This is a genomic window from Georgenia sp. EYE_87 (genome assembly GCF_023148685.1).
Lineage (GTDB): Bacteria > Actinomycetota > Actinomycetes > Actinomycetales > Actinomycetaceae > Georgenia.
The window spans coordinates 1-56240 of record NZ_JAHXNL010000019.1 but is presented as its reverse complement, the minus strand read 5'-3'; the positions used below and the strand labels follow the sequence as shown (position 1 = coordinate 56240).

Below are 56240 nucleotides of genomic sequence, written 5' to 3'. Positions count from 1 at the left end.
ATGACGAGCGAGATGATCGCTATACCCGCGATGATCCCGACGATGGTCAGGCTCGTGGCCCCCAGTTCAAGCATCTACCCTCCTCGGCAGTGCGTCTCACCTGCGACGACGCCGTCGCGGTGGCTGTTTCCCGGCGAGCCTACCTGTGCCGCGGCCGGGTTCGGCACATTCCGTATTGCCGTCCGCGCGTGTCCGGTGGGCCTCGGCCGCTCAGCCGGGCGACGTCAGCCCGGCCGGATCCGGGCCGAGGACCTCGCCGAGCTCACGGTGCAGCGGCTGGCCCTCCAGGAGGCCGGACAGCTCGAAGACGGCCCGCACCTGCTCCGCGGCCGCCACCACGTGCAGGCGCGAGTCGAGGGCCCTGATCACGGCACGGCGGTCCAGCACCGCACGGACGCCGGCGGAGTCGATGAAGGTCACCGCGGTGAGGTCCACGACGACGGCGGCCGGGAGCGCGTCGAGGGCCCGGTCGACGGCGGCCCGCAGGCGACCCGCGGACGCGCCGTCCAGCTCCCCGGCCGCGCTGACCACCCGCGCCGCCCCGGCCACCCGCTCGTCCACCCGAAGTGCCATGGCCCCCACCCCCTGTCCGCGAATCGTCCCACCCCCGAGCCGGACGTCCAGGGGGTGGGCCTGGACAGAACTGCCCGTGGCAACCACCTGCCACGGCCGGCCGGCCGCCGGCGGTCGGTGTCGGCGCCATGGCGCACACTGGGCAGGTGCCCCGCCCGGACCTCGTCGAGCTGCTGCGCGCCACCGGTGTGCGCGACGGCCGCCTCGTCCACCTCGAGCAGCTGCCGGCCCGCCCCGGCCGGACGGCGGACTGGCCGGCGTGGGCGGACCCGGACCTGGTGGCCGGGTACCGGCGCCTCGGCGTGGAGCGGCCCTGGGAGCACCAGGTCACGGCGGCCGAGGCGGCCTGGGCCGGCCGGCACACGGTCATCGCCACGGGCACGGGGTCCGGCAAGTCCCTCGCGGCCTGGCTGCCCGCCATCTCGGCGGTCCGGGCCGACGCCGCGCTGGCGGCTCGCCCCGACGCCGGCAGCATCGCCGCCTACGGGCGGCGTCCCACCACCCTGTACCTCTCCCCCACCAAGGCGCTGGCGGCGGATCAGCTCACCGGGCTGCACCGCCTGCTCGACGCCGCGGGGCTGCGCGGGGTGCGCGTGACCACCTGCGACGGCGACACCCCGCTGGAGGAGCGCGACTGGGCCCGCGACCATGCCGACGTCGTGCTCTCCAACCCCGACTTCCTGCACTTCTCGATGCTGCCCGGGCACCGGCGGTGGCAGCGACTGCTCAAGGGCCTGCGCTACGTCGTCGTCGACGAGTGCCACGCCTACCGCGGTGTGCTCGGCGCGCACGTGGCGCTCGTGCTCCGGCGCCTGCTGCGCCTGGCCGCGCACTACGGCGCCAGCCCGACCGTGATCGCGGCGTCGGCCACGACGGCGGAGCCGGCGCTCACCGCGGCCCGGCTCGTCGGCGTCCCGGAGTCCGACGTCGTCGCCGTGACGGAGGACGCCGCGCCGGCGGGCCGGCGCACCGTCGCGCTGTGGCAGCCCGCGCTGTCCGCCGGGTGGACGGCCTCCTGGCCCGGGGAGGGGGTCGAGCTCGGCGCGAGCGGCGCCGACGACGAGGCCTTCGAGTCCGGGCCGCGGCGCAGCGCCACGGCGGAGGCGGCGGACCTCCTGGCGGACCTGGTGGTCAGCGGCGCCCGCACGCTGGTGTTCGTGCGCTCGCGCTACGGCGCCGAGGTGATCGCGGAGCAGGCCCGCCGGCACCTGCGCGAGGTCGACGGCGAGCTCGCCGGGCGGGTGGCTGCGTACCGGGGCGGGTACCTGCCCGAGGAGCGCCGCGAGCTCGAGCGGGCGCTGCGGTCGGGGGAGCTGCTCGCGCTGGCGACGACCAACGCCCTCGAGCTCGGCGTCGACGTCGCCGGGCTGGACGCCGTCGTCATCGCGGGCTGGCCCGGCACCCGGGTCTCGATGTGGCAGCAGGCGGGGCGGGCGGGGCGGGCCGGGGCGGAGGGCGTCGCGGTGCTGGTGGCGAGCGAGGACCCGCTCGACGGCTTCGTGGTCCACCACCCCGAGGCGATCTTCGGCGCCGGCGTGGAGGCGACGACATTCGACCCGGCCAACCCCTACGTGCTCGCCCCGCACCTGTGCGCCGCCGCGGCGGAGCTGCAGCTGACGGAGGGTGACCTGCCGCTCTTCGGCCTGCCGGACGCCGCGCTGCTCGACGAGCTGGTCCGGCGGGGCCTGCTCCGGCGCCGGCCGACGGGCTGGTTCTGGAACTTCTCCCGGCCCGAGCGCCCGCAGGACCTCACGGACCTGCGGGGCGGCGGCGACCGGCCCGTCCAGGTGGTCGAGTCCGGGACCGGCACCGTGCTCGGCACCGTCGACGGCGCACGCGCGGACGCCACGGTGCACCCCGGTGCGGTCTACCTGCACCAGGGACGCACGTTCGTCGTCGACGCGCTGGAGGACGACGTGGCCCTCGTGCACGCCGAGACGGAGCTGGGGCACCGCACCAAGGCCCGGTCCTCCTCCTCGGTGCGGGTGCTCTCGGTCCGGGACCGGCAGCTGTGGCGGGCCGCCGACGGCACCGAGGCCACGTGGTCCTTCGGCGACGTCGAGGTGACCAGCCAGGTCACCGACTACGACAGGCGACGCCTCCCCGGCATGGACATCATCGGCTCCTACCCGCTGGACATGCCCGAGCGGGTGCTGCCGACGACCGCCGTGTGGTGGACGCTCTCCGCCGAGGCGTGCGAGGCGGCGGGCGTGGGCAAGGACTCCCTGCCCGGCGCGCTGCACGCCGCCGAGCACGCCTCGATCGGGCTGCTGCCCCTGCTGGCCACGTGCGACCGGTGGGACATCGGCGGCCTGTCGACGGCGGTGCACCCGCAGACCGGGCAGCCCACCGTCTTCGTCCACGACGGCTACCCGGGCGGGGCCGGGTTCGCCGAGCGCGGGTACCGGGCCGCGGTCGAGTGGATCGGGGCCACCCGTGACGCGATCCGTTCGTGCGGGTGCGCCGACGGGTGCCCGGCCTGCGTCCAGTCACCCAAGTGCGGCAACGGCAACTCCCCGCTCGACAAGGCCGGGGCGGTGCGCCTGCTGTCGCTACTGCTGCGCTGCGCACCCGCCTGACCCTTCTGGGGCGAGCCGGCCGTGTCAGCCGGCCGGACCGGCACGGGCGCTGGCCCGCGCGGCGAGTCCCGTGCCGTCCGCGAGCGGCACGCGGGTCGCGACCACCACCTCCTCCCCGCGGGTCCGGCAGGCGGTGAGCTCCGCACCGTTGACGGCGACGACCCGGCCGGCGACGGCGCACGGGTCCCCCGCGGAGCCGGTCAGGTCCTGCAACGCGGTCGCGGCGGCGAGCGCGCCGAGGTCCGCCGCGGCCTGCGCGGTCCCGCGCGCGTGGACGGCACGGGCTACGCCCACGACGGCCAGGGTGAGGACCAGCAGGACCGCCACCAGGGCCAGGCCGAGCACGGAGCCGGCGCCCCGGTCGCCGCCGCCCGCTCGGGAGCGCCCCCACCGCCGCACCGCGCTCACTCCCCCGGCTCGGACAGCGCCCGAGCGCTGGACCGGGCTGCCAGTCCGGCCGCCCGCAGAGGTCCGGCGAGGTCGTGCGAGACCTCCACGACGACGTACCCGTCCGTCTCGGACACCCGCACCGCGGCACCGTCGCCGGCGAGCTCCCGCGCGACGCCGAGGATCTCGCCGTGGGACTCACCGAGCGCCGCCGCACGTGCTCCGGCCCGCGCGGCGTCGGCCACCCGGACCTGCGTGAGCGCGGCGCCCGCCGCGGTGAGCAGCGCGACGAGGAGCAGCACGACCCCGGGCAGCACGAGGGCGAGCTCGGCGGTCACCCCGCCTCGCTCCGGGCCCCCCGTCGGCGGGCCGGACCGAGCGGCCCGGACCGCCGACGGACGTGGTTGTCGTCTCATCCCAGCCCGAGCGCCTTGCGGATCAGGTCCGACACGAGCTCCCGGACCCAGTCGCTCTTGAGGACCCACAGCAGGACGCTCGCCAACGAGGCGGCCGCCACGGTCCCGATCGCGTACTCGGCGGTGGCCATGCCGGCCTCCCCGTCGGCCCGCAGCGCGTGCACCCGCCGGGTCAGCGCGACCCGGACCCTCCCCCAGCGACGTCGAACGCTCATCGTGCTCTCCTCCCCACGCCCGTCGGGCGCCTCTCGCGGACCGCCGTCTGCCGTCCGTCGGGACCGAGCCTGCGCGGATCGCGACGCCCGGGTCGGAGGGCGGACCGCCGGCTGTGGACGACCCGGCAGCGGCACCGCGTGTGGAGGCTCAGCCACCGAGGACGGCGCCACCGGCGGCGAGGACCACCGGCACGAGCCCGAGCAGCACGAAGGCGGGCAGGAAGCACAGCCCCAGGGGCAGAACCAGCCGGACGCCGAGACGTGCCGCCGCCTCCTGGGCCTCACGGTGCCGGGTGGCGCGCACGGACCCGGCCGCCTGGCGCAGCAGCGGGCCGGGGGCCGCACCGTCGACCCAGGCGGGCTCGAGTGCGTCGGCGAGCGCGACGAGCGCGCGCGGAGACCCGTCCCACGCCTCCTCCCACGGCGCCCCGAGGAGCAGCGCCCGGCCGGCGCGGCCCAGCGCCGCCCCGCTCCCGCCGTCGTCGGCCGCCTCCGGCGCCGGACCGGCGACCGCGCGCCCGAGTGCCAGCAGCGTGCCGGGCACCGACGCCCCGGCGTCGAGGGCGGCGTCCGCGAGGTCGAGGAGCACCGCGACGTCGACCTCGCCGAGCGACGCCGGAACCGGACCGGCGCGCCCGGTGGGCGCCCGCGCGCGGGTGCGCCGGGTCAGCGTCCACGGCAGCGCCGCGACGGTCGCGAGCAGCAGGAACGTCAGCGTGGTCACCGCGCCGCCCTCCAGGCCGGACCCCAATCGGGCCGCTGAGCCGTCCGCGGCCGTCCCGGCGTCCGACCGGCCGGGCCGGTGCCGGCGGCACCGGCGACCCGCACGAGGGCTGCCACCCAGCGGCGGCCGGCCACCATGAGCGCGACGCCCGCCAGCAGGCAGGCGCTCCCGAGCCCGCCGCCGAGCAGCACCCGCAGCGGGTCTGCGCCGATCCCGGCACCGAGCACCAGCCCGAGCACCGGGAGCCAGCCGAGCAGCCGGGCGGTGGCCCGTGGCCCGGCCAGCGCCACGGCACGTGCCGCGCGCGCGTGCCCGGCCTCGGTCAAGCCCTCCGCGCACCGCTGGAGGACCTCTGCCAGCGGCGCTCCGAGCTCGTGGGTGAGCCGGCAGGCGGCGATCGCGCCGGGCAGCGCCCCCGCCGTCGTCGAGCCGATGCCATGACGGACCAGACGGCGTAGCGGGCGCGGCAGCCGGTCGTGCGCGGCCTGCCGGGATGCCAGCTCCAGCAGCTGGCCGGGCACGCCGTCCTCCCGCGCCGGAGCGCCCGGGTCGCGGGCTGCCACGCTGCCCGGCGGCTCCGTCCACGCCGCAGGCGTCTGCCCGGTCAGGCCCACCCGGGCGAACGTCTCGTCCCAGGCAGCATCGACGTCGGCCCCCGCCTTCAGCCGCGTGGCGACCTCGGTGACGAGAACCCCGACGTCGATCTCCCGCGTGCCGGGACGACGGCGCACGCGTGGTCGCGGTTCCCCGCGGCGACGTACGGGGCGACGGACGGGGCGACGACCCGGTCGGGCGAGCAGCAGGACCGCCGCGGCCACCAGCACCGCGACGATCACGGGCTCCGTCACGGCCCCGCGGCGTGCCGGCCGCGGCCGACGCCGGCCTGCACGACGCTGCCCGCCTGCCCGCCGTCGTCCGTCGACCCGGCCAGGCCGAGCCTGGCGGCGAGCCTCGACCACGCCGGGCCCCGTTCGACGACGCCACCCGGGTCAACCGTGAGAGCCGGCCGGCAGACCAGCTCGTCTCCCGTCCGCTCGAGCACGCCCACCTCGGCGAGGCGGCGCACCCCGTCGTCGTCGCGGCGCAGATGGATCACCGCGTCGAGGGCGCTGACCGCCTGGGCGGTCATCGTCGCGCCGGTCATGCCGGCCAGGGCACCGAGGGCGACCAGGCGGGCGGGCACGTCCTCGGAGGTGTTCGCGTGCACCGTCGCCCAGCCGCCGTCGTGGCCGGTGTTCAGGGCCCCGAGCACGTCGCGCACCTCGGCACCACGGCACTCTCCCAGCACGATGCGGTCGGGGCGCATGCGCAGGGCGGCCCGGACGAGCTCCGCCAGCGGCACCTCGCCGACGTGCTGGACGTTCGCCCGCCGCACCTGCAGGTGGATCACGTGCGGATGGTCGGGGCGCAGCTCCGCCGACTCCTCGATGCAGACGATCCGCTCGCCGTGGCCGACGAGCGAGAGCATCGCCGCCAGCACCGTCGTCTTGCCGGAGCCGGTCGCCCCCGAGACCAGCACGTTGGCGCGGCGGTCCACCAGCGCCCGCAGCACCGGCGCCACCGGGCCCGGCACGGTCCCCCCGGCCACCAGCTCGCTCAGCGTGAGCACGCGCGTGCGGTGGGTGCGCAACGAGATGAGCGTGCCGGTCGCCGAGAGCGGGGGCAGCACGGCGTGCAGGCGGGTGCCGTCCGGCAGGGTGCCGTCCACGACCGGGCTGGCGTCGTCGAGGCGCTGCCCGCACGTCGCGGCCAGACGGGTGGCCAGCGCCCGGACGGCCTGGGCGTCGGCGAGCACGTCACCCACCTCGACCCGTTCCAGCCCGCCACCGCGGTCCACCCAGACCCCGTCCCCGCCGTTGACGAGGACGTCGGTCACCCGGGGGTCGTCGAGGAACCGCTGGAGCGGCCCGGCGCCGCGCACCTGTGCGCGCACCTCGGTGTCCAGCCGCAGCAGCCGGTCCGCGCCGACGCCGGTGTCCGCCGCGCCGAGCGCGCCGGCGAGCGGCACACCCCGCACGAGCGCCTCGCGCACCTGCGCCACCGGGGTGCTCACGGCGCCAGCCCCAGCCGGGTCACCAGCTCGCGGGCCGTCGACATGAGGGGCCCGCGGCGCCGGTCGCCCGGCCGTGCCCCGCGCTCGACGTCGGCGCCGAGGTTCCGCTCCTCGCGCAGCACCGCCGCCAGCGGGAGCCCGGCCACCTCCGCCACCTCGGCCGCCTCCGCCGCCGGGCCCCGCACCACGAGGTGGACAGCGCAGCCCGCCCGGACCAGCGGCGCGGCGGCGATCGCGGCCGCCCCGGCTCGGACCCCGGCCCCGCCGACGAGGACGACGTCGCTGCACCGGCCGAGCCACGCCTCCCGCGCGGCCCCGGGTGCGAGGACCTGGCGCGGCAGGTCGAGGATCACGACGTCGTGCCCCTGACCGAGGGCGCGGACCGCCGAGCGCACCGCGAGATCGTCGGCCCCCGCGCCACCGCGCCGGTCGCCCGAGAGCACGCGCACGAGGTGCCACGTGGGCAGCGCCAGGGCCAGGCGTTCGGGCAGCAGCGCCCCGCGCTCCTCCCGGACGTCGGCCCAGCGCCTCCCGGGGTCGAACTCCAGCCCGAGCAGCACGTCGAGCCCGCCGCCGGCCGGGTCCAGGTCGACCAGCGCCGTGGCGACCCCGGTCGCCACGCAGGCCCGGGCGAGGACGGCCGCGAGCACCGAGGCCCCCGCGCCCCCGTGGGCGCCCACCACCCCGACGGTCCGGGCCCGGTACGGGGTCGCGGCCGTGACGAGGACGTCGAGCAGCGCGGACTCCTCGCCCGGCAGGAGGACCGCGGCCGGCAGCGGGCCCTCCGCCGCCACCGTCCGCGCGGGATCCACCCGCACGGTGAGCGCACCCACGGGCCCGGCGGCGTCCAGCAGCACCGCAGCGTCCGGCAGCACCCGGTCGGTCGGGACCACGGTCAGCCCCACCCCGGCCAGGTCCGTCAGCCGCCGGACGCGAGCGGTCAGGGCGGCGTCGTCGCTGCGCAGCGCCACCGCGGTCTCGGTCAACGGCGTCGTCATGGGACCTCCTCGGCGATCGGGCTCCGAGCATGTCCCGACGGCCGCCCGTGGCGTCGTCGTGCTGTGGACAGACCGGAGCGGCCGTGAGGATGTGGACGCCACCTGCCGGCCTCCGCCGGGCAGACGCCCGCGGCTCCGGGTGCCAGAGTGTGACGCATGGAGTCCCTGCCCCGCGGGTCAGCGCCCCGATGACCCGCACCGCCGCCTTCTTCGACCTGGACCAGACGGTCCTGGCCACCCCCTCCTCGCTCGTGCTGGCGCGCCCCCTGCTGGCGGCCGGCCTCCTCACCCGGGCCGACCTCGCGCGCTCCGCGTCGGCGCAGCTGGCCTACGTCCTCGTCGCGGCGGACCACCGGCGCAGCGAGCGGGTGCGCGAGCAGCTCTCCCGCATGGTCGACGGCTGGGAGGTCACGCGGCTGCAGGAGGTGGTCGAGAGGGCGATCACGACGTTCGTCCAGCCCCACGTCTACCTGGAGGCGATCGATCTGATCACCCGCCACCACGCCGCGGGCACCGACGTGGTGATCGTGTCGGCCTCCAGCGACGACGTCGTCGCCCCGATCGCCCGCCTCGTCGGCGCGGACCACGTGGTGGCGTCACGGATGGCGGTGGTGGACGGCCGGTACACCGGGGCCATCGAGTACTACGCGTACGGGCCGGCCAAGGCGGCCGCGCTGCGCGAGCTCGCGGAGACGCACGGGTACGACCTCGCCCGGAGCTGGGCGTACACCGACTCCGTGACGGACCTGCCCATGCTCGAGGCGGTGGGCCACCCGGTGGCCGTCAACCCCGACCGTGCGCTGCACCGCCTGGCCCGCCAGCGCGGCTGGGAGGTGCGACGCTTCGCCCGCCCCGTGCCGCTCCTGCCTGACGGGGCGCCCGTTCCTCAGGCGGGCGCGGTCCGCCCGGCGCGCACCGCCGTCGCCACCGCGGCGCCCTCGACGGCGCCGACGACGACGGCGTCGGCCTGGAAGCGCAGCCAGTGCGCGACGCCGGCGGGAGTGCCGGAGGCGTACCCGGCGAGCGCCTCGCGGTAGGCGCCCGGCCGCTCCGCCGCGTGGGCGTCCAGGACCGCGACGCCGGTGGGCTCGAGGCCGGAGCGCACCGCGACGAGGCGGGCCACCGCGCGGGCGAGCAGGCCGTTGCCGGTGGTGAACGGGCGGAGCGTGGCCAGCTCCCCGTGCACGACGCCGACGCGCACCAGCGCGGGAGCCTCCTCCGCGGCGAGCACCGCGAGCACCGCCGCCAGCCGCGACCGCAGCTCCGCCCCCACCGGCGCCGGGGCCGGGTCGCCGCCGCCGCCGCGCAGGGTCACCGGCGGGTCGAGCGGCCCGCCCTCGCGCGGCTGGTCGTCGGTCCGCGGACGCCCGACGGCGGCCGCGGGCAGCGCCCCGGCGGCGGCGAGGTGCGCGGTCAGGTCCCGGTGCAGCCCGGCGACGAGCTCGCCGGCGGGCGCGGCGGGCGGGCGGCCACGGCCGCCGAGGTCACCGAGCAGCTCGCCGACGTGGACCTGCGCGCGCCACGCCGCCACCACCAGCGCCTCCCCCGCAGGCAGTCCGCCGGGCGCGGCGGCACCCGAGGCGACCTGCTGGCGCAACCACCCGGCGTCGGCGCGCACACCCTCGAGGGCGACGGTCGCGACGGCGGAACGGACGGCCGTCTCCGCCCGGGCCTCCCGCCACCGCCGGCGCAGGCCCTCGTGCCAGCGCAGCTCGGTGACGGCCTCGCGGGCGCGGTCCGCCGCCTGCGCCACCCCGTCCAGACTGGCCAGCGCGTCCAGCGCGGCGGTGACGTCGGAGCTCATCGGGCCAGGCTAGGCGGCCGCGGCACCCGGACGGCGACGGGCGCGTACGCTTCCAAGGATTGGAGGACCGCGTGAGCAGCCAGCACAGCCAGCCGCCCGAGGGACCGGAGGAGCTCCTGCGAGGTCTCTCGGGCCCCCCGGCGCCTCCGCGGTCCCGGATGCGCGCCCACGTGCTCGCGGTGCTGGTGGGCCTGGTCGTCACCCCGGCCGCCCTCTACCTCGCCCTGCTCGGCATCGACATGCTCCTGCCGCTCGAGGGCTCCTCGGACGTCGTCGGCGCCGGTCCCCTCCTGCTCGGGCTGCTCCTGCTCGCCGTCCTCGGCATGGTGGCGGCACGGGCCTCCAGCCTCGCCCTGGGGGTCGGCGGGCTCGTGTGGGGCGTGCTCCCGGGCCTGGTCGGCCTGCCGCTGATCCGCCCCCTCCTCGGCCCGTCGACCGCCCCCCTGACCGATCCGCTGCTCCGGCCGCTCGCGTCGGGCCTGGTGCTCGCCGCCGGGGCTGCGCTCGTCGCCGGCGGTGCCGCCTGCCACCTCGCGCGCCGCGCCGGGCGCCGCCAGGAACGCGAGGAGGCTGCCCTCGCCCGGGGCGCCGGGGCCGAGACGCCGGCGGCGCCCCGCTCACGGATGTGGGGCCACGCCCTCAGCGCCTTCTTCTCCCTCGTCCTGCTTCCGCCCGTGGCGGTGCTGCTGGGCCGCGGTACGACGGCGGCGCTGGTGCTCGGCACGACGCTGACCCGCCAGCCGTGGCAGGAACCGAGCCTTCTGGCGGGGACGGTGCTGCTCGCCGTCGTCGTCCTGCTCGCCGGACTCTCCTCCCTCGGCCCCCAGCTGGCGGGCTGGCTGCTCCTCGCCGTGGGCGCCCTGGCGGTGCTGTTCGCGCAGGGGGTCGACCGGCTCGAGCCGTTGCTCAGCGCCCTCAGCGTGCTGCCGGGCGGCTTCCAGCTCCTCGTCTCCGGCACGTGGCTCCTCCTCGGCGGGATCCTCGCGGTCTGCGGCGGCGCCGCCCACTTCGCCCGCCGGTCGGGCCGGCGGTACGAGCGCGCCGACCTCGCGCTCACCTCTGCGGAGGCCTGAGCCGCGGCGGCGCGCCCCGCCGCCGTCGCCCCCGGCGTCCGTTAGCGTGACCGCGATCCACCGATCGAGGAGGCTCACGTGACCACGCCCAGCCCCGACGACGCCCGGACGCCCCGCCGGGACGAGCCGACGCCGGACCCCACCGCCCACGACGCCGACGAGACCGCCGACCTCCGCGCCGGCAGCTTCCGCAGCCCCGCCGCCCGGCGCCCGGAGCGGGACGACACCTCCGAGCTGGAGAGCACCGCGACGCGCCGCCAGGGGTTCATGGGGCTGCGCGGCGAGGCCCCGACCGGCGCGGACGCCGGCACCCCCCGCGGCGACGCGGACCCGCACCCGGAGCCCGGCACCCGCCCGGAGCCCGGCCCGCACGTGGCGCGCACGCCCGAGGAGGCGGCCCTGCGGGAGCGCTGGCGCGAGCGGGAGGCGTCCGCCGGCGTGCTCGACGGCGCCACGCAGGCGGCCCCCCGCTCCCGCGCGGGCGCGCACTGGTGGAGCCTGCTCCTGACGCTCGTCCTGGCCCCGGTGGCCTGGTACCTCGTCGCCGACGCCGGAGCTCGCCTCACGCTCGGCGACGACAGCCCCTGGGCGCGGGGCGAGCTGGCCCCCGCCGCCCTCATCGAGCTTGCCGCCGGGCTCGTCGTCACCGCCGTCGTCCTGCTGACCGCCCGGTGGTCCTCCCTCGGGGCCCAGGTGACCGGTGTCCTGGTGCTGCTCGCCGGCCTCGCCTTCGTGATCCTGCCCGCCCGGACCGCCGAGGTCGTGGAGCCTGCGGTGACCTGGCTGGAGGACCTCAACGCGCTCGGCCGCAACGTCGCGCACCACCTGCTCGCCGACGGCCCCGCCGGACGGCTCGCCCTGTACGGGTTGGGCCTGCTGGCCGTCGGTGTGGTCTCCCACGGCGCCCGCCGGCTCGGCCGCGCCGAGGAGCGGGCCCGCGAGGCCTACGCCCTGCGCACCGGTCGCTCCGCACGCCACGGCAACGGGCGGTAACACAGACGCCGGAGACGGGCTGTCTCGGGCACGGACGAGTTCGCTATGTTGCATGCGACAGTTCTGTGATGCGCGGCACACGCCGCCGCCACGCTTCTCGCCCCAGGGAGGACGTAGATGTCCCAGCACGACGCCACCACCACGCCCCAGGCCCCCGAGGCAGACCTGGAGAACCTCCTCCACGAGACCCGGGCGTTCCCGCCGAGCCCCGAGTTCGCGGCCCAGGCCAACGCCAGGCCCGAGATCTACGAGCGGGCCGCTGCCGACCGGGCGGGCTTCTGGGCGGAGCAGGCGCGCGAGCTGCTGACCTGGTCGAAGGACTTCACCGAGACGCTGGACTTCTCGGGCGCCCCCGTGGCCCGGTGGTTCGCGGACGGCGAGCTCAACGCCACGTACAACGCCGTCGACAGGCACGTCGAGGAGGGCCGCGGCAACCGCGTCGCGATCTACTTCGAGGGTGAGCCCGGCGACACCCGCACCCTCACCTACGCCGACCTGAAGGAGCAGACCTCGCGGGCCGCCAACGCCCTGACCGAGCTGGGCGTGGGGACCGGCGACCGGGTGGCGATCTACCTGCCGATGATCCCCGAGGCGGTCGTCGCGATGCTCGCCTGCGCGCGCATCGGCGCCCCGCACTCCGTGGTCTTCGGCGGCTTCTCCGCCGAGGCGCTGCACAGCCGCATCAACGACGCCGAGGCGCGCGTGGTCATCACCGCCGACGGCGGCTACCGCCGCGGCAAGGCCAGTGCGCTCAAGCCCGCTGTCGACGAGGCCCTGGAGAAGGGCACGCCGGTCCAGCACGTGCTCGTCGTCGAGCGCACGGGCCAGGACGTCCCCTGGACCGAGGGCCGGGACGTCCGGTGGGCCGACGCCCTCGCGGCCGCCTCGCCCGAGCACACCCCGGTGGCGGTGGAGGCCGAGCACCCGCTGTTCATCCTCTACACCTCCGGCACCACCGGGAAGCCGAAGGGCATCCTGCACACCACCGGTGGGTACCTCGCCCAGTGCGCGTTCACCCACAGGTACGTCTTCGACCTCAAGCCCGAGACCGACGTGTACTGGTGCACCGCGGACATCGGCTGGGTGACGGGCCACAGCTACGTCACCTACGGCCCGCTCGTCAACGGCGCCAGCCAGGTCATCTACGAGGGCACGCCCGACACCCCGGACAAGGACCGGTGGTGGGAGATCGTCGAGAAGTACAAGGTCTCGATCCTCTACACGGCCCCGACGGCGATCCGCACCTGCATGAAGTGGGGCAAGGAGTACCCCGAGCGCCACGACCTGTCCTCCCTGCGCGTGCTCGGCTCGGTCGGCGAGCCCATCAACCCCGAGGCGTGGATGTGGTACCGCGAGACGATCGGCGCCGGGAGGACGCCGGTGGTCGACACCTGGTGGCAGACCGAGACGGGCGCGATCATGATCTCCCCGCTGCCGGGCGTCACCGCCGCCAAGCCCGGCTCCGCGCAGACGCCGCTGCCCGGCATCGCCGCCGACGTCCTCAACGAGGCCGCCGAGCCGGTGCCCAACGGCGGCGGGGGCTATCTCGTGCTGACCGAGCCGTGGCCGTCGATGCTGCGCGGCATCTGGGGCGACCCGCAGCGCTTCTACGACACGTACTGGTCCCGCTTCGAGGGCATGTACTTCGCGGGCGACGGTGCCAAGAAGGACGAGGACGGCGACATCTGGCTCCTCGGCCGCGTCGACGACGTCATGAACGTCTCCGGCCACCGCCTCTCGACGACGGAGATCGAGTCCGCCCTCGTGTCGCACCCGATCGTCGCCGAGGCGGCGGTGGTGGGCGCCAAGGACGACACCACGGGACAGGCCGTCGTCGCCTTCGTCATCCTGCGCTCGGACGCCGTCGAGCGTGCCGACGAGGACGGCGAGGGGGCCGACGTCGTCGCCGAGCTCCGCAACCACGTCGCCAAGGAGATCGGACCGATCGCCAAGCCGCGCTCGATCCTCGTGGTCGCCGAGCTGCCCAAGACCCGCTCGGGCAAGATCATGCGCCGCCTGCTCAAGGACATCGCCGAGGGCCGCCAGGCCGGTGACGTCACCACGCTGGCGGACTCCTCCGTGATGGACCAGATCAGCCGCGGCATGCAGCGGTAGCCCCCGCCCCGAGCGCCGCACGACAGCACGACCGCTGCAGGAGCGCCTGCAGCGGTCGTGCTGTCCTGGAGCGGTCGTCCGGTGGCTGCCCCCTGCCTCCCGCGGTATGGGCACGGGCCGAGCCGCGCGGCGCCGGGACCTAACCTGGCCTCATGTCCGCCCGCTCCGTCCCCGCCGCCGAGGGCGACGGCGGCGCAGCCCCCGTGCTCGGGCGCCGCGCCTACCGGCGGCACCAGGTGGGCCTGGCGGCCAGGGACACGCTCGGCGTGGGCATGGGCTACCTGCCTCTCGGGACGGCGTTCGGCGTGCTGCTCGCCACCAGCGGGCTGGACTGGTGGTGGGCACCGGTGTTCTCGGTACTCATCTACGCCGGCTCGATGGAGTTCCTCGCCATCGGCCTCGTCACCGGCGGCGTGGGCCTCGCCCAGGTGGCCGCCACGACGTTCTTCGTGAACTTCCGGCACGTCTTCTACGGCCTGAGCTTCCCGCTGCGGAAGATCCGCTCCGGGATCGGGCGGCTCTACGGCGTCCACGCCCTGACCGACGAGGCGTACGCGCTGCTCGCCACGCGGCCCCCGCACACCCTGACCGGCACGCGGGTGCTCGCCACGGAGATCTTCTGCCACCTCTACTGGCTCACCGGCTCCACGGTCGGAGCGTTGCTCGGGGCGGGCCTGGGCCTCGACGCCGAGGGCCTCGGGTTCGCGCTGACGGCCCTGTTCGTGGTCCTCACGATCGACGCCTACCGCGCGGCCCCCGACCTGCCGACCCTGCTGGTCGCGCTCGCCTGCGCCGGGCTCGCCCTCGCCGTCGCCCCGGGCGGCATGCTCGTGCTCGCACTCACGGCGTTCGTCGTCGTGCTGGTCGCCCGCCTGCTCCGGCAGCGGGCTCGCGACAGGACCGCCGGAGCCCCGAGCACCACGGAGGGCCGCCATGCCTAGCGCCGGCCAGATCCTCCTGACCCTGCTCGTGATCTCCGCCGTCACGTACGCGCTTCGCCTGGCGCCGTTCGTCGCGCTGCGCCGGGTGCGCGACTCTGCCGTCGTCGACCACCTGGCCCGCACGATGCCGCTGGGGGTCATGGCGATCCTCGTGGTCTACACCCTCTCGTCGGTGGACCTCACCAGCGCCCCGCACGGCCTGCCCGAGCTCGTGGGCGTCGGCGTCACGGCCGCCCTGCACCTGTGGCGGCGCAACGCGATGCTGAGCATCCTCGGCGGCACCGGCGCGTACATGGCTCTGCTGGCCGTGCTGTGACGGCCGTCATGACGAGTGGCGTCGGCGTCCGGCCGGACGCCGGCAGCCGGTAACGTGCCGACCGTGGTCGCCGACTCGAGCTGTGTGCTGGTCCCAGGTCCCTGGCAGCACCGCGACGTCGCCGCCAACGGCGCCCAGTTCCACGTCGTGACCGCGGGCGAGTTCCGCCCGGACCGTCCGGTCGTGCTGCTGCTGCACGGCTTCCCCGAGTTCTGGTGGGCCTGGCGCCACCAGATCCCGGCGCTGGCCGAGGCGGGGCACGCCGTGGCCGCCATGGACCTGCGCGGCTTCGGGGGCTCCGACAAGCCGCCCCACCGGCACGAGACCGCCGTGTTCGCCCGCGACGTCGCCGGGGTGATCCGGTCCCTCGGTGCGGCGAGCGCCGTCGTCGTCGGCCACGGCTTCGGCGGCACGGTGGCCTGGGCGATGCCGCACGTCGCGCCGGACCTCACCCGCGCGGTCGCGGTGCTGGCGAACCCGCACCCGGTGCCGCTGCACCGGCTGAGCAACCCGCTGCCCGCCCGGGCCCTCGGCACCGTGCTGCGCTTCCAGATCCCCTGGTTCCCCGAGCGGGCGCTGCTCGAGGGCGGCCTCGTCGCCAAGCTGCTCCGGGCCTGGTCGGCCCCGGGCAACGACGGCGCCACCGCGGAGGCGGCCCTGTACACCGAGGCGATGGGCCTGCCGTTCGCGGCGCACTCGACGATGGAGCACTTCCGCTGGCTCGTCCGGTCCACGCCCCGCACCGACGGGCGCCGGTACCTCGCGCAGGTCAGCCGCCCGGTGACCGTGCCGACGCTGACGGTGCGCGGCGCCCTGGACCCGCTGCTGCCGGCCCGGGTCTTCCTCCACGACGCCTCCTACGTCACCGGGCCGCTGCGCCAGGAGGTCGTCGACGGCGCCGGGCACTTCCTGCCCGAGGAGGCGCCGGACCGGGTGACCGCGCTGCTGCTGGAGCTCCTCGCGGACCTCTGACCCGCCGTCGTCCGACCCGGCGTCGTCACACCGCGACCAGGGCGCGCGCCTTCTCCGGGTCCGTCTCCCCCTCCCCGTAGGACGGGCACAGCTCGGCCAGCACGCAGGCGCCGCAGGCCGGGCGGCGCGAGTGGCAGACGCGCCGGCCGTGAAAGATCAGGCGGTGGCACGCCATCGTCCACTCCTCGGGCGGCAGCAGCTCGGCGATCGCCTTCTCCACCTTGACCGGGTCCTTCTCCCTCGTCCACCCGAGCCGCCGGGAGAGCCGGCCGACGTGCGTGTCCACCGTGATGCCGGGGATGCCGAACGCGTTGCCCAGCACCACGTTCGCCGTCTTGCGGCCCACCCCGGGCAGCTTCACCAGCTCGTCCAGGCTCGCGGGCACCTCGCCGCCGTGGTCGGCCACCAGGGCGGCGCCGATGCCCTGCACGGACGCCGCCTTCGCGCGGAAGAACCCGAGCGGCTTCAGGATCTCCTCCAGCTCCTCGCGCCGCGCACCGGCGTAGGCGGCGGCGTCGGGGTAGCGCGCGAACAGCGTGGGGGTGACCTGGTTGACCCGCTTGTCCGTGGTCTGCGCGGAGAGCACCGTGGCCATGAGCAGCTCGAGCGGGGTGGTGAAGTCGAGCTCGCAGCGGGCGCCCGGCCAGGCGGTGGCGAGGAGCTCGTCGACGGCCAGCGCCTGCTCCCGGGCCGCCTTCCTCGAGCGCGGTCGGGGCGGCCGGGCGCCGCGCGTGCGGGGGGTTGCTGGGCTCATGCGGCCCAGCGTAGAGCGGCGCGCCGCGGCCACGCCCGTGCCCGGGGTCACAGGTGGTGGCAGGATGTAGCCGACGTCGTGGCTCGTCAGCGGGCCGCGTCAGCAACGACCGGCGGCAGATGGGACCCACTGTGGAACAGAACGTGATCGGCACCGTGCCACTCTTCGACGCGCTCGACGAGCAGGACCAGGCCGAGCTGCGCTCCCTGATGTCCGAGACGACGCTCCGTCGCGGCGAGATCCTCTTCAACGAGGGTGACCCCGGAGACCGCCTGTACATCCTTCTCGACGGCAAGGTGAAGCTGGGGCACACCGCCAGCGACGGCCGTGAGAACCTCCTCGCCGTGCTCGGTCCCGGCGAGCTGCTCGGCGAGCTCACCCTCTTCGACCCGGGCCCGCGCTCGACGACGGCGACGGCCGTGGCGCCCACGCGTCTCCTCGCGCTCGACCACGACGCCCTGATGAGCTTCGTCGAGACCCGTCCGGGCCTGTCCAGGCACATGCTCAAGGCCCTCGCCCAGCGCCTGCGCCGCACCAACGAGTCCCTCGCCGACCTCGTGTTCTCCGACGTGCCCGGCCGCGTGGCCAAGGCCCTGCTCGATCTCGCCGACCGGTTCGGCCAGACCACCGACGAGGGGATCCACGTCCCGCACGACCTCACCCAGGAGGAGCTCGCCCAGCTCGTGGGCGCCTCGCGCGAGACCGTCAACAAGTCCCTCGCGGAGTTCGTCTCCCGGGGCTGGATCCGCCTCGAGGGCCGGGCCGTGCTGCTGCTCGACATCGACCGTCTCCGCCGCCGCGCCCGCTGACGAGCCGCCTCACGACAGACGACGGCGCCCCCTCCCGCGGGAGGGGGCGCCGTCGTCGGTCTCGGGTGCCGGCGGGGTGACCGGCCGTCAGCGGACGGCGACGACCAGCTCGACCTCGACCGGTGCGTCCAGCGGCAGGGCGGCCACGCCGACGGCGGAGCGGGCGTGCCGGCCCGCGTCGCCGAAGATCTCCCCGAGCAGCTCGGACGCGCCGTTGACGACGCCCGGCTGGCCGGTGAACGCGGGCTCGGAGGCGACGAAGCCGGTCACCTTGACCACGCGCACCACCTGGTCGAGACCGCCGACCTCGGCCGCGACGGCGGCGAGGGCGTTGAGCGCGCAGGTGCGGGCGGCGTCCTTGGCCTGCTCGGGCGTGACGGAGCCCGCGGACTCGCCCACCTTGCCCGTCAGGGCGAGCGCGCCGTCGACCATCGGCAGCTGGCCGGAGGTGTGGACCAGGTCGCCGTGGCGCACTGCGGGGACGTACGCGGCCACCGGCGCCGCCACCGGGGGAAGCGTCAGGCCGAGCTCGGCGAGGCGTTCGGTGACGCTCACCTCTCGCCCCTCGGACGCTTGAGGTACGCCACGAGGTTGTTGGAGCCGGCCGGGCCGGGCACGACCTGGACCAGCTCCCAGCCGTCCTCGCCCCACTGGTCGAGGATCGCCTTCGTGTTGTGGATCAGCAGCGGAATGGTCGCGTACTCCCAAGTGGTCATGGCGCCATCCTAGGGGCGGCCCCGGCCGCCCCGGCCGCCGGGCGGGTCAGGCGCTCTGAGCGGCCCGCATGCGCGCGATGATCCGTGGCGCGCGCTGCGCGCGGAGCTCGGCGATCAGCTCGTCGTCCTCCCGGTGCAGCCACGCCTGCCAGTCGTCGACCTCGGGGTAGCGGCGCACCAGCGCACGGCGCTCGCGCTCGGTCAGCCCGCCCCAGACCCCGAACGAGGCGTTCGAGGACAGCGCGTCCGCGAGGCACTCCATCCGTACCGGGCAGGTGAAGCAGAGCTGGCGGGCCTGCCGCTGCGCCGCCCCTCGGACGAACAGCGCGTCCGGTTCCGTCCCGGCGCAGGCAGCGCGAGACGCCCATGTCTGATCCTCGTCGAACATCGGGACCTCCTCACCATCACGCCCCCCGCTCCCGGCCGACCGGCCGGACCATTTCGCCCCCGGCCGACGCTATCCGTGATGTACACCACACGGAAGAGCCGTGACACAACCGCGACCTCACCTCCCCCGAAGTGGTGATGGCGCCGCCCCGCACGGCGTGGCGCGAACCACCTGGCGGGACCGGCGTCGGCGGGTCCACGTACCCTGGGCGTATGTCGTCTCCCTCGTCGGCGCCGGGCCGCGCCGTCAAGCCGGTGCAGCTGCTCGTCATGCTGCTCGCCTTCCTGCTGATGGCGGGCCTGGGCGGCGTGCTCACCGCGGGGCTGGTCATGCCCGCGGTCGGCGCCGCCGGAGCGGTGAGCCAGTCCACGACCGACCTCTTCGACGACCTGCCGAGCGAGCTCGCCATCCCCGAGCCGTCCCAGAGCAGCCAGATCGTGGCGGCGGACGGCTCCGTGCTCGCGAGCATCTACGCGGACAACCGCATCGTGGTGCCCCTCGAGGAGATCTCGCCGCACGTGCGCAACGCCGTCGTCGCGATCGAGGACCGGCGCTTCTACGACCACCGGGGTGTCGACCCCGAGGGCATGCTCCGCGCCCTCGTCAACAACATCGCCGGCGGCCCGCTCGAGGGTGCCTCCACCCTGACCCAGCAGTACGTCAAGAACGTCCTCATCGAGGCCGGCCGCATCTCGGGCGACGAGGCGGCCATCGACGCGGCCACCGAGACCACCCTGGGCCGCAAGCTGGAGGAGGCCCGGCTGGCGATCGGCCTGGAGCAGAAGGTCAGCAAGGAGGACATCCTCGAGGGCTACCTCAACATCGCCCAGTTCGGCCCGTCGCAGTACGGGGTGGAGACGGCGTCGAAGTACTACTTCTCCAAGTCGGCCAAGGACCTCACCGTCGCCGAGTCGGCCATGCTCGCCGGCATCACGCAGTCCCCGGCGCGGCACGACCCGGTGCGCAACCCGGAGAACGCCAAGGTGCGCCGGGACACCGTCCTGCAGACGATGCTGGACCAGAAGTTCATCTCCCAGGCCGAGTTCGACGAGGCCGTCGCCCTGCCGATCGAGGAGATGCTCCGCGTCTCGCCGACGCCGAACGGCTGCGCCGCGGCGGGCATCTCCGCCTACTTCTGCGAGTACGTCGTCGACGAGCTGCTGCAGTCGGAGGACTGGGGCAAGGACCTGGCCGACCGTCAGCAGGCCCTGTACCGCGGGGGTCTCGTCATCCACACGACGATCGACCCGGCGAGGCAGCAGGCCGCCTTCGACTCCGTCACGGCCAGCGTCCCCGTCAACGACCCGTCCAACATCAAGATGGCCCTCTCCTCGGTCGAGCCCGGCACCGGCAAGATCCAGGCGATGGTGCAGAACACCAACTGGGGCACCCCCTCGGCGGAGGACCCGGGCGCGACGAAGGTCAACCTCAACGCCGGGCTCAGCCACGGCGGCGGGCGGGGGTTCCAGTCCGGCTCCTCGTTCAAGGTGTTCACGCTCGTGGAGTGGCTCGAGAACGGGCGCACCCTCAACGACGAGGTCGTGGCCAACCGGCGGTCCTACCCGCGCGAGAGCTGGAACATCTCCTGCGGGAAGTACGAGGACAACTACGAGCCGAACAACCTCGAGAGCTCCGCCGTGGGTCGCCGGATCTCGGTCATCGAGGCGACCCGGCAGTCCGTGAACCTGCCGTTCGTCGAGATGGCGAACCAGATGGACATGTGCAACATCGTCGACAACGCGGCCGCCATGGGCGTCCGGACCGGCTCCGGGGAGCCGCTGACCCCCAACCCGGCCGCCGTCCTCGGCTCGAACACCGTCACGCCGTTGAGCCAGGCCGTCGCGTTCGCCACCCTGGCGGCGCGCGGCAAGATGTGCGAGCCGCTGGCGATCACCAAGATCACCGACCGTGACGGCACGGAGATCGCCGCACCGCAGCCCACCTGCAACCAGGCGATCGAGCAGGACGTCGCCGACGGCGTCACCCACGCGCTCCAGACCGTGGTGACCCCGCAGCGCGGCTCCACCGGCTCCAACGCGGTCCTTCCCGACGGCCGTCCCGCCGCCGGCAAGACCGGCACCGCGAACGACGACTCCGCGGCCTGGTTCGTGGGCTACACGCCGCAGCTCGCCGCGGCGGTGTGGATGGGCCACCAGGAGGGCACGAAGTCGATGTTCGACTCGACCATCAACGGCCAGTTCCACCGCCTGGTCTACGGTGGCCGGATCCCGGCCCCGACGTGGCGCAACTTCGTGGCGGCCGCCCTCAACGGCGTCCCGCACCAGCCGTTCCCGCCCGTGCCGCCCACCGCGCTGTACGGCGACCGGATCCCCGTGCCGGACGTCGCGGGACGAAGCGCGGCGGAGGCGCAGACCATCCTCACGCAGGCCGGCTTCCAGGTGCGGCTCGGCTCCCCGGTGAACTCGGGCTGGCAGGCCGGAGCCGCCGTCGTGACGAACCCCCGGGCCGGCACGCGCGCCGCGCCCGGCACCATGATCACCGTCATCCCGAGCGCCGGCCCCGCGCCCGCGCCGCCGCCCGCGCCCGAGCCGCCTCCTGCCCCGCCGGAGCCGGCAGAACCGGCGCAGCCGGCGGAGCCGCCGTCCGACAACCCCGGCAACAACGGCAACGGGAACGGCAACGGCAACGACGGGGACGACGACTGAGCGCCGTCGACCCCCGGCGGGTGGCTGCGGGCCTCGGCGCCCTGACGCTGGCGGGCGTCGGCGCCCTGGGGTGGGCCCTCGCCGAGGCCTCGATGTTCACGCTGCGCCGCCACACCGTCCCGGTGCTGCCCGCCGGGGCGCGACCCCTGCGGCTCCTGCACCTGTCGGACCTCCACCTGGTCCCGAGCCACCGGCACAAGGTGGCCTGGGTACGCGACCTCGCCCGGTACGAGCCGGACCTCGTCGTGACCACCGGCGACAACCTGGCCCATCCGGAAGCGGTCCCGGGCGTCCTCGAGGCGTACGCGCCGTTCCTGGACCTCCCGGGCGCCTTCGTCCTCGGGTCGAACGACTACTTCGCGCCGAAGCCGAAGAACCCGGCCAGGTACCTGCTGCCGGACGCACGCACCGAGATGGACCACAGCCCGCTGCCGACGTCGGAGCTCACCGCCGCGTTCCGCGCGGCGGGCTGGAAGGACCTCACGAACCGGCGGGACCGGCTGGAGGTGGGCGGCACCCGGATCGAGCTCGTGGGCGTGGACGACCCCCACCTGGACCGGGACCGCTTCCCCACCTCGGCGCGTGCCGAGCAACCGCCCGCGGACTGCCCGGCCCTGCACCTGGGCGTGACCCACGCGCCGTACACCCGGGTGCTGGACCAGATGCACGCCGACGGCTGCGACCTCGTGGTGGCGGGGCACACGCACGGCGGCCAGCTCTGCCTGCCGTTCTACGGGGCGCTCGTCACGAACTGCGACCTCGACCGCGGGCGAGCCTCGGGCCTGCACGGGTGGCCGGGGCCGCGCCCCGGAGCCGACGGCGACGGCGGTGCCGACTCGATGTGGCTGAACGTCTCCGCCGGTCTGGGCACGAGCCCGTACGCGCCGGTGCGCTTCGCCTGCCGGCCGGAGGCCTCGCTGCTCACCCTCGTCGCGCGGGAGCGATGACGGCGCCGCGCGCCCGGACTCGGGGGCCCGCTGCCGCCGGTCGGCGTGGCGTGCGTCTCATCCGGGCGTATCGGTTTCACGACCGGGCCCTCGCTCGGCTATTCTGAACCGGTTCCACCGGGGTGTGGCGCAGCTTGGTAGCGCGCTTCGTTCGGGACGAAGAGGTCGTGGGTTCAAATCCCGCCACCCCGACAGTTGGAAGGGCCGCCGGCCTGCGCCAGTCGCAGGCGGGCGGCCCTTCTGCTCGGTACGGGTGGGCCCCGTCCGCTGCTCGGCCGGCCTAGGCCGCGACCGGGGGCCGCTCGAGCGGCCGCAGCTGGTGGTCCACGAGGGCCGTGACGTAGCCCTCCAGGCCGGCGCGGAGCTCCTCCGCCGGCGCGGTCGGGTTCACGAGGTAGTGCACGAGGATCGAGCCCTCGATCGCCTCCAGGAGCGGGCCCACCGCGGTCCCGGGGGCCAGCTCGCCGCCCCGGACGGCCTCCTCGACCTGCTCGGTCAGCGCGCACATGCCGCGCGCGAGGTCGACCTTGCGGATCTCGTCGAGCACGTCGGGGTCCGCCGCCGCCGCCGTGCACAGGTTGGCCAGGGCCGGTCCGTAGTCGCCGGTCAGGAGGTCGGCCCGGGCCCGCGCGTGCGCCACGAGCAGGTCCCGGATCCCCAGCCCCTCGGTGTCCGGGGCCGGCACGCGCCTCTGGAGGTCGCGGACCGCGTCCAGGAGCAGCTCGCCCTTGTCGTTCCACCGCAGGTAGATCGAGGACTTGCCGATGCCCGCGTGGGACGCGACGCCGTCGAGCGTGAGACCGGCCCAGCCGCGGCGGCCGAAGATCTCGAGCGCGGACCGGTAGGCCCGTGGCTCCGTGTCGGCGTGCCGGGGGCGGCCGGGGCCGCGGCGCTGCCGCCTGCCCGCGGCGGTGGGGGGCGCTGGGGCGACCATCTCAGTCATGTCGGTTCCTCGTGTCCGCGCTGCCCCCGACCAGCTCACTCGTTCGGTCGATCGGGACACTACCGCCGCGCGGACGGCGCCGGGCGCTAATGACGGGCGGAGCGCACCAGGCCGGTCAGAGCAGGAGGAAGAGCACGAGCGCGGCGACCGCGACGCCGACCAGGAGCACCACCACGCCCACGGCGACGCCCGGCCGCGGACGTCGCGGCTCCCCGGGTGGTTCCGCCTCCCGGCGCTGGTGCGGCTGACCCGGCATGGCTCTCCCTGTGCAGACACGTGGAGCCCCAGTGTCGGCCGACCGGGCGGCCGGCGCAACGCGCAGACTCTGTTCGCCCTCCGTTCACCGATCCTCGCCCCTGTCGGACACCTGACGTCCGTACGTTGGCGGCGACACCCACCTTCTTCGAGGAGCCGTCATGCCCGTCCCGACCTCGCGTCGTTCCCTGCTCCCCCTTCTCGCCGGCCACGGCACGGGGCGTTCCGCCCTGACCTGCCGTTACCGCTGCGGCGACGCGTGCTTCCACGAGGTGCCCAACACCTCGGACAACCCCTACTTCGGCGACGTCGCCGCGAGCGCCTTCTCGCGCCGCAGCGTCCTCAAGGCGGGCGCCGTCGTCGCGCTCGCCGGGGCCGCCACCACCACGCTGGGCCGCCAGGACGCCGTCGCCGCCCCCACGGCCGGCGCCCCCGGCGGCAACACGGAGGCGGCCGTCGGCCTGCGCTTCACGCCCATCGCGCAGCAGACCGACGACGCCGTCACCGTCCCGGCCGGCTACCTGCACGACGTCGTGATGCGCTGGGGCGACCCGCTCTTCTCCGACGCCCCCGCCTTCGACGCGGCGAACCAGACCGAGGCCGCCCAGCTGCGCCAGTTCGGCTACAACAACGACCACGTCGGCCTCCTGCCCCTGAACAACCAGGACGAGCAGGTCATGGTGGTGAACCACGAGTACACCTCCGAACCGATGATGTTCCCGGACTACGACCCCGAGAACCCGACGGAGGAGCAGGTCAGGATCGCGTGGGCGGCGCACGGCCTCACCGTCGTCGGCGTCACCGGCAAGCACCGCGGGCCCCGCTCCGGGGCGTTCGACGCGATCGTCGACCACCCGCTCAACCGCCGCCTGCACACGCGCACCGAGTTCGAGCTCACCGGACCCGCGGCGGGCTCCGAGCACCTGAGGACCTCGGCCGACGAGACGGGCCGCCGCGTCCTGGGCACCCTGAACAACTGCGCCGGCGGGCTCACCCCGTGGGGCACCTGGCTGACCGCCGAGGAGAACTTCAACCAGTACTTCGCGAACGCCGACGCGGTGACCGACCCGGTCGCCCGCCGGCGTCTCTCCCGCTACGGGCTCCCCGGCGGCGCCTCCGAGCGCAAGTGGGAGCGCTTCGACGAGCGGTTCGACCTGGCCAGGGAGCCGAACGAGGTCAACCGCTTCGGCTGGATCGTCGAGGTCGACCCGTTCGACCCGACGTCGACGCCGAGGAAGCGCACCGCGCTGGGCCGGTTCAAGCACGAGGCCGCCACGATCGGGATCGCGGCCGACGGCCGCGCGGTGGCGTACATGGGCGACGACGAGCGCTTCGACTACCTGTACAAGTACGTCTCGCGCGACCGCTACGTGCCCGGCGACGCCGCCCACAACGCCACCCTGCTCGACAACGGCACCCTCTACGTCGCCCGCCTCACCGGCGACTCCCCCGCCGCCGAGATCGACGGCACCGGCACCCTGCCCTCCGACGGCGAGTTCGACGGCGCGGGCGAGTGGATCCCGCTGGTCACCGGCACCACCTCCCACGTCCCCGGCATGACCGCCGAGGAGGTCCTGATCTTCACCCGTCAGGCGGGCGACGCCGTCGGCGCCACGAAGATGGACCGCCCCGAGGACGTCGAGCCCAGCCCGACGACGGGCACCGTGTACGTGGCCCTGACCAACAACACCCGCCGGACGGCAGCCCAGGCCCACGAGTCCAACCCGCGCGGCAGCAACAAGCACGGTCACGTCCTGGAGCTGGAGGAGGCGGGCGCGGACGCCGCGGCGGCCACGTTCGCCTGGCGGATCCTGCTGCTGTGCGGCGACCCGGAGGACCCGAGCACCTACTTCGCCGGCTTCGACAAGTCCCAGGTCTCGCCGATCTCCTGCCCGGACAACCTGGCCTTCGACGACCACGGCAACCTGTGGATCAGCACCGACGGCCAGCCCGGCACCCTCGGCACCAACGACGCCCTCTACGGCGTCGCCGTCGCCGGGAAGCGCCGCGGCGAGGTGCGCCAGTTCCTCGCGGTCCCGCACGGCGGGGAGACCTGCGGGCCGGTCATCACCGACAAGCGCGTCCTGGTCGCCGTCCAGCACCCCGGCGAGGTCGACGGCGCCTCCTACGAGAGCCCGCGGTCGAACTGGCCCGACGGCGGGACCTCCATCCCCCGTCCGTCGATCGTCGTCGCCTACCGTGCCGACGGGAAGAAGATCGGCCAGGCCTGACCCTGACGGGCAGCCCGGGCGGACCGTCGAGGGCCGTCGCCTCCCCCGGGAGGCGGCGGCCCTCGCCGTCGTGGTGCGTGCCGCGCGCCGGCGGTCGGTAGGGTCGAGGGGTGCCCGTCCCACCCTTCGTCGCCGCCCTGCGATCCCGCGTCGGCCACGACCTGCTCTGGCTGCCGGGCGTGACCGGCGTCGTCCTGGACGAGGGCGACCGCCTGCTGATGGGCCGCCGCGCCGACAACGGGCTCTGGGCGCTCATCTCGGGCATCCTCGAGCCCGGCGAGGAGCCCGCTCTGGGGCTCGTGCGGGAGATCGCCGAGGAGACGGGGGTGCGGGCGGAGGTCCTCGCGCTGACGTCCATCAGCTCCGGGGACCGGGTCACCTATCCCAACGGGGACGTCTCGCAGTACCTCGACCTGACGTTCCTGTGCCGCCACGTCGACGGCGAGCCGTTCGTGGCCGACGACGAGTCCACCGAGGTCGGCTGGTTCCCGCTGGACGGTCTGCCGGACCTTGTCACGGTGAGCTCGCGCAGCCGGCTCGCGGCCGCGCTCGCCTACCGCGAGGACCCGACGGCGGGCCCGGCCTTCGCGCGCTGAGAGCCGCCGCCCCGGGGCCCGGGGCGGCGGCGGGCCAGCTGCCGCTAGATGAACAGCAGCTGCGCCCCGGCCGTCATCTCGATGAAGTCGGCGGCGGAGATGATCCCCTCGATGTCGTCGCGGAAGTCGGACTCGTCGAGGTCGTACATGTCGGCGGAGAGCCGGCACGCCCACAGGTGCCCGCCGGCGGCGACGATCTGGTCCAGGAACTCGGGGACCTCGGGCACGTCCAGGGCGGCCAGCTGCTTCTTCATCATCCGCGTCGCCATCGCCGAGACGCCAGGTGCGGGCGCCAGCGCCTGCGGCATGCGGATCTCGTCGGGCAGCTTCATCCGGGACAGCGGACCCCGCCGTTGCACCTCCTTGAGCGGCAGGTGCATCGCCGTGTTCGCGACCGGTGAGAACGTCAGGTCACGGGCGCGGGACTTCATGATCATGTCGAAGCCCCAGAACGTGAAGAACAGGTGCGTCTCCACGCCCTCCCCGAGGGCGGCGTTGCCGAGGATGAGCCCGGGGTAGGCCATGTCGAGGGTGCCCTTGGAGCAGATGATGGCGAGCTTGCGGTCGGTCTCGTCGTCGTCGAAGCTCGGGACGATGAGCGGTGCGGTCTCGGTGGTCATGGCGGTGCCTCTCAGACGCAGCCGTGCGGCTTGGGGAGGCCGGCGATGTAGGACATCTTCCGGCCGGGCTTCTTGGGGAAGAGGGCGAACTGCTCCTTGACGGGGATGCCGCCCACGGTGTTGACCCGCCGGGTCGTGGGGGTCTCGCCCTGGGCCCGGAAGTCCTCCCGGAGGAACCGGATGACCTTCCAGTGCGCGTCGGTCATCTCGATGCCGATCTGCTGGGCGAGGACGTTGGCGATGTCCTCGTCCCACTCGTCGTACTCCGTGAGGAAGCCCTCGTCGTTGACGTGCACCGGCTTGGCGCCGATCTCGATGACGGGCATGGTGGTCACCTTCCGCTCGCGCCGGCGGTCTCCTTGCCGGCCATGGACATGTGGTTCGGGACGGGCATGGGCAGCCCGCGCAGGAGGACGTTCCAGTACACGTGGCGGAAAGCGAGCTTCCCCCAGTGGTTGGCGCGGGTCTCCTTGAGCAGGCTCAGCGGGCCCACCCGCGGGTAGGGGTACACACCGGGCAGGGGCTCGGTGTCGTAGTTGAAGTCGATGAGCAGGCCCTTGCCGTGACCGGACTCGATGAAGCAGTTGGCGTGCCCGTCGAACAGGTCGGTCATCGGGCGGCCGTGGATGTGGTCGAGGAAGTTCTTGACGAAGCCGTCGGCCTCGAAGTGCGCCACCGACCCGGCCTTGGAGGCGGGGATGTCGCTCGCGTCGCCGACCGCGAAGATGTTGTCGTGCGCCCGGGAGATCAGGGTGCCCTTGTCGACCGGCACGTAGTTGAGCTCGTCGCCCAGCCCGGAGCGCGCCACGAAGTCGGCGCCCATGTTGAGCGGGACGGTCACGAGGAGGTCGAACGGCACCTCGCGCTCGTCCATCGACACCAGCGTCCTCGCCTCCGGGTCGATGTGCTCGACGTAGAAGTCGGGCTCGATGGCGATGTGCCGGTCCTCGAACATGGTGCCCAGGTGAGCCGACGCGACGGGCTTGGTGAAGGGCCCCTCCAGCGGGGTCACGTAGACGATCTCGACCTTGTCGCGCATCTTCCTCTCCTCGAAGAAGGCGTCGGCGAGGAACGTGAACTCCAGGGGAGCCACCGGGCACTTGATGGGCATCTCGGTGACGTGGACGGCGAGCCGGCCGCCCTCCCAGGAGGCGAGCTTGTCCCGCAGGGCGACGGCGCCGTCGAGGGTGAAGAAGTCGAAGATGCTCCGGCGCCACTCCCCCTCGGCCATGCCCGGCGTCTCCTCGGGCCGCGGCGAGGTCCCCGTCGCGATGACGAGCTGGTCGTAGTCCAGGGCGCGGCCGTCGGACAGCAGCACCCGGTTCTCGCCCGGCTCGACCCGGTCGATCTCGCCCAGCACCAGGTCCACGCCTCCGGTCAGGTATCTGTCGCGCGGCCTGATGAGGTCCTTCGGCTCGTAGACGCCGAAGGGCAGCAGGAGCAGCCCCGGCTGGTAGAGGTGGACGTCGTCACGGTCGACGACCGTGATGCGCCACTCCTTGCGTGGCAGTCGGCGGCGCAGCTTGTTCGCCACCATGGTCCCGGCCGTGCCGGCACCCAGAATCACCAGACTCTTCATCGCACTCTCCGCCTCGTTGCAGTAACTCGATCGTGTCGCGGCGGGCGGCAAGGTTCGAGGGTCCTACGTCCTACCCCCGGGGGTATTCGGCGCGCGGCGGTGAGCGAGCCGCCCTAGCCTGGCAGCACCGGCTTTCCCGTAACGCCCGCCCCGCTTCGAGGAGGAACACCGTGGAAGAGCTCGACCGCGTCCGCGGCGCCTCCAGGAGCTCGACAAGGAGTGGGACGTCGAGCGGACGCTCGAGGCGAACGCGGCGGCCCTGACGCTCGTGAGCCTGCTGCTCGGAGCCACCCGCTCCCGGGGGTGGTTCGCGCTCTCCGCCGCCGTGCCGGCGTTCCTGCTCCAGCACGCCGTGCAGGGGTGGTGCCCGCCGCTCGCCGTGCTCCGCCGGCTGAACGTGCGGACCCGGCGCGAGATCGACGCCGAGCGCACCGCCCTGAAAGGGCTCCGCGGCGACTTCGACGGGCTCACCCCCACGGTCGGCGACCCGACGGCGGTGGCGCGCCGGGCGCTCGACGCCGCGGGCCGCCGCGCTCCCGCCTGAGCGGGCGCCGCGGTCAGGCGCCGGGCGCCCCGGCGGGCACCCGGAGCGTGAAGGTCGCGCCGCGCCCGGGGCCGGCGGAGGCCGCGGCGAGCGTGCCACCGTGCGCCTCCGCGATCTTGCGGGAGATGGTCAGGCCGATGCCCGAGCCCGCGCGCGGGCCCACCCGGTAGAAGCGTTCGAAGACGCGGTCGAGGTCCGCCTCCGCGAGCCCGACGCCGGTGTCGGCCACCTCGACCTGCGCCTGGCCGTCACGGTGCGCGGCCCGCACCACGATCCGCCCGCCGGCAGGCGTCGCGGCCAGCGCGTTGCCCACGAGGTTGGTCACCACCTGGGCGAGCCGGTCGGGATCGCCCCGGAGCGGGACCGGGGGCCCCGCCTCCACGGCCAGCTCCACGCCGGCGTCCTCCACCTGCGGGCGCAGCCGTTCGGCGGCCGCGGCGGCCACGCGGGCGAGGTCGGTCTCGACCGGCCGGAGGTCGAGCCGGCCCTCCTCCGCGCGGGACAGCGCGCTGAGGTCCTCGGCGAGCCTGCGGAGCCGGCGCACCTCCGCGGACATCTCGTCGAGAACCTGCGGCCCCGGGGCGAAGACCCCGTCCACCAGACCCTCCACGTACCCGTCGAGGACCGTCAGGGGGGTGCGCATCTCGTGCGCGACCTCGCCGATCAGCCGCACGCGCCGCGCCTCGGTCTCGGCCAGCCGCTCGGCCAGCGTGTTGACGTCCTCGGCGACCGCCGCGAGCTCGCGTTCGCGCGGCAGCGCCACCCGCTGGTCGTAGCGCCCGGCGGCCAGCTGGTGGGTGGCGCTGCTGACCGCCTCCAGCGGGAGCATGATGCGGCGGGCGCCGTACGCCCCGGCGACGAGTGCGGCCGCGACCCCCGCGAGGACGCCGATCAGCAGCGCGTTGTTCATGGCGGCGACGGCGACGGCCCGCATGCCCCGGCCCGCGAGCATCCCGTGCCCGGCCATCATCCGCGCCTCGTGGTCGTAGAGCTGGGGGGCCACGACCCGGACGACGAGGTAGGCGGTCAGGCCCGCGACCACCGCGACGACGGCGTGGCTGAGCAGCAGCCGCACCCAGAGTCGGTTCACCGGGGCTCCAGCAGACACTTGTACCCGACGCCGCGCACGGTGCCGACGATGCGCGGCGCCGCGGCGTCGTCGCCGAGGTGCTTGCGCAGGTTGCGGACGTGGACGTCGACCACGCGCTCGTCGCCGTAGAAGTCGTAGCCCCAGACGCGTTCGAGGAGCTGGCGCCGGGAGAAGACGCGGCCCGGGGACCCGGCGAGCGACGCCAGCAGGTCGAACTCGAGCGCCGAGAGCGCGACGCGCCGGCCGCCTACGTCGACCTCCCGGCCGGCCAGGTCCACCGTGAGGCCGTCCAGCACGATCCGGTCGGACTGAGCCCCCGGGGTGCGGCCGCGGCGCAGCACCGCCTTGACGCGGGCGGCCACCTCACGGGGGCTGAAGGGCTTGGTCACGTAGTCGTCGGCGCCGACGGCGAGGCCGACGAGCTTGTCCGTCTCCTCGGCGCGGGCGGTGACGAGGACGACGTAGACGTCGGAGAAGGTGCGGATCCGGCGCAGGACCTCGATGCCGTCGACGTCGGGCAGCATGACGTCGAGCAGGACGAGGTCGGGCGACCCGGCGCGCACCTGCGCCACGGCGGCCTCCCCGCTCGCGGCCTCGGTCACCTCGAGGCCGTCGGCCTCGAGGTACCCGCGGAGCACGCGCCGGATGCCCGCCTCGTCGTCGACCACGAGGATCCGCCGTGCCATCTCAGCCCCTCACACGCAGGTTGCCGGGCCGCCCTGCGGGCGACCCGGCCGGCCATCCGTTCAGCTGGAGGCACCATCCCACATGTGGCCCGCCATCGGGCCGTGGCCCGCACCGGGGCCGAGACCGTGGCGGTGCGTGCCGCCGGCGCCCGTGCCGTCGCGGTGCTCCTGCATCTCGGTCCGGTGCTCCTCACGGAGGGCCTGCATCTCCTCCGAGTCCCACATCTCCTGGCACTCTTCGGGCGCCCACGGGGGCGGCCCGTCCTGCTGGACGGTGGGCTCGGGGTCCGGCGTCACCTCGGTGGTCGCGAAGGCCACCCCCGGCACCCCGATCACCGCCGCGAGACCCACGGCCACCAGCGACCGTCGCACTGCCGTCCTCATCATCATCACCTTCGTCGGTCCCCGGGTCCTCCCGGCTGGTACCAGCGTCGCGCGGGCGCGTGTCGCCCGTGCGAGCGGCTCGGTGAAGATCGTGTGAAGGCTGGATCAGGCGAGCGAGAGGAACAGCTTCTCGAGCTTCTTGACGTCGAGGGTCTCCTCGCCGTCGGACTCGACCAGGCACTGCCGCATGCCGGAGGCGATGATCGCGAACCCGGCACGGTCCAGCGCCTTGCTCACGGCGGATAGCTGGGTGACGACGTCGGCGCAGTCCTTGCCCTCCTCCAGCATGCGCAGGACGCCCGCGAGCTGCCCCTGCGCGCGCTTGAGGCGGTTGATGACCTTGCCCATGTCCGCCGGGTCGAGCTCCATGCCGCCTCCTCCGTGTCGCTGCTCCCCAGGATACCCGGCCGGGTACTCGGGGCGATCGTGCGGCGCGGCGCTCACGGCGTCAGCCCCGCGAGCGCGGCGCGCAGGCGGGCGGCCGCGTCGTCCGCGACGGCGGTGAGCGCGTCGTTGCCGGTCACGCCGACCATCACCTGGGGGTCCAGCGCCTCGACCACGACGGCGCCGTCGCCTCCCCGGACGACGACGTTGCACGGCAGCAGCAGGCCGATCGACTCCTCGGCCTGCAGGGCGCGGTGGGCGAGCGGCGGGTTGCACGCGCCGAGGATCACCTGCGGGGCGATGTCCACGTCGAGCTTCTTCTTGAGGGTGGCGGCCATGTCGATCTCGGTGAGGACGCCGAAGCCCTGCTCGGCGAGCGCCTCGCGGACCGCTGCGACCGCGTCGTCGAACGGCTGGTCCAGGGTGACGGAGATTCCGTAGGTCATGAGCTTCCTTTCGTCGGGCGAGCGGCCGTCTGCCGCCGCACCGGTCACGGGGTGGCGGGGTCAGGCGTCCGAGGACGCCGGCTGGCGGGACGAGAGCTGCGAGCGCACCTCGTCCATGTCGAGCTCGCGGACGGCGGTGACGACCTGCTCCAGCGCGGCGGCCGGCAGCGCGCCGGGCTGCGAGAAGACGAGGATGCCGTCCCGGAACGCCATGAGCGTCGGGATGGACGTGATGCCGGCCGCCGCGGCGAGAGAGCGCTCGGCCTCGGTGTCGACCTTGGCGAAGACGACGTCGGGGTGCCGCTCGGACGCCTTCTCGAAGACCGGGGCGAACATGCGGCAGGGACCGCACCAGGCGGCCCAGAAGTCGACCAGGACGATGCCCGGCCGGGTGACGACGCGCTCGAAGCTGTCCTCGGTGAGGTGGATGGTGGACATGATTCTCCTCGGTGGTCTCGGTTTCATACCCTGGGGGGTATAACACCACAGGGCCCAGCGTATTCCCACCGCTCGCCCGGCGCCGGGTGAGGCGGGACCGTGGTCCCGGCGGACGGCCGCGCACGTCCGGGAATATTGATACCCCCATGGGTATTGAGACGACGACGAAAGGAACTCCCATGACCTCATCCCCCACCCCGCCGCCCTCCGCGTCCCCCTCCCTGCTCGACCGGCTCAGAGCCCTCTTCGCAGGCTCGTCCGACGGGCGTCTGGGCTCCACCGTGACCGCGACGCGCGCCGTGGAGCTCGTCCGCGAGGGTGCGAGCCTCGTCGACGTGCGCGAGAAGGCCGAGTGGCGGTCCGGCCACGCGCCGCAGGCCGTGCACATCCCGCTCGCCGACGTCGAGAAGGGCGCGCGTCGCCTGTCGAAGGACCGGCCCGTCGTCGTCATGTGCGCCTCGGGCATGCGCTCGCGCACGGGGGCGAAGCAGCTGCGCGCGCTCGGCTTCGACGCCACGAGCGTCTCCGGCGGCATCGGCGCCTGGCAGCGCGCGGGCGGGGCGGTGCGCCGGTGACCGCCTCCCGGCGCATCGTCGTCGTGGGCGGCGTGGCCGGCGGCATGAGCGCCGCGGCCCGCGCCCGGCGGCTCGACGAGCACGCCGACATCGTGGTGCTCGAGCAGGGGGACTTCGTCTCCTTCGCCAACTGCGGCCTGCCGTACCACCTCTCCGGCGAGATCGACCGGCGCGACGCCCTGCTCCTGCACACCCCCGCCACCCTGGCGTCGACCCTGAACCTCGACGTGCGCACCGGGCACCGGGTCACCGGGATCGACCGGGGCGCGCGGGAGGTCACCGTCCGGACCGCGGAGCGCACGTACCGCCAGCCGTACGACGCGCTGCTGCTCGCCCCCGGAGCCACCGCGGTGCGCCCGCCGGTCGAGGGCCTCGACCACCCCGCCGTGCACGCGCTGCGGGTGGTGCCCGACGTCGACGCGCTGCGCGCCACCGTGGACGGGCTCCTCGCGAGCCGGGACGACGGCGAGCGGGCCGGCGAGCCGCCGACCGCCGTCGTCGTCGGGGCCGGGTTCATCGGGCTCGAGGCCGTCGAGGCGCTGGCCGCCCGGGGCCTCACCGTCCACGTCGTCGAGCTCGCCGACCACGTGCTGCCACCCCTCGACGACGAGCTCGCCCCGCTGCTCGCGGAGGAGCTCACCTCCCACGGCGTCCGGCTCCACCTCGGGGTCGGGGCCGAGAGGATCCGCCCGGCCGCGGAGGCCGCGGACTACGGGGAGGAGACGGTCCGCCCGGCGGGTCCCGTCGTCGTCACCCTCTCGGACGGCACCGAGGTGACCGCCGACCTCGTGGTGGTCAACGTCGGCGTGCGGCCCGCCTCCGCGCTGGCCCGCGAGGCGGGGCTGGACCTCGGCGCCTCCGGCGCCATCCGCGTCGACGGCGACCAGCGCACCTCGGACCCGCACATCTGGGCGGTGGGTGACGCCGTCGAGGTCGTCCAGGCCGTCACCGGGGCCACCGGCCCCGTGCCGCTCGCCGGGCCGGCGAACCGTCAGGGACGCCGCGCGGCGGACTCCATCTGCGGGCGGCGCACCACGCCGCAGGCCCCGGTGCTGGGCACCGCCATCGTGCGCGTGTTCGGCCTGACGGCCGCCGTCACCGGCGCCAACCAGGCCACGCTGCGTCGGGCGGGGATCGACCACGAGGTCGTGCACGTCCACCCGGGCCACCACGCGGGCTACTACCCGGGGGCCGAGCAGGTCCACATCGTCGCCAGCTTCGCCCCGGACGGGGCGCTGCTCGGCGCGCAGGCCGTGGGCCGCGCCGGGGTGGACAAGCGCATCGACGTCCTCGCGACCGCCCTGCGGGCCGGGATGGGGGCGGACGACCTCGCCGAGCTGGAGCTCGCGTACGCGCCGCCCTTCGGCTCCGCGAAGGATCCGGTGAACATGCTGGGCTTCGTGGCGCAGAACGTCCTCGACGGCACCATGCCCCAGTGGCAGGCGTGGGACCTGGCGGAGGTCCGCGCGGGCAGCCTGGTCCTCGACGTGCGCTCGCGCGGGGAGTTCGCGGGCGGACACCTCGACGGCGCCCTGAACGTCCCGCACACCGAGCTGCGCGACCGCCTGGACGAGGTGCGCGACGCCGCCGGCGGCAGGCCGGTCAGCGTGCACTGCGCCTCGGGCGTCCGCTCCTACCTGGCCACGCGGATCCTGCGCGGCGTGGGGCTCGACGCCCGCAACCTCTCCGGCGGCTGGCTGACCCTCGTCGCGGCGCACCCCGAGCTGCTGGAGGACGTCGCCGCGCAGGCCTAGCATGGGTGGCGAGGACGTGAGGACGATGACAGCACGTCGCGCCGCCGCGAGCCGGCTGCTGGCCGGCCTGCTGGGCCTCCTCGCGGTTCTGGCCGGCGTGGTCTCGGCGGTCGCGCTGGTCGGACCGGCCTCGGGCGCCCCGAGGCCCGACGACGCTCCCCGGGTGTTGGTGACGACCCTCGCGACCCCGATCACCCCCGTCGTCGCCGACCACGTCTCCGACGGCCTCCGGCGGGCGCGCGACGGGGGCCACGCCGCGTACGTCGTCGAGCTCGACACGCCCGGCGGGCTCGTCACGGCGATGCGCGACATCGTCGGCGACATCCTGGCGAGCGAGGTGCCGGTGGTCGTCCACGTCTCCCCCGCCGGGGCCCGCGCCGGCTCGGCGGGCGCGATCATCTCCCTCGCCTCCCACGTGCTCGTCATGGCGCCGGGGACCACCATCGGCGCCGCGACGCCGGTGGGCCTGGAGGGGGAGGAGGTCTCGGACAAGATCGTCAACGACGCCGCCGCCCAGGCGGTCGCCCTGGCGAACCTCCGGGGCCGGGACGCGGAGTTCGCCGAGGACATCGTGCGCGACGGGCGGAGCGCGACCCTCGAGGAGGCGCTCGCGCTCGGGGTGGCCGACGGGCGCGCCATCGACCTGGCGGGCGCGCTGGAGGTGGCCGACGGCCTGGTGGTCACGGTGGCCGGCGAGCGGGAGCTCACGGTCCGCACCGCCGGGGCCGTCGTCGAGCGGCACGACCTCGGCCTGTTCCGGCGGGTGCTGCAGGTTCTCGCCGACCCCAACCTCACCTTCCTCCTGCTCACCCTGGGGACGTTGGGGCTCATCTACGAGCTCACCACCCCGGGGGTGGGGGTGGCCGGCTCGACCGGCGCGGTGGCGCTGGTCCTCGCCCTGTTCTCCCTCTCGGTCCTGCCGGTCGACGCCGTCGGGGTGCTGCTGCTGGTGGTCGCCGTCGCGCTCTTCGCGGCCGAGGCGTTCGCGCCCGGGGTGGCCGGGTTCGCGTTCGGAGGTGCCGTCGTGCTGGTGCTCGCCGCGTTCTTCCTGTTCGACTCCTCGGAGGGCATCTCCGTCGACCCCGCCGCGGCCGTGCCGCTGGCGGTCGTGATGGCCGTCGCGGCGATCCTCGCGGGGCGGGTCGTGGTGCGCACGCGGCACCTGCCGTCGACGGCCACCGGTGCCGACCTGCTCACCGGCCGCACCGTCCTGGTCGACCAGGCCGACGGCACCGCCGGCCGCACGTTCACGGAGGGGTCCTGGTGGTCGGTGCGCAGCACCGGGCCCACCCTCGTGCCGGGCGGCGAGGTCAGGGTCGTCGGCCTCGACGGACTCACCCTGCTGGTCGACCCCGCGGCCGCGCTGGGCGCCTCGCGCGCCGCCCGGATCCCGGAGGACGACGTCGGATCCGCGCTGGTCGCCGACGCGCCCGTCACACCGGGCCCGCCCGTCGTGTCGGACGGGCCCGTCGTCGCCGGACCGGCCGGCGACGCGCCCACCACCGCTGCCGTGGAGGGCAGCACCGTCAGCGGGGGGACAGAACCACGGAAGGACTCGTCATGAGCACCGGACTCCTCATCGGCCTCGGCGTCGCCGCGCTCGTCGTGCTGGCGCTCATCCTCGCCGCCGTGCACGTGCTGCCCGAGTACGAGCGCGGCGTCATCCTCCGGCTCGGCCGCATCCAGCCGCTCAAGGGGCCGGGACTGATCTTCATCATCCCCGTGGTCGACCGTCTCATCCGGGTCAACCTGCGCACCCAGACCTACGACGTCCCGCCGCAGGACATCATCACCAGGGACAACGTCACGGTCCACGTCAACGCGGTGACGTACTTCAACGTCGTGGACGCCATCCGGTCCGTGCTCTCCATCGACGACTACCGCTTCGGGACGCAGCAGATCGCCCAGACCACGCTGCGCTCGATCCTCGGCCAGACCTCGCTGGACGACCTGCTCACCAAGCGCGACGAGGTCAACCAGCGGCTGCAGCAGGTCATCGACTCGGTCACCGACCCGTGGGGCGTCAAGGTGACGATCGTCGAGGTCAAGGACGTGATCCTGCCCGAGGGCATGCGCCGCGCGATGGCGCGCCAGGCGGAGTCCGAGCGCGACCGGCGCGCCAAGGTCATCCACGCCCTCGGCGAGAAGGAGGCCGCCGCCAACCTCGGCGACGCCGCCCTCGTCCTCGAGGCGCACCCCGCCGCCCTGCAGCTCCGCCTCCTGGGCACCCTGCTCGAGCTCGGCTCGGAGAAGAACTCCACGATCGCCTTCCCCATCCCGATGGAGTTCCTGCGCACGCTCGACACCGCGCGTCCGCCGGCCGCCGCCGAGACGGGGCCCGGCGCCGCGCCGCCGCGCACCGTCCCGCCGGACATCGCGCCGCCGGCCGCGGCGTAGGGTCCGGGACGGCGGCGGCGGGGGCACCGCCGCCCCGCCCCCGCCCTACGCTTCGACCATGAGCACCACCTCACCCGCCCCGCGCACCGACCCGCACGCGTGGCCGCCGCCGCAGTGGGAGCTGCGCCTGCGCGCCCGGGAGGTCGAGCTGCCCGAGTGGGCGGAGGACGCCCCGGACCGCGCCGTCGTCGTCGCGACGGACCGCGGCGTGCTGCAGGTCCACTCCTTCGAGGCCTCCACCGGCCGGCTCGTGCCCGCCACGGACCGGGCACAGGGCACCACGACGTGCGCGATCGACCCCCGGGGGGCGTGGGTGTGGTGGTTCGACGACACCGACGGCGACGAGTTCGGCCGCTGGCGCCGTCAGCCGTTCGGCTCCCCGCCCGGCCAGGGGGTGCAGGACCCCGTCTCCCTGCCGGACGCGTACCCCGCCGGGCTGCTCCTCGCGCGGGACGGCACCGCCGTCGTCGGCCGCACCGACGACCGCGGCACCACCGTGCACCAGGTGGTGGTCGGCGGCACCGGGTACGGCACCGACACGCCCGTGCTGCTCTACCGCCACCCGAACGACGCCGTCGCCGCCGCCCTGTCCCACGACGGCAATCTCGTGGCGATCGAGCACTCCGAGCGCGGCGACAACCGCCATCCGGCGCTGCGGGTGGTCCGCACGGACACCGGCGCGGTCGTCGCCGACCTCGACGACGGGCCGGGCAGGGCGCTCAGCGCCATCGACTTCGCCCCGCTCGACGGGGACCTGCGGCTCCTGATCGGGCACGAACGGCGAGGCCGGTCCGAGCTGGCGATCTGGGACCTGGGCACGGCGGTGGTGCGCGACGTGCGGCTGCTCGACCGCGCCGGGAACCCGCTGGCCGGCGAGGTGACCGAGGCGTGGTGGTACCCGGACGGACGCACCCTGCTCGTCGCCGTCGACCATCACGCCCGCACCCGCCTCCACCGGCACGTGCTCGCCACCGGCACCACCACCCCGCTCGGGCCGCCCGACGGCTCGGTGGCCGAGGCGGGGCCCCGGCCCGACGGCGACGTCTGGCTGCGGTGGTCCTCCGCGGCCAGCCCGCGGCAGGTCATCTCCGCCACCACCGGCCGGGAGGTGATCAGCGTCGGCGGGCACCGGCCCGCGCCGTCCGTGCCCGTCCGCGACGTCTGGGCCGACGGCCCCGGCGGCCGGGTGCACGCGTTGCTGCGCGTGCCGGAGACCGGCTCGGCCCCGTACCCGACGATCGTCGACGTCCACGGCGGTCCGGCCTGGCACCGCTCCGACTCGTTCTCCCCGTATCTGGCCGCCTGGGTCGACCACGGCTTCGCCGTCGTCTCGGTGAACTATCGGGGGTCCACCGGCTACGGCGCGGCCTGGCGCGACGCGCTCGAGGGCCGGGTGGGGCTGACCGAGCTGGAGGACGTCGCGGCCGTCCACGACCACCTCGTGGCCGGCGGCGTCGTCGACCCGGCCCGCTCGGTGCTCGTCGGGGCGTCGTGGGGCGGGTACCTCACCCTGCTCGGTCTGGGCGTCCAGCCGGAGCGCTGGGCGCTGGGCCTCGCGGACGTGCCGGTGGCCGACTACGTCGCCGCCTACCACGAGGAGATGCCGGACCTGCAGGCGTTCGACCGGTCGCTCTTCGGCGGGTCCCCGGAGGAGGTGCCCGGGCGCTACCGCGAGTCCAGCCCGCTGACGTACGTGGACCGGGTCCGCGTGCCCGTCCTGATCACCGCCGGCCGCAACGACCCTCGCTGCCCGCTCGGGCAGATCGACTCCTACGTCGGTGCGCTGCACGCCCGCGAGGACCACGACACCGCGGTCGAGCTGTACACCTACGGCGCCGGCCACGGCTCCGTCGTGGACGACGAGGAGGTCTCCCAGCTGCGCCGTCAGCTGGACTTCGTCGCCCGCCACCTGCCGGCGGGCTGAGGCTGACGGAAGGCCCGGGCGCCCGCGCGACGCGGCGGGCGGTCGGTGGGGCGCGCCGCCGTGAGCGGGATGTTCACGGTCCGGGTGAGCCACGAGCGACCGTCGCGGACGTCCCCCTCGCCGACCTCGACCCGCGCCTCGCGCCCGACGACCACGAGCGTCATGACGCCGTTGACGAACCACGGGCCGTGGTCGATCTCCCACCCGATGCGCACGTCGTCCACGCCGGCCGACCGGGCCATGCGGTGCCACAGCCGCTGGAGCGGGCTCCACTCGATGGTGGTGTAGGCGACCCGCAGCGGGGTCTCCATGGGATTGCGGAACGGAGACTGCGTGAGCTGGTGGACGGCGGTCGCCGGGTGCGGGACGGGCAGCCGCGCCCGCGCCGTGTAGGAGCAGTGCACGTCGCCGGAGAGGACCAGCACGCTGGCCGGCGGGTTCGTGCCCTGGGTGATCTCGACCAGCAGGTCGGTCATCTGCTCGAAGGAGTTGCGGAAGGCCGCCCAGTGCTCGAGGTCGACGAGCCGGCGCAGCCACTCCCCGGCCCGCGCCACCAGCGGCCCCCAGGCGCGACGGGAGGTGACGGCCTCGTTCCAGCCCTGCAGGTGATGGATCCCGGGCGGCAGGAGGAACGGCAGCGTGGTGCCGATGAGGAGGTGCTCGAGGTTGTCGACGCGGACGTGGTCGCGGACCCACTGCCACTCGACGTCGTCGACCATCGCCCGGTCGTCCGGCTCGAGCCGGCGCGAGCAGCGCGAGTCCACCACCACAAGGCGGATCTGGTGCTCGTCCGTGCCGAAGTCGCGGAAGAAGCTCCACCGTGCCGTCGTCGGCTCCTCGTCGGTCCGGTAGGCGAACTCGTCCAGCGCACGGGTGCGTTCGTCGTCGTCGGCGGTCGAGCGCACGGTCGCCCACATGTCGTCCTCGGCGAGCTCGCCCGGGGAGAGGTTGCCGAGGTGCTGGTAGACCCAGTACGAGGCGAACGCGCCGGTGACGCGGCCGCGCCACCACTCCTGGGCGGTGGCCCACTCGCGCCAGGACAGCGAGGAGTTCCAGTCGTCACGCAGGTCGTGGTCGTCGAGGATCATGGCGCTCGGCACCGTCGACAGCAGCCAGCGCACCGCGGGCGGGGACCACGTCTCGTGGTAGAGCCAGGTGTACTCCTCGAAGTTCCGGACCTCGGCCCGCACAGCCCGGGAGCCGCCGTCGTGAGCCTCCTTCAACCGTTTCGTGAGCTCCGGCGAGGGGTCGTCCGCGTAGATCTGGTCACCGGCGAGGAACAGGGCGTCGGGCCACTCCTCGTGCGGCGTGAGCGCCATGCGCTCGGCGAGCCCGGCGAGGGCGTCGACGCCGAACGCACGGCGGGCACGGCGGTTGTCGGGGGCGCACCGGCGGCAGGAGCCGAACGCCAGCCGCAGGGACTCGTCGGGCCGGATGGTGCGGATGACGCTCGACGGGTACGGGCTCCCCGGCTCGGGCCACGCGCGGCGGCCGTCCACCGCCACCTCGTAGGGGAGCTCCGACGCCGGGGGCAGCCCGGTCAGGGCGAGGAGCGCGTAGTGGTGGCCGTGCACCGACCAGGTGCGCTCGACCACGCTGCGGTCGTCGGCCCGGAGCTCGACGGCGCACGGCCGGTCCGTCTCGACCCACACGGTGGCGCTCGTCTCGTCGACGTGGCGGAGGAGGGGGCCGAGCAGCAGGCGCGGGGGCGCGTCCGCCGGCGAACGGTGGTGCGCGGGGGCTTCGGTGCCCATGCCACGAACGGTAGTCCCCGTCCCCGCCGCACGCCGCCGATCGGGTGACGGCGGACCCCGGCGGGGCTCGCGGCCGGGGCTACGCCGTCGTCCGCGTCCCGGTCGCGCGCGGGGCGAGGCCGGCCAGGACCGTCTCCGGCATCCGCTCGAACTCGACCTCGTCCCCGAAACCCGGCCTGCACGGGGCCAGGGCGGCCGGCGGGCTGCCATGCTGCGCCCATGGCAGCGCAGCAGACGACGTCGTCGGCCCGGTGGCAAGCCGCCCTGGCCCGGTTCGAGGGGCGGCACCTCGCCGTGCTCGCCGTCGGGCTGGGCGTCCTCGCGCTGGCGCTGGCCGTCGTGGGCCTCGCGGCCGCCGTCGTCCGGCCCAGCCTGGCCCTCGGGCCGTCCAGCGGTGCCGTCGGCGCAACGCTGACGACGACCGCAGAGGCGTACACGTTCACCGACCCCGACGAGGCCGCCGCGGTCTACTCCGTGCGCAACGACTCGCTGCTGCCGGTCACCGTGCGGTCGGGCCGGCTCGAGGACGGTGGGGCCGTGGAGGTTCTCGGCGCGTCCGCGGGGTCGGAGGACTTCTTCGCCCGTCCCGCGGTGCCGTCGCGCACCGTGGCCGCTGGGGAGGAGGTCGCGGTGCGGGTGACCGCCGACTGGCCACCGTGCGGGGACTTCGCACCCGGCTCGGGCGTGGTGCGCACGGAGATCATCGTGGTCACCACCGTCCTCGGCGTACCGGGGAGCGCCGTCGTCGAGCTGAGCCCGGGGCTCGGCCTGCGAGCGGCGGCCCCGGTGGAGGCGGCCGACGACTGCGAGGGCGTCCTGCACGTGGACGAGGGCCGGTGAGCGACAAGCTCGAGGGCACCCGTCGCCGACAATGCCCTGGCCGAAGCTCTCGAGCGGCGACTCAGCTCTACCGTCCGCCTCCGACCATGTGGCAGCAACCTGATCAGCGCGGTTCTGCGCCGACGCTCCGGCCAGTTGCGGGGCCGAGTGGGGGCGACGTCAAACACGCCACGGCACACGCGCGACCAGGCGCCGGAGCGACACAGGCGGCTCCGGACGTGCGGTGACACGGTGCTCCTCGGCTTGCCCAGCGGACACGAGCCCGCACTGATGGTCAGCGAGGCGCATGAGCTGCGACGGCACGGCAACGGGTCACCTTGCCAGAGGACCATCTCCTCGCCGCCAGCAGACCGCGCCCTCGGGGAACCTGTGGAGGGTGAACGTACCGGAGCGGCTGTGGACGACGCGCTCGCACAGTTCGCCTTGCCCAGTGCCCAGTGCCCAGTGCCCAGTGCCGAGAATGCCCTAACTGCGCGTTCCGGGCCGGGAACGAGCAGTTAGGGCATTCTCGCGGGTCGGGGGCGCGACGGGTCAGGCGGCGCCGGAACGTGGGCGAGGGGCGGTGAGGCCGTCGCCCTTGCGTGTCACGCGGTGACGAGCTCCTTCGCGAGCAGCTCGGCGATCTGGACCGCGTTGAGCGCGGCACCCTTGCGCAGGTTGTCGCCGACGACGAACATCGCCAGCCCGCGCCCGCCGGGCACCGACTGGTCGGTGCGGATGCGACCCACGAAGGTCTCGTCCGCCCCGGCCGCCTGGAGCGGCGTCGGGACGTCGGCGAGCTCGACGCCGGGCGCGCCCGCGAGCAGCTCGCGGGCCCGCCCGGGGCTGATCGGCCGGGCGAACTCGGCGTTGATCGACAGGGCGTGCCCGGTGAAGACCGGCACGCGCACGCAGGTTCCGGCCACGGCCAGGTCGGGCAGCTCGAGGATCTTGCGCGACTCGTTCCGCAGCTTCTGCTCCTCGTCCGTCTCCTCGGAGCCGTCGTCGACGATGGACCCGGCGAGGGCGACGACGTCGAACGCGATCGGGGCCACGTACTTCTGCGGCTCGGGGAAGGTGACGGCGGAGCCGTCGAGCGCGAGCTTCGTCAGGTCCTGCTCGACGGCGGCACGAACCTGGCCCTCGAGCTCCTGGACGCCGGCGACGCCGGAGCCGGAGACGGCCTGGTAGGTCGAGACGACGAGGCGCTCGAGACCCGCCTCGGCGTGGAGCACCTTGAGGGTGGGCATCGCGGCCATCGTGGTGCAGTTCGGGTTGGCGATGATGCCCTTGGGCCGGTCGGCCATCGCGTGCGGGTTGACCTCGGAGACCACGAGGGGCACCTCGGGGTCCTTGCGCCACGCGGAGGAGTTGTCGACGACGACCGCGCCGGCGGCGGCGAAGCGGGGGGCGTGCTCGCGGGAGGCGGTGGCCCCCGCGGAGAAGATGGCGATGTCGATCCCGGCGAGGTCCGCCGTCGCCACGTCCTCCACCACGACGTCCTGGCCGCGGAAGGGCAGGGTCGTGCCGGCCGAGCGGGCCGAGGCGAGGAAGCGCACGCCGGTCGCCGGGAAGTCGCGCTCCTCGAGCAGCTGGCGCATGACGCGCCCGACCTGTCCGGTGGCGCCCACCACCGCGACGGTGACCCCGTTGTTGTTCTGGCTCATCGGCCCGTCCCTCCGTAGACGACGGCCTCGGACTCCTCGGAGTCGAGGTCGAAGGCGGTGTGGACCGCGCGCACGGCGGCGTCGAGGTCCTCGATCCTGGTGACGACGGAGATGCGGATCTCCGAGGTCGAGATCATCTCGATGTTGATGCCGGCCTTCGACAGGGCGCCGAAGAGCTTGGCGGAGACGCCCGGGTGCGAGCGCATCCCGGCGCCGACCAGCGAGAGCTTGCCGATCTGGTCGTCGTAGCGGACCTCGGTGTACTGCAGGGTGTCCGCGGCCTCCTCGATCGCGCGCATCGTGGCGCGGCCGTCCGCCTCGGGCAGGGTGAAGGAGATGTCGGTGCGGCCGGTGCGCTGGGTCGAGATGTTCTGGACGATCATGTCGACGTTGGCCTCGGCGCCGGCGACGACCTCGAAGAGCCTGGCGGCGATCCCGGGGACGTCGGGGACGCCGACCACGGTGATCTTGCCCTGGCTGCGGTCGTGGGCGACGCCGGAGATGATCGGGTCTTCCATGGCTTCCTCCTCCGCCTGGCCATCGACGGGGATGTCGGTGACCCAGGTGCCTTCCTTGTTCGAGAACGACGAGCGCACGTGCAGCGGCACGCCGTAGCGGCGGGCGAACTCGACCGCCCGCAGGTGCAGGATCTTCGCGCCGTGCGCGGCGAGCTCGAGCGTCTCCTCGTAGGTGATCCGCTCGACGCGCCGGGCCGCGGGCACGATCCGCGGGTCGGCGGTGAACAGGCCGTCGACGTCGGTGTAGATCTCGCACACGTCCGCCTTCAGGGCGGCGGCGAGCGCGACGGCGGTGGTGTCGGAGCCGCCGCGGCCGAGGGTGGTGACGTCGTTGTGCTCGTTGACGCCCTGGAACCCGGCGACGATGGCGACCTGCCCGGCGTCGACCGCCTTGTGGATGCGCTCGGGGACGACGCCGACGATGGACGCCTTGCCGTAGCGGGTGTCCGTGCGCAGCCCGGCCTGCTGGCCGGTGTAGGAGCGGGCCTTCACGCCGAGCTCGTGGATCGCCATCGCCAGCAGCGCCATCGAGATGCGCTCGCCGGCCGTGAGCAGGATGTCCATCTCACGCGCGGGCGCGTCGTCGGTGATCTGCCCGGCGAGGTCGAGCAGGTCGTCGGTGGTGTCGCCCATGGCGGAGACGACCACGACGACGTCGTTGCCGGCCTGCTTGGTCTCGACGATCCGGCGGGCGACGCGCTGGATGCTGGCGGCGTCGGCGACGGACGAGCCGCCGAACTTCTGCACGACGAGGGCCACGGGTGGATCTCCGGACGTCTGAGGGGGAACGCGTTGCGGGTACCGCGCCGACCGCCGTCGGGCGGCCGGAGGACTGCCCCAGTGTAGGGACGTCTCATTCCCCGGGCCCAGCGCGATCCGCATGGCGGACCGGGCGTGGCGCGGTTTTCCCGCCGTCGTCGTCCGGTGCGCTCCGTCGCGCCATCCTGCCGTTTCCGCGCGACCCGGCCGGGACGACGGCGGACCGGCACGAGCTGGTGGGGGTCACCCATGACCAAGATCACCATGCGGGTGAGCCGCGGACGGCTCAGAACCAGTACTGCTGCACCGTCTGATAGCCCAGGCGCAGCACCAGGGCGCCGACGACGACGACGAAGATCACCCGTACGAAGCCGCTCCCCCTCGCCACGGCCATGCGAGCACCGATGTAGGCGCCCACGAGGTTCGCGGCGCCCACCGCCAGTCCGAGGCTCCAGATCACCGCGCCGTGCGGGACGAAGAACACCAGCGCACCGGCGTTCGTGGCGAAGTTGACGATCTTGGCGATCGCCGACGCGGGCAGAAAGGCGTAGCCGAGGACCCCGACGAGGGAGATGACCAGGAAGCTGCCGGTGCCGGGACCGAGCAGCCCGTCGTAGGCGCCGATGAGGAGGCCGAGCCCGATCGCGGTCCCCACGTGCCGGTTCCCCTCCCACCGCAGCTGCGTCCGGCGGCCCAGCGACGGCTTGGCCAGGGTCCAGGTGGCCACGGCGATGCAGGCGACCAGGATGATCGGCGTGAACGCCTCGGCAGGGATGCGGCTGGCGACGGCGGCGCCGCCGATGGCGGCGAGGAACGCGGCGACGGCCATGGGGGTGGCGGTGCGCAGGTCGGGGCCGACCCGCCGGTAGTACGTCAGCGCGCTGACCGAGGTGCCCATGATCGAGCCCACCTTGTTGGTGGCGAGGGCCTGCACCGGTGTCATGCCGGGGACGAGCAGCAGCGCGGGGAGCTGGATGAGCCCCCCGCCGCCGACCACCGCGTCGACCCAGCCGGCGGTCAGCCCGGCGAGCACGAGCAGCAGGATGGTCAGGGCGTCGATCTCGAGCACGTGGGTCTCAGGCCTCGATGCGGCGGCGGCCCTCGAACGCCCGGCCGAGCGTCACCTCGTCGGCGTACTCGAGGTCGCCGCCGACCGGCAGCCCCGAGGCGAGACGCGAGACGGCGATGCCCATGCCGCGCAGCATGCGCGCGAGATAGGTGGCGGTCGCCTCGCCCTCGATGTTCGGGTCGGTGGCGAGGATGACCTCCTCGACGGTGCCGTCCGCGAGCCGGGTCATCAGCTCACGGATGCGCAGGTCGTCGGGCCCGACGCCGTCGATCGGGTTGATGGCGCCGCCGAGCACGTGGTACTTCCCCCGGAACTCCCGGGTGCGCTCGATCGCGACGACGTCCTTCGCCTCCTCGACCACGCACAGCACCGCCGGGTTGCGGCGCGGGTCGGTGCAGATGCGGCACTGGGTGTGCTCGGAGACGTTGCCGCACACCTCGCAGAAGCGGACCCGTGCCTTCACCTCGGTGAGCGCGTGCGCGAGCCGCGCGACGTCCTCGGTGTCGGCGGAGAGGATGTGGAACGCGATGCGCTGCGCGCTCTTGGGACCGACGCCGGGCAAACGCCCGAGCTCGTCGATCAGGTCCTGGACCGCACCTTCGTACACGCGTGCCAGCCTACGGCGCGCCCGGGCCGTCGGCGGACACGGTGATCTCCTCGATCACGGTGCCGCCGAGGACCTGCGCGACGAGGGGTGCGCCGACCATCCCGGAGCCCTCGGCGTCGGGGTCGTCGCGCGAGGGCGTGTCGTCCGCCAGCGCGACCGGCGGGCGGTGAAGGGGTTCCACGGTCTCGGCGGGTGACGGCGCCGAGCGGCGGTAGGCCTGACCGGGCTCACCCGGGTCCTCGTCGACCGGCTCCGGAGGGAGCGGGTAGTCGGCCTCGTGAGCCGCGACGACCGACGGCGCCGGAGGGACCTCAGGGGTGGACCGGGCCGCCACCGGTCCGGCGACCTGCGCCCCGGCCGCGACTCCGGCACCCGCGGGCACGTGAGCAGTGGGCGCCCCGGTCTCGCCGTCGCGCCGCCCGCCCGGTGCGGGGGCCGCCGGGGTGCGCTGCGGGGATGTCGCCGGGCTCGCCCAGCTGGACCGGGCGTCGGCGACGGCGGCGGACGGGGTGTCCGCGCTCGCCGGGCTGGTGCCGGTCGGGGCCGGGCTGACGGACGGGCGGGCCGGGCCGCCCCCGCCTCCTCCCTCGTCGACGACGCCCTCGACGCGCAGCCGCACCCCGAGGGTCTCGGCCAGCGCGCGCTGCACCTGCTCCGCGTGCGCACCGGAGCGGAAGGCCGTGGCGAGCCCGGGCGTCCTGAAGAGCAGGTGCAGCGCCCCGTTGGAGACCTCACCAGCCTGGGCGTTCTGCGACACGAGCGCCCACGTGCTGCGCTTGAGGCGGGCGAGCATGTCGATGACCTCGGGCCAGCGGCGCCGGATCATCTCCGCGTCCGCCCCGGCCTCCGGCTGGGGCGCCGGGGCCCGTGACGCGGCGGGCGTCGCCGTGGACTGCGCCGCGGCGGCAGGCGGCTGCTGCGGGGCGGCGGCAGGCGGCTGCTGCGGGGCGGCGGCAGGTGGCTGCTGCGAGGACGCGGGCGGCTGCTGCGGGGCGGCAGGCGGCTGCGTCGCCGGGGACGAGGGCTGGGGGGCCTGGCTGGTCGGCTGTGCACCGTTGGCCGGCGACGGCTCCGCCTGCCGGGGCGGCGCGGGCGCGGAGGTGCCGTTCGGGCCTCCGGCAACCGGCGTGGGCGACTGGGCCGACGCAACCGGAGCGGCGGCGGTCGGCGCGGCGGCGGCCGGAGCAGCCGGAGCGGCGGCCGGTGGCGCAGCGGGCGTCCGCTGGGGCGTCGCGGCCGGCGGTGCAGCGGCCGGCGGTGCAGCGGCCGGCGGCACTCCGGCCGGCGCGAGGGTGGCTCCGCCGTCGACGATCTGGCGCTCGAGACGGTCGAGGCGCGCGCCGTACCCGGCGTCCCCCTCGTCGGCGCCGGGCAGCAGCAGCCGCGCGCACAGCAGCTCGAGCTGGAGACGTGGGGAGGTGGCCCCGCTCATCTCGGTCAGAGCGTCGTTGACGAGGTCGGCCGCCCGCGAGAGCTGCGCGGCACCGAGGTGGTGCGCCTGGGTCCGCATCCGCTCGAGCTGGTCGGCGGGCACACCGCGCAGCGCGGCGGCCGCGTGGTCGCCCGCCATGGCGATGACGACGAGGTCGCGCAGCCGCTGCAGAAGGTCCTCCACGAAGCGCCGCGGGTCGTGACCGGTCTCGATGACGCGGTCGACCACCCGGAAGAGGCTGGCGCCGTCGCGCGCCGCGAGGGAGTCCACGACGTCGTCGAGCAGCGCCGAGTCGGTGTAGCCGAGCAGCGCGACCGCGCGCTCGTAGTCCAGGCCCGTCTCCTGCGCGCCGGCGAGCAGCTGGTCGAGCACGGAGAGGGTGTCCCGCACGGAGCCGCCGCCGGCGCGCACGACCATGGGCAGCACGCCGCCGCCGACCCGCACTCCCTCCGACGCGCACAGCTGCTCGAGGTAGGCCAGCAGCTGCTCGGGCGGGACGAGCCGGAACGGGTAGTGGTGCGTGCGCGAGCGGATGGTGCCGATGACCTTGTCCGGCTCCGTCGTCGCGAAGATGAACTTGATGTGCGCGGGCGGCTCCTCGACCAGCTTCAGCAGCGCGTTGAAGCCCTGCGAGCTGACCATGTGGGCCTCGTCGAGGATGAAGATCTTGTAGCGGTCCCTCGCCGGGGCGAAGCTGGCCCGCTCGCGCAGCTCCCGGGCGTCGTCGACGCCGTTGTGGGACGCGGCGTCGATCTCGACGACGTCGAGCGAGCCGGGCCCGCCGCGCGCCAGCTCCACGCACGAGGGGCAGGTGCCGCACGGGGTGTCGGTGGGCCCCTGCTCGCAGTTGAGGCAGCGCGCGAGGATGCGTGCCGACGTCGTCTTCCCGCAGCCGCGCGGGCCGGAGAAGAGATAGGCGTGGTTGGCCCGGTCCGCCCGCAGCGCCGCCATCAGCGGCTCGGTCACGTGCTCCTGGCCGATGACCTCCTGAAAGGTCTCCGGCCGGTAGCGGCGGTACAGGGCTTGGCTCACGCACCGAGGTTAGCCGCGCACGCCCACACCTGGCACACGCCCTCGTCAGGACTGTGCACAGTCCGCCGCGACAGCGCGGCAGGCATGCAAGGACCCCCCGTGCACCCGCCAGAGCTCACCTACCCTTGCTGCCTTCCGGCCCTGGGGGAGTTCGGCAAGATGACGCCGCACGAGGGGTCGCCGGACAGTCTAACGGACCGCCGGGGAGGTGTGTGCACGGTGACCAAGGCCACCAGTGCAGCGACCCGCCGGTGGTCGAGGCCCTGCGCCCCGTCGGGTATTCTCGTCATTCGAAAGTCCGCCGCGAGGCGTCTTTCCCCAGGAGGATTCGCCTAGTGGCCTATGGCGCACGCTTGGAAAGCGTGTTGGGTTAACGCCCTCGGGGGTTCGAATCCCCCATCCTCCGCTCGCAGCCCGGACCCGTCGAGGGTCCGGGCTCTGGCGTTCCCCGGCCCGACGGCGGCCCCCGCCCGGGAGGGGGCGGAGCGTCTGCGTCACGCGGATGCCGGCGTCTGACACGCCGACGTGGCGCAGATCACGGCCCGCCTTTCGGCGCGATCCCGGGCTTCACGCAAACCCGCCGTCCACAGTCCGTGATCGAAACGTGACATGGGGGTGGGTTCGCGCTAGCGTCTGGACCGCTTCGCGAGCCCTCCTCGTGGAGTCTCCGGGCGGGATGCCGAACCCTGCCGCCGTCCGGGGTCGGAGCGAGGTGGGCATCGCGGCCATCGTGGTGCAGTTCGGGTTGGCGATGATGCCCTTGGGCCGGTCGGCCATCGCGTGCGGGTTGACCTCGGAGACCACGAGGGGCACCTCGGGGTCCTTGCGCCACGCGGAGGAGTTGTCGACGACGACCGCGCCGGCGGCGGCGAAGCGGGGGGCGTGCTCGCGGGAGGCGGTGGCCCCCGCGGAGAAGATGGCGATGTCGATCCCGGCGAGGTCCGCCGTCGCCACGTCCTCCACCACGACGTCCTGGCCGCGGAAGGGCAGGGTCGTGCCGGCCGAGCGGGCCGAGGCGAGGAAGCGCACGCCGGTCGCCGGGAAGTCGCGCTCCTCGAGCAGCTGGCGCATGACGCGCCCGACCTGTCCGGTGGCGCCCACCACCGCGACGGTGACCCCGTTGTTGTTCTGGCTCATCGGCCCGTCCCTCCGTAGACGACGGCCTCGGACTCCTCGGAGTCGAGGTCGAAGGCGGTGTGGACCGCGCGCACGGCGGCGTCGAGGTCCTCGATCCTGGTGACGACGGAGATGCGGATCTCCGAGGTCGAGATCATCTCGATGTTGATGCCGGCCTTCGACAGGGCGCCGAAGAGCTTGGCGGAGACGCCCGGGTGCGAGCGCATCCCGGCGCCGACCAGCGAGAGCTTGCCGATCTGGTCGTCGTAGCGGACCTCGGTGTACTGCAGGGTGTCCGCGGCCTCCTCGATCGCGCGCATCGTGGCGCGGCCGTCCGCCTCGGGCAGGGTGAAGGAGATGTCGGTGCGGCCGGTGCGCTGGGTCGAGATGTTCTGGACGATCATGTCGACGTTGGCCTCGGCGCCGGCGACGACCTCGAAGAGCCTGGCGGCGATCCCGGGGACGTCGGGGACGCCGACCACGGTGATCTTGCCCTGGCTGCGGTCGTGGGCGACGCCGGAGATGATCGGGTCTTCCATGGCTTCCTCCTCCGCCTGGCCATCGACGGGGATGTCGGTGACCCAGGTGCCTTCCTTGTTCGAGAACGACGAGCGCACGTGCAGCGGCACGCCGTAGCGGCGGGCGAACTCGACCGCCCGCAGGTGCAGGATCTTCGCGCCGTGCGCGGCGAGCTCGAGCGTCTCCTCGTAGGTGATCCGCTCGACGCGCCGGGCCGCGGGCACGATCCGCGGGTCGGCGGTGAACAGGCCGTCGACGTCGGTGTAGATCTCGCACACGTCCGCCTTCAGGGCGGCGGCGAGCGCGACGGCGGTGGTGTCGGAGCCGCCGCGGCCGAGGGTGGTGACGTCGTTGTGCTCGTTGACGCCCTGGAACCCGGCGACGATGGCGACCTGCCCGGCGTCGACCGCCTTGTGGATGCGCTCGGGGACGACGCCGACGATGGACGCCTTGCCGTAGCGGGTGTCCGTGCGCAGCCCGGCCTGCTGGCCGGTGTAGGAGCGGGCCTTCACGCCGAGCTCGTGGATCGCCATCGCCAGCAGCGCCATCGAGATGCGCTCGCCGGCCGTGAGCAGGATGTCCATCTCACGCGCGGGCGCGTCGTCGGTGATCTGCCCGGCGAGGTCGAGCAGGTCGTCGGTGGTGTCGCCCATGGCGGAGACGACCACGACGACGTCGTTGCCGGCCTGCTTGGTCTCGACGATCCGGCGGGCGACGCGCTGGATGCTGGCGGCGTCGGCGACGGACGAGCCGCCGAACTTCTGCACGACGAGGGCCACGGGTGGATCTCCGGACGTCTGAGGGGGAACGCGTTGCGGGTACCGCGCCGACCGCCGTCGGGCGGCCGGAGGACTGCCCCAGTGTAGGGACGTCTCATTCCCCGGGCCCAGCGCGATCCGCATGGCGGACCGGGCGTGGCGCGGTTTTCCCGCCGTCGTCGTCCGGTGCGCTCCGTCGCGCCATCCTGCCGTTTCCGCGCGACCCGGCCGGGACGACGGCGGACCGGCACGAGCTGGTGGGGGTCACCCATGACCAAGATCACCATGCGGGTGAGCCGCGGACGGCTCAGAACCAGTACTGCTGCACCGTCTGATAGCCCAGGCGCAGCACCAGGGCGCCGACGACGACGACGAAGATCACCCGTACGAAGCCGCTCCCCCTCGCCACGGCCATGCGAGCACCGATGTAGGCGCCCACGAGGTTCGCGGCGCCCACCGCCAGTCCGAGGCTCCAGATCACCGCGCCGTGCGGGACGAAGAACACCAGCGCACCGGCGTTCGTGGCGAAGTTGACGATCTTGGCGATCGCCGACGCGGGCAGAAAGGCGTAGCCGAGGACCCCGACGAGGGAGATGACCAGGAAGCTGCCGGTGCCGGGACCGAGCAGCCCGTCGTAGGCGCCGATGAGGAGGCCGAGCCCGATCGCGGTCCCCACGTGCCGGTTCCCCTCCCACCGCAGCTGCGTCCGGCGGCCCAGCGACGGCTTGGCCAGGGTCCAGGTGGCCACGGCGATGCAGGCGACCAGGATGATCGGCGTGAACGCCTCGGCAGGGATGCGGCTGGCGACGGCGGCGCCGCCGATGGCGGCGAGGAACGCGGCGACGGCCATGGGGGTGGCGGTGCGCAGGTCGGGGCCGACCCGCCGGTAGTACGTCAGCGCGCTGACCGAGGTGCCCATGATCGAGCCCACCTTGTTGGTGGCGAGGGCCTGCACCGGTGTCATGCCGGGGACGAGCAGCAGCGCGGGGAGCTGGATGAGCCCCCCGCCGCCGACCACCGCGTCGACCCAGCCGGCGGTCAGCCCGGCGAGCACGAGCAGCAGGATGGTCAGGGCGTCGATCTCGAGCACGTGGGTCTCAGGCCTCGATGCGGCGGCGGCCCTCGAACGCCCGGCCGAGCGTCACCTCGTCGGCGTACTCGAGGTCGCCGCCGACCGGCAGCCCCGAGGCGAGACGCGAGACGGCGATGCCCATGCCGCGCAGCATGCGCGCGAGATAGGTGGCGGTCGCCTCGCCCTCGATGTTCGGGTCGGTGGCGAGGATGACCTCCTCGACGGTGCCGTCCGCGAGCCGGGTCATCAGCTCACGGATGCGCAGGTCGTCGGGCCCGACGCCGTCGATCGGGTTGATGGCGCCGCCGAGCACGTGGTACTTCCCCCGGAACTCCCGGGTGCGCTCGATCGCGACGACGTCCTTCGCCTCCTCGACCACGCACAGCACCGCCGGGTTGCGGCGCGGGTCGGTGCAGATGCGGCACTGGGTGTGCTCGGAGACGTTGCCGCACACCTCGCAGAAGCGGACCCGTGCCTTCACCTCGGTGAGCGCGTGCGCGAGCCGCGCGACGTCCTCGGTGTCGGCGGAGAGGATGTGGAACGCGATGCGCTGCGCGCTCTTGGGACCGACGCCGGGCAAACGCCCGAGCTCGTCGATCAGGTCCTGGACCGCACCTTCGTACACGCGTGCCAGCCTACGGCGCGCCCGGGCCGTCGGCGGACACGGTGATCTCCTCGATCACGGTGCCGCCGAGGACCTGCGCGACGAGGGGTGCGCCGACCATCCCGGAGCCCTCGGCGTCGGGGTCGTCGCGCGAGGGCGTGTCGTCCGCCAGCGCGACCGGCGGGCGGTGAAGGGGTTCCACGGTCTCGGCGGGTGACGGCGCCGAGCGGCGGTAGGCCTGACCGGGCTCACCCGGGTCCTCGTCGACCGGCTCCGGAGGGAGCGGGTAGTCGGCCTCGTGAGCCGCGACGACCGACGGCGCCGGAGGGACCTCAGGGGTGGACCGGGCCGCCACCGGTCCGGCGACCTGCGCCCCGGCCGCGACTCCGGCACCCGCGGGCACGTGAGCAGTGGGCGCCCCGGTCTCGCCGTCGCGCCGCCCGCCCGGTGCGGGGGCCGCCGGGGTGCGCTGCGGGGATGTCGCCGGGCTCGCCCAGCTGGACCGGGCGTCGGCGACGGCGGCGGACGGGGTGTCCGCGCTCGCCGGGCTGGTGCCGGTCGGGGCCGGGCTGACGGACGGGCGGGCCGGGCCGCCCCCGCCTCCTCCCTCGTCGACGACGCCCTCGACGCGCAGCCGCACCCCGAGGGTCTCGGCCAGCGCGCGCTGCACCTGCTCCGCGTGCGCACCGGAGCGGAAGGCCGTGGCGAGCCCGGGCGTCCTGAAGAGCAGGTGCAGCGCCCCGTTGGAGACCTCACCAGCCTGGGCGTTCTGCGACACGAGCGCCCACGTGCTGCGCTTGAGGCGGGCGAGCATGTCGATGACCTCGGGCCAGCGGCGCCGGATCATCTCCGCGTCCGCCCCGGCCTCCGGCTGGGGCGCCGGGGCCCGTGACGCGGCGGGCGTCGCCGTGGACTGCGCCGCGGCGGCAGGCGGCTGCTGCGGGGCGGCGGCAGGCGGCTGCTGCGGGGCGGCGGCAGGTGGCTGCTGCGAGGACGCGGGCGGCTGCTGCGGGGCGGCAGGCGGCTGCGTCGCCGGGGACGAGGGCTGGGGGGCCTGGCTGGTCGGCTGTGCACCGTTGGCCGGCGACGGCTCCGCCTGCCGGGGCGGCGCGGGCGCGGAGGTGCCGTTCGGGCCTCCGGCAACCGGCGTGGGCGACTGGGCCGACGCAACCGGAGCGGCGGCGGTCGGCGCGGCGGCGGCCGGAGCAGCCGGAGCGGCGGCCGGTGGCGCAGCGGGCGTCCGCTGGGGCGTCGCGGCCGGCGGTGCAGCGGCCGGCGGTGCAGCGGCCGGCGGCACTCCGGCCGGCGCGAGGGTGGCTCCGCCGTCGACGATCTGGCGCTCGAGACGGTCGAGGCGCGCGCCGTACCCGGCGTCCCCCTCGTCGGCGCCGGGCAGCAGCAGCCGCGCGCACAGCAGCTCGAGCTGGAGACGTGGGGAGGTGGCCCCGCTCATCTCGGTCAGAGCGTCGTTGACGAGGTCGGCCGCCCGCGAGAGCTGCGCGGCACCGAGGTGGTGCGCCTGGGTCCGCATCCGCTCGAGCTGGTCGGCGGGCACACCGCGCAGCGCGGCGGCCGCGTGGTCGCCCGCCATGGCGATGACGACGAGGTCGCGCAGCCGCTGCAGAAGGTCCTCCACGAAGCGCCGCGGGTCGTGACCGGTCTCGATGACGCGGTCGACCACCCGGAAGAGGCTGGCGCCGTCGCGCGCCGCGAGGGAGTCCACGACGTCGTCGAGCAGCGCCGAGTCGGTGTAGCCGAGCAGCGCGACCGCGCGCTCGTAGTCCAGGCCCGTCTCCTGCGCGCCGGCGAGCAGCTGGTCGAGCACGGAGAGGGTGTCCCGCACGGAGCCGCCGCCGGCGCGCACGACCATGGGCAGCACGCCGCCGCCGACCCGCACTCCCTCCGACGCGCACAGCTGCTCGAGGTAGGCCAGCAGCTGCTCGGGCGGGACGAGCCGGAACGGGTAGTGGTGCGTGCGCGAGCGGATGGTGCCGATGACCTTGTCCGGCTCCGTCGTCGCGAAGATGAACTTGATGTGCGCGGGCGGCTCCTCGACCAGCTTCAGCAGCGCGTTGAAGCCCTGCGAGCTGACCATGTGGGCCTCGTCGAGGATGAAGATCTTGTAGCGGTCCCTCGCCGGGGCGAAGCTGGCCCGCTCGCGCAGCTCCCGGGCGTCGTCGACGCCGTTGTGGGACGCGGCGTCGATCTCGACGACGTCGAGCGAGCCGGGCCCGCCGCGCGCCAGCTCCACGCACGAGGGGCAGGTGCCGCACGGGGTGTCGGTGGGCCCCTGCTCGCAGTTGAGGCAGCGCGCGAGGATGCGTGCCGACGTCGTCTTCCCGCAGCCGCGCGGGCCGGAGAAGAGATAGGCGTGGTTGGCCCGGTCCGCCCGCAGCGCCGCCATCAGCGGCTCGGTCACGTGCTCCTGGCCGATGACCTCCTGAAAGGTCTCCGGCCGGTAGCGGCGGTACAGGGCTTGGCTCACGCACCGAGGTTAGCCGCGCACGCCCACACCTGGCACACGCCCTCGTCAGGACTGTGCACAGTCCGCCGCGACAGCGCGGCAGGCATGCAAGGACCCCCCGTGCACCCGCCAGAGCTCACCTACCCTTGCTGCCTTCCGGCCCTGGGGGAGTTCGGCAAGATGACGCCGCACGAGGGGTCGCCGGACAGTCTAACGGACCGCCGGGGAGGTGTGTGCACGGTGACCAAGGCCACCAGTGCAGCGACCCGCCGGTGGTCGAGGCCCTGCGCCCCGTCGGGTATTCTCGTCATTCGAAAGTCCGCCGCGAGGCGTCTTTCCCCAGGAGGATTCGCCTAGTGGCCTATGGCGCACGCTTGGAAAGCGTGTTGGGTTAACGCCCTCGGGGGTTCGAATCCCCCATCCTCCGCTCGCAGCCCGGACCCGTCGAGGGTCCGGGCTCTGGCGTTCCCCGGCCCGACGGCGGCCCCCGCCCGGGAGGGGGCGGAGCGTCTGCGTCACGCGGATGCCGGCGTCTGACACGCCGACGTGGCGCAGATCACGGCCCGCCTTTCGGCGCGATCCCGGGCTTCACGCAAACCCGCCGTCCACAGTCCGTGATCGAAACGTGACATGGGGGTGGGTTCGCGCTAGCGTCTGGACCGCTTCGCGAGCCCTCCTCGTGGAGTCTCCGGGCGGGATGCCGAACCCTGCCGCCGTCCGGGGTCGGAGCGAGATCCCGCGGCAGGGACGGGGGACCCAAGTGTT

54 protein-coding genes, 3 tRNA genes, 2 other RNA genes and 1 pseudogene (1 of these 60 running past the window's edge) are annotated in these 56240 nt (G+C 74.6%); 23 read left to right on the top strand and 37 right to left on the bottom strand.

The annotated features are described in order from the left end of the window. Both KZX45_RS18625 and KZX45_RS18620 read right to left on the bottom strand, forming a co-directional pair. On the bottom strand, positions 1-74 hold the 5' portion of the coding sequence (locus KZX45_RS18625; RefSeq protein ID WP_248259251.1) for a sodium-translocating pyrophosphatase. Its footprint begins 2335 nt before the window's first position; the window shows 74 of its 2409 coding nt (coding positions 1-74); the start codon lies at positions 72-74; its stop codon lies off the left edge, out of view. 136 nt (positions 75-210) lie between these two features. Next, positions 211-573, bottom strand: coding sequence for an STAS domain-containing protein (locus KZX45_RS18620; RefSeq protein WP_248259250.1), 363 nt, complete (start codon positions 571-573; stop codon positions 211-213). Positions 574-701: 128 nt separating this feature from the next. On the opposite strand from KZX45_RS18620, the gene KZX45_RS18615 reads away from it, so the two are divergent. Continuing rightward, the gene (locus tag KZX45_RS18615) at positions 702-3152 is read left to right on the top strand and encodes a DEAD/DEAH box helicase (RefSeq protein WP_248259249.1); all 2451 of its coding nucleotides are present in this window, start codon (positions 702-704) and stop codon (positions 3150-3152) included. A 24-nt stretch (positions 3153-3176) separates the two neighbouring features. Here KZX45_RS18615 and KZX45_RS18610 read toward each other — a convergent pair whose 3' ends face one another. The 7 genes from KZX45_RS18610 to ssd all read right to left on the bottom strand — a co-directional run bounded on the left by KZX45_RS18610 (position 3177) and on the right by ssd (position 7945). Then, positions 3177-3560, bottom strand: a complete 384-nt coding sequence (locus KZX45_RS18610; protein ID WP_248259248.1) for an Rv3654c family TadE-like protein — start codon at positions 3558-3560, stop codon at positions 3177-3179. Beyond that, positions 3557-3877, bottom strand: coding sequence for a TadE family type IV pilus minor pilin (locus KZX45_RS18605; protein WP_248259247.1), 321 nt, complete (start codon positions 3875-3877; stop codon positions 3557-3559). Before KZX45_RS18605 ends, KZX45_RS18610 begins: the two co-directional genes overlap by 4 nt. A gap of 74 nt (positions 3878-3951) precedes the next feature. Continuing rightward, a complete protein-coding gene (locus KZX45_RS18600; RefSeq protein ID WP_248259246.1) occupies positions 3952-4170 on the bottom strand; it encodes a DUF4244 domain-containing protein in 219 nt (72 codons plus the stop codon). Between the two features lie 148 nt (positions 4171-4318). Then, on the bottom strand, positions 4319-4894 hold the full coding sequence (locus tag KZX45_RS18595; protein WP_248259245.1) for a secretion system protein: 576 nt from the start codon (positions 4892-4894) through the stop codon (positions 4319-4321). Continuing rightward, a complete protein-coding gene (locus KZX45_RS18590) occupies positions 4891-5742 on the bottom strand; it encodes a hypothetical protein (RefSeq protein WP_248259244.1) in 852 nt (283 codons plus the stop codon). Before KZX45_RS18590 ends, KZX45_RS18595 begins: the two co-directional genes overlap by 4 nt. After that, positions 5739-6947: a TadA family conjugal transfer-associated ATPase gene (locus KZX45_RS18585; protein ID WP_248259243.1), complete on the bottom strand. Its 1209-nt coding sequence runs from the start codon at positions 6945-6947 to the stop codon at positions 5739-5741. The genes KZX45_RS18590 and KZX45_RS18585 overlap by 4 nt, the downstream gene beginning before the upstream one ends. Beyond that, on the bottom strand, positions 6944-7945 hold the full coding sequence (gene ssd, locus KZX45_RS18580) for a septum site-determining protein Ssd (protein WP_248259242.1): 1002 nt from the start codon (positions 7943-7945) through the stop codon (positions 6944-6946). The genes KZX45_RS18585 and ssd overlap by 4 nt, the downstream gene beginning before the upstream one ends. A gap of 188 nt (positions 7946-8133) precedes the next feature. Between ssd and KZX45_RS18575 the strand changes: the two genes are divergently transcribed. The 7 genes from KZX45_RS18575 to KZX45_RS18540 all read left to right on the top strand — a co-directional run bounded on the left by KZX45_RS18575 (position 8134) and on the right by KZX45_RS18540 (position 16159). After that, positions 8134-8982 (top strand): HAD family hydrolase, encoded by an 849-nt coding sequence (locus KZX45_RS18575; protein WP_374112617.1) that lies wholly within the window; start codon positions 8134-8136, stop codon positions 8980-8982. Between the two features lie 838 nt (positions 8983-9820). Further along, entirely contained in the window at positions 9821-10822 is a 1002-nt protein-coding gene (locus KZX45_RS18565; RefSeq protein WP_248259240.1) for a hypothetical protein, read from the top strand. 78 nt (positions 10823-10900) lie between these two features. After that, complete coding sequence (locus KZX45_RS18560; protein WP_248259239.1) at positions 10901-11815, top strand: hypothetical protein; 915 nt, start codon at positions 10901-10903, stop codon at positions 11813-11815. Between the two features lie 117 nt (positions 11816-11932). Next, positions 11933-13930: an acetate--CoA ligase gene (gene acs, locus KZX45_RS18555; protein WP_248259238.1), complete on the top strand. Its 1998-nt coding sequence runs from the start codon at positions 11933-11935 to the stop codon at positions 13928-13930. 152 nt (positions 13931-14082) lie between these two features. Then, on the top strand, positions 14083-14871 hold the full coding sequence (locus KZX45_RS18550) for an AzlC family ABC transporter permease (RefSeq protein ID WP_248259237.1): 789 nt from the start codon (positions 14083-14085) through the stop codon (positions 14869-14871). After that, positions 14864-15187 carry a branched-chain amino acid transporter permease gene (locus KZX45_RS18545; protein WP_248259236.1) on the top strand — a complete coding sequence of 108 codons (324 nt, stop codon included), beginning with the start codon at positions 14864-14866 and terminating at the stop codon, positions 15185-15187. Before KZX45_RS18550 ends, KZX45_RS18545 begins: the two co-directional genes overlap by 8 nt. 63 nt (positions 15188-15250) lie before the next feature. Continuing rightward, complete coding sequence (locus tag KZX45_RS18540) at positions 15251-16159, top strand: alpha/beta hydrolase (protein ID WP_248259235.1); 909 nt, start codon at positions 15251-15253, stop codon at positions 16157-16159. Positions 16160-16184: 25 nt separating this feature from the next. Here KZX45_RS18540 and nth read toward each other — a convergent pair whose 3' ends face one another. Next, complete coding sequence (nth, locus tag KZX45_RS18535) at positions 16185-16913, bottom strand: endonuclease III (protein WP_248259234.1); 729 nt, start codon at positions 16911-16913, stop codon at positions 16185-16187. A gap of 119 nt (positions 16914-17032) precedes the next feature. On the opposite strand from nth, the gene KZX45_RS18530 reads away from it, so the two are divergent. Further along, on the top strand, positions 17033-17722 hold the full coding sequence (locus KZX45_RS18530) for a Crp/Fnr family transcriptional regulator (RefSeq protein WP_248259233.1): 690 nt from the start codon (positions 17033-17035) through the stop codon (positions 17720-17722). An 87-nt stretch (positions 17723-17809) separates the two neighbouring features. Here the strand turns inward: KZX45_RS18530 and KZX45_RS18525 are convergent, their stop codons facing one another. From KZX45_RS18525 to KZX45_RS18515, 3 genes are read right to left on the bottom strand one after another with little or no spacing between them, the layout of a single operon-like run. Further along, entirely contained in the window at positions 17810-18277 is a 468-nt protein-coding gene (locus KZX45_RS18525; RefSeq protein ID WP_248259232.1) for a RidA family protein, read from the bottom strand. Further along, a complete protein-coding gene (locus tag KZX45_RS18520; RefSeq protein WP_248259231.1) occupies positions 18274-18438 on the bottom strand; it encodes a DUF4177 domain-containing protein in 165 nt (54 codons plus the stop codon). The genes KZX45_RS18525 and KZX45_RS18520 overlap by 4 nt, the downstream gene beginning before the upstream one ends. Before the next feature lie 46 nt (positions 18439-18484). Continuing rightward, positions 18485-18826: a WhiB family transcriptional regulator gene (locus KZX45_RS18515; RefSeq protein WP_248259230.1), complete on the bottom strand. Its 342-nt coding sequence runs from the start codon at positions 18824-18826 to the stop codon at positions 18485-18487. Positions 18827-19038: 212 nt separating this feature from the next. Between KZX45_RS18515 and KZX45_RS18510 the strand changes: the two genes are divergently transcribed. The 3 genes from KZX45_RS18510 to KZX45_RS18500 all read left to right on the top strand — a co-directional run bounded on the left by KZX45_RS18510 (position 19039) and on the right by KZX45_RS18500 (position 22631). Further along, positions 19039-21492 carry a transglycosylase domain-containing protein gene (locus tag KZX45_RS18510; RefSeq protein ID WP_248259229.1) on the top strand — a complete coding sequence of 818 codons (2454 nt, stop codon included), beginning with the start codon at positions 19039-19041 and terminating at the stop codon, positions 21490-21492. Positions 21493-21512: 20 nt separating this feature from the next. Beyond that, positions 21513-22439, top strand: coding sequence for a metallophosphoesterase (locus KZX45_RS18505; RefSeq protein ID WP_374112616.1), 927 nt, complete (start codon positions 21513-21515; stop codon positions 22437-22439). A 118-nt stretch (positions 22440-22557) separates the two neighbouring features. Continuing rightward, positions 22558-22631, top strand: a tRNA-Pro gene (locus KZX45_RS18500). An 88-nt stretch (positions 22632-22719) separates the two neighbouring features. Here KZX45_RS18500 and KZX45_RS18495 read toward each other — a convergent pair. Both KZX45_RS18495 and KZX45_RS18490 read right to left on the bottom strand, forming a co-directional pair. After that, positions 22720-23382 carry a TetR/AcrR family transcriptional regulator gene (locus KZX45_RS18495; protein ID WP_248259228.1) on the bottom strand — a complete coding sequence of 221 codons (663 nt, stop codon included), beginning with the start codon at positions 23380-23382 and terminating at the stop codon, positions 22720-22722. 115 nt (positions 23383-23497) lie between these two features. Further along, the gene (locus tag KZX45_RS18490; RefSeq protein WP_248259227.1) at positions 23498-23638 is read right to left on the bottom strand and encodes a hypothetical protein; all 141 of its coding nucleotides are present in this window, start codon (positions 23636-23638) and stop codon (positions 23498-23500) included. Positions 23639-23798: 160 nt separating this feature from the next. Between KZX45_RS18490 and KZX45_RS18485 the strand changes: the two genes are divergently transcribed. Both KZX45_RS18485 and KZX45_RS18480 read left to right on the top strand, forming a co-directional pair. Continuing rightward, positions 23799-25868, top strand: coding sequence for a PhoX family phosphatase (locus tag KZX45_RS18485; protein WP_248259226.1), 2070 nt, complete (start codon positions 23799-23801; stop codon positions 25866-25868). Between the two features lie 110 nt (positions 25869-25978). Continuing rightward, positions 25979-26464 (top strand): NUDIX domain-containing protein, encoded by a 486-nt coding sequence (locus tag KZX45_RS18480; RefSeq protein ID WP_248259225.1) that lies wholly within the window; start codon positions 25979-25981, stop codon positions 26462-26464. 44 nt (positions 26465-26508) lie between these two features. On the opposite strand, the gene KZX45_RS18475 is transcribed toward KZX45_RS18480, so the two are convergent. Genes KZX45_RS18475 through KZX45_RS18465 form a run of 3 tightly spaced genes read right to left on the bottom strand, consistent with a single transcriptional unit; the run spans position 26509 to position 28663 of the window. Further along, positions 26509-27084 carry a DsrE/DsrF/DrsH-like family protein gene (locus KZX45_RS18475; protein WP_248259224.1) on the bottom strand — a complete coding sequence of 192 codons (576 nt, stop codon included), beginning with the start codon at positions 27082-27084 and terminating at the stop codon, positions 26509-26511. Positions 27085-27095: 11 nt separating this feature from the next. Continuing rightward, entirely contained in the window at positions 27096-27410 is a 315-nt protein-coding gene (locus KZX45_RS18470) for a TusE/DsrC/DsvC family sulfur relay protein (protein ID WP_248259223.1), read from the bottom strand. Between the two features lie 5 nt (positions 27411-27415). Continuing rightward, positions 27416-28663, bottom strand: coding sequence for an NAD(P)/FAD-dependent oxidoreductase (locus tag KZX45_RS18465; protein WP_248259222.1), 1248 nt, complete (start codon positions 28661-28663; stop codon positions 27416-27418). Between the two features lie 268 nt (positions 28664-28931). Between KZX45_RS18465 and KZX45_RS18460 the strand changes: the two genes are divergently transcribed. Continuing rightward, positions 28932-29207, top strand: coding sequence for a hypothetical protein (locus KZX45_RS18460; protein WP_248259221.1), 276 nt, complete (start codon positions 28932-28934; stop codon positions 29205-29207). Between the two features lie 13 nt (positions 29208-29220). Here KZX45_RS18460 and KZX45_RS18455 read toward each other — a convergent pair whose 3' ends face one another. From KZX45_RS18455 to trxA, 6 genes are all read right to left on the bottom strand, one after another. After that, positions 29221-30297 (bottom strand): HAMP domain-containing sensor histidine kinase, encoded by a 1077-nt coding sequence (locus tag KZX45_RS18455; RefSeq protein ID WP_248259220.1) that lies wholly within the window; start codon positions 30295-30297, stop codon positions 29221-29223. Further along, complete coding sequence (locus KZX45_RS18450) at positions 30294-30983, bottom strand: response regulator transcription factor (protein WP_248259219.1); 690 nt, start codon at positions 30981-30983, stop codon at positions 30294-30296. The genes KZX45_RS18455 and KZX45_RS18450 overlap by 4 nt, the downstream gene beginning before the upstream one ends. Positions 30984-31043: 60 nt before the next feature. After that, positions 31044-31367 (bottom strand): hypothetical protein, encoded by a 324-nt coding sequence (locus tag KZX45_RS18445; protein WP_248259218.1) that lies wholly within the window; start codon positions 31365-31367, stop codon positions 31044-31046. Between the two features lie 105 nt (positions 31368-31472). Further along, the gene (locus tag KZX45_RS18440) at positions 31473-31736 is read right to left on the bottom strand and encodes a metal-sensitive transcriptional regulator (RefSeq protein WP_248259217.1); all 264 of its coding nucleotides are present in this window, start codon (positions 31734-31736) and stop codon (positions 31473-31475) included. Between the two features lie 71 nt (positions 31737-31807). Continuing rightward, positions 31808-32197, bottom strand: coding sequence for a DUF302 domain-containing protein (locus tag KZX45_RS18435; RefSeq protein ID WP_248259216.1), 390 nt, complete (start codon positions 32195-32197; stop codon positions 31808-31810). A 60-nt stretch (positions 32198-32257) separates the two neighbouring features. Further along, entirely contained in the window at positions 32258-32635 is a 378-nt protein-coding gene (gene trxA, locus KZX45_RS18430; RefSeq protein ID WP_248259215.1) for a thioredoxin, read from the bottom strand. 179 nt (positions 32636-32814) lie between these two features. On the opposite strand from trxA, the gene KZX45_RS18425 reads away from it, so the two are divergent. Genes KZX45_RS18425 through KZX45_RS18405 form a run of 5 tightly spaced genes read left to right on the top strand, consistent with a single transcriptional unit; the run spans position 32815 to position 39285 of the window. Continuing rightward, a complete protein-coding gene (locus KZX45_RS18425) occupies positions 32815-33210 on the top strand; it encodes a rhodanese-like domain-containing protein (protein ID WP_248259214.1) in 396 nt (131 codons plus the stop codon). Positions 33211-33254: 44 nt separating this feature from the next. Beyond that, positions 33255-34964, top strand: a complete 1710-nt coding sequence (locus KZX45_RS18420; protein WP_248259258.1) for an FAD-dependent oxidoreductase — start codon at positions 33255-33257, stop codon at positions 34962-34964. Positions 34965-34989: 25 nt separating this feature from the next. After that, entirely contained in the window at positions 34990-36528 is a 1539-nt protein-coding gene (locus KZX45_RS18415) for a nodulation protein NfeD (RefSeq protein ID WP_248259213.1), read from the top strand. Continuing rightward, positions 36525-37361 carry a slipin family protein gene (locus tag KZX45_RS18410; protein WP_248259212.1) on the top strand — a complete coding sequence of 279 codons (837 nt, stop codon included), beginning with the start codon at positions 36525-36527 and terminating at the stop codon, positions 37359-37361. The genes KZX45_RS18415 and KZX45_RS18410 overlap by 4 nt, the downstream gene beginning before the upstream one ends. A gap of 58 nt (positions 37362-37419) precedes the next feature. Further along, a complete protein-coding gene (locus KZX45_RS18405) occupies positions 37420-39285 on the top strand; it encodes a prolyl oligopeptidase family serine peptidase (protein WP_248259211.1) in 1866 nt (621 codons plus the stop codon). On the opposite strand, the gene KZX45_RS18400 is transcribed toward KZX45_RS18405, so the two are convergent. Next, entirely contained in the window at positions 39246-41039 is a 1794-nt protein-coding gene (locus KZX45_RS18400) for an alkaline phosphatase D family protein (RefSeq protein ID WP_248259210.1), read from the bottom strand. The two genes, KZX45_RS18405 and KZX45_RS18400, sit on opposite strands and share 40 nt — an antisense overlap. Positions 41040-41258: 219 nt before the next feature. Between KZX45_RS18400 and KZX45_RS18395 the strand changes: the two genes are divergently transcribed. Further along, positions 41259-41879, top strand: a complete 621-nt coding sequence (locus KZX45_RS18395; protein WP_248259209.1) for a hypothetical protein — start codon at positions 41259-41261, stop codon at positions 41877-41879. A gap of 584 nt (positions 41880-42463) precedes the next feature. On the opposite strand, the gene KZX45_RS18390 is transcribed toward KZX45_RS18395, so the two are convergent. The 6 genes from KZX45_RS18390 to ffs (KZX45_RS18365) form a co-directional block, all read right to left on the bottom strand. Continuing rightward, on the bottom strand, positions 42464-43525 hold the full coding sequence (locus KZX45_RS18390) for an aspartate-semialdehyde dehydrogenase (RefSeq protein WP_248259208.1): 1062 nt from the start codon (positions 43523-43525) through the stop codon (positions 42464-42466). Then, positions 43522-44802 (bottom strand): aspartate kinase, encoded by a 1281-nt coding sequence (locus tag KZX45_RS18385; protein ID WP_248259207.1) that lies wholly within the window; start codon positions 44800-44802, stop codon positions 43522-43524. Before KZX45_RS18385 ends, KZX45_RS18390 begins: the two co-directional genes overlap by 4 nt. Positions 44803-45088: 286 nt before the next feature. After that, entirely contained in the window at positions 45089-45871 is a 783-nt protein-coding gene (locus KZX45_RS18380) for a TSUP family transporter (protein WP_248259206.1), read from the bottom strand. Positions 45872-45878: 7 nt separating this feature from the next. Continuing rightward, positions 45879-46478, bottom strand: a complete 600-nt coding sequence (recR, locus tag KZX45_RS18375; RefSeq protein ID WP_248259205.1) for a recombination mediator RecR — start codon at positions 46476-46478, stop codon at positions 45879-45881. A 10-nt stretch (positions 46479-46488) separates the two neighbouring features. Further along, positions 46489-48942, bottom strand: coding sequence for a DNA polymerase III subunit gamma and tau (locus KZX45_RS18370; RefSeq protein ID WP_248259204.1), 2454 nt, complete (start codon positions 48940-48942; stop codon positions 46489-46491). A gap of 85 nt (positions 48943-49027) precedes the next feature. Then, positions 49028-49124: signal recognition particle sRNA small type (ffs, locus tag KZX45_RS18365), an RNA gene on the bottom strand. Between the two features lie 139 nt (positions 49125-49263). Between ffs (KZX45_RS18365) and KZX45_RS18360 the strand changes: the two genes are divergently transcribed. Next, a tRNA-Ser gene (locus KZX45_RS18360) sits at positions 49264-49348 on the top strand. Positions 49349-49641: 293 nt separating this feature from the next. On the opposite strand, the pseudogene KZX45_RS18355 reads toward KZX45_RS18360, so the two are convergent. From KZX45_RS18355 to ffs (KZX45_RS18330), 6 genes and pseudogenes are all read right to left on the bottom strand, one after another. After that, a pseudogene (locus KZX45_RS18355) lies at positions 49642-50079 on the bottom strand (aspartate-semialdehyde dehydrogenase); the annotation flags it as partial. Then, positions 50076-51356, bottom strand: coding sequence for an aspartate kinase (locus KZX45_RS18350; protein WP_248259207.1), 1281 nt, complete (start codon positions 51354-51356; stop codon positions 50076-50078). The gene KZX45_RS18350 and the pseudogene KZX45_RS18355, both read right to left, overlap by 4 nt. A gap of 286 nt (positions 51357-51642) precedes the next feature. Further along, positions 51643-52425 carry a TSUP family transporter gene (locus KZX45_RS18345; RefSeq protein WP_248259206.1) on the bottom strand — a complete coding sequence of 261 codons (783 nt, stop codon included), beginning with the start codon at positions 52423-52425 and terminating at the stop codon, positions 51643-51645. A 7-nt stretch (positions 52426-52432) separates the two neighbouring features. Continuing rightward, positions 52433-53032, bottom strand: a complete 600-nt coding sequence (gene recR, locus KZX45_RS18340; protein WP_248259205.1) for a recombination mediator RecR — start codon at positions 53030-53032, stop codon at positions 52433-52435. Positions 53033-53042: 10 nt separating this feature from the next. After that, complete coding sequence (locus KZX45_RS18335) at positions 53043-55496, bottom strand: DNA polymerase III subunit gamma and tau (protein ID WP_248259204.1); 2454 nt, start codon at positions 55494-55496, stop codon at positions 53043-53045. A gap of 85 nt (positions 55497-55581) precedes the next feature. Continuing rightward, positions 55582-55678, bottom strand: an RNA gene (ffs, locus tag KZX45_RS18330) — signal recognition particle sRNA small type. 139 nt (positions 55679-55817) lie between these two features. Between ffs (KZX45_RS18330) and KZX45_RS18325 the strand changes: the two genes are divergently transcribed. Beyond that, positions 55818-55902, top strand: a tRNA-Ser gene (locus KZX45_RS18325). Positions 55903-56240 lie beyond the last annotated feature (338 nt).

Bases quoted from the DNA above. Each gene is read 5' to 3' on its own strand.
- KZX45_RS18425 (WP_248259214.1), top strand. From the start codon at position 32,815: ATGACCTCATCCCCCACCCCGCCGCCCTCCGCGTCCCCCTCCCTGCTC.
- KZX45_RS18465 (WP_248259222.1), bottom strand. From the start codon at position 28,663: ATGAAGAGTCTGGTGATTCTGGGTGCCGGCACGGCCGGGACCATGGTG.
- acs (WP_248259238.1), top strand. From the start codon at position 11,933: ATGTCCCAGCACGACGCCACCACCACGCCCCAGGCCCCCGAGGCAGAC.
- KZX45_RS18515 (WP_248259230.1), bottom strand. From the start codon at position 18,826: ATGTTCGACGAGGATCAGACATGGGCGTCTCGCGCTGCCTGCGCCGGG.
- KZX45_RS18615 (WP_248259249.1), top strand. From the start codon at position 702: ATGGCGCACACTGGGCAGGTGCCCCGCCCGGACCTCGTCGAGCTGCTG.
- KZX45_RS18435 (WP_248259216.1), bottom strand. From the start codon at position 32,197: ATGACCTACGGAATCTCCGTCACCCTGGACCAGCCGTTCGACGACGCG.
- KZX45_RS18550 (WP_248259237.1), top strand. From the start codon at position 14,083: ATGTCCGCCCGCTCCGTCCCCGCCGCCGAGGGCGACGGCGGCGCAGCC.
- KZX45_RS18440 (WP_248259217.1), bottom strand. From the start codon at position 31,736: ATGGAGCTCGACCCGGCGGACATGGGCAAGGTCATCAACCGCCTCAAG.
- KZX45_RS18485 (WP_248259226.1), top strand. From the start codon at position 23,799: ATGCCCGTCCCGACCTCGCGTCGTTCCCTGCTCCCCCTTCTCGCCGGC.
- KZX45_RS18495 (WP_248259228.1), bottom strand. From the start codon at position 23,382: ATGACTGAGATGGTCGCCCCAGCGCCCCCCACCGCCGCGGGCAGGCGG.
- KZX45_RS18410 (WP_248259212.1), top strand. From the start codon at position 36,525: ATGAGCACCGGACTCCTCATCGGCCTCGGCGTCGCCGCGCTCGTCGTG.
- KZX45_RS18600 (WP_248259246.1), bottom strand. From the start codon at position 4,170: ATGAGCGTTCGACGTCGCTGGGGGAGGGTCCGGGTCGCGCTGACCCGG.
- KZX45_RS18400 (WP_248259210.1), bottom strand. From the start codon at position 41,039: ATGGGCACCGAAGCCCCCGCGCACCACCGTTCGCCGGCGGACGCGCCC.
- KZX45_RS18490 (WP_248259227.1), bottom strand. From the start codon at position 23,638: ATGCCGGGTCAGCCGCACCAGCGCCGGGAGGCGGAACCACCCGGGGAG.
- KZX45_RS18520 (WP_248259231.1), bottom strand. From the start codon at position 18,438: ATGACCACTTGGGAGTACGCGACCATTCCGCTGCTGATCCACAACACG.
- KZX45_RS18390 (WP_248259208.1), bottom strand. From the start codon at position 43,525: ATGAGCCAGAACAACAACGGGGTCACCGTCGCGGTGGTGGGCGCCACC.
- KZX45_RS18445 (WP_248259218.1), bottom strand. From the start codon at position 31,367: ATGAGGACGGCAGTGCGACGGTCGCTGGTGGCCGTGGGTCTCGCGGCG.
- KZX45_RS18510 (WP_248259229.1), top strand. From the start codon at position 19,039: ATGTCGTCTCCCTCGTCGGCGCCGGGCCGCGCCGTCAAGCCGGTGCAG.
- KZX45_RS18395 (WP_248259209.1), top strand. From the start codon at position 41,259: ATGGCAGCGCAGCAGACGACGTCGTCGGCCCGGTGGCAAGCCGCCCTG.
- KZX45_RS18530 (WP_248259233.1), top strand. From the start codon at position 17,033: ATGGGACCCACTGTGGAACAGAACGTGATCGGCACCGTGCCACTCTTC.
- KZX45_RS18450 (WP_248259219.1), bottom strand. From the start codon at position 30,983: ATGGCACGGCGGATCCTCGTGGTCGACGACGAGGCGGGCATCCGGCGC.
- KZX45_RS18405 (WP_248259211.1), top strand. From the start codon at position 37,420: ATGAGCACCACCTCACCCGCCCCGCGCACCGACCCGCACGCGTGGCCG.
- KZX45_RS18470 (WP_248259223.1), bottom strand. From the start codon at position 27,410: ATGCCCGTCATCGAGATCGGCGCCAAGCCGGTGCACGTCAACGACGAG.
- KZX45_RS18420 (WP_248259258.1), top strand. From the start codon at position 33,255: ATGAGCGCCGCGGCCCGCGCCCGGCGGCTCGACGAGCACGCCGACATC.
- KZX45_RS18545 (WP_248259236.1), top strand. From the start codon at position 14,864: ATGCCTAGCGCCGGCCAGATCCTCCTGACCCTGCTCGTGATCTCCGCC.
- trxA (WP_248259215.1), bottom strand. From the start codon at position 32,635: ATGTCCACCATCCACCTCACCGAGGACAGCTTCGAGCGCGTCGTCACC.
- KZX45_RS18415 (WP_248259213.1), top strand. From the start codon at position 34,990: ATGACAGCACGTCGCGCCGCCGCGAGCCGGCTGCTGGCCGGCCTGCTG.
- KZX45_RS18620 (WP_248259250.1), bottom strand. From the start codon at position 573: ATGGCACTTCGGGTGGACGAGCGGGTGGCCGGGGCGGCGCGGGTGGTC.
- nth (WP_248259234.1), bottom strand. From the start codon at position 16,913: ATGAGCCCAGCAACCCCCCGCACGCGCGGCGCCCGGCCGCCCCGACCG.
- ssd (WP_248259242.1), bottom strand. From the start codon at position 7,945: ATGACGACGCCGTTGACCGAGACCGCGGTGGCGCTGCGCAGCGACGAC.
- KZX45_RS18475 (WP_248259224.1), bottom strand. From the start codon at position 27,084: ATGACCACCGAGACCGCACCGCTCATCGTCCCGAGCTTCGACGACGAC.
- KZX45_RS18575 (WP_374112617.1), top strand. From the start codon at position 8,134: ATGACCCGCACCGCCGCCTTCTTCGACCTGGACCAGACGGTCCTGGCC.